The sequence below is a fragment of the Nostoc sp. genome (genome assembly GCF_036919615.1).
Classification (GTDB): domain Bacteria; phylum Cyanobacteriota; class Cyanobacteriia; order Cyanobacteriales; family Nostocaceae; genus Nostoc.
This window is the reverse complement of sequence record NZ_JBALCN010000046.1, coordinates 57,672-115,342: the sequence shown is the minus strand read 5'-3', so window position 1 is coordinate 115,342 and position 57,671 is coordinate 57,672. Positions and strand designations below refer to the sequence as shown.

General features: G+C 42.8%; 45 protein-coding genes, 4 pseudogenes and 1 riboswitch (2 of these 50 cut by a window edge). Of the genes and pseudogenes, 26 read left to right on the top strand and 23 right to left on the bottom strand.

Annotated elements, in window-relative coordinates; genetic code table 11:
- The 7 genes from V7K48_RS15090 to V7K48_RS15060 form a co-directional block, all read left to right on the top strand.
- Positions 1-279: the 3' end of a S41 family peptidase gene (locus V7K48_RS15090; protein WP_335073718.1), read on the top strand. 1,002 nt of this gene lie to the left of the window's left edge; only the last 279 of its 1,281 coding nucleotides appear in the window; its start codon lies beyond the left edge, outside the window; it ends in the stop codon at positions 277-279.
- A gap of 42 nt (positions 280-321) precedes the next feature.
- Positions 322-1,233 (top strand): hypothetical protein, encoded by a 912-nt coding sequence (locus tag V7K48_RS15085; protein WP_335073716.1) that lies wholly within the window; start codon positions 322-324, stop codon positions 1,231-1,233.
- 20 nt (positions 1,234-1,253) lie between these two features.
- Positions 1,254-2,231, top strand: coding sequence for an RNA polymerase sigma factor, RpoD/SigA family (locus tag V7K48_RS15080; protein ID WP_335073714.1), 978 nt, complete (start codon positions 1,254-1,256; stop codon positions 2,229-2,231).
- A gap of 187 nt (positions 2,232-2,418) precedes the next feature.
- Positions 2,419-3,984, top strand: a complete 1,566-nt coding sequence (locus tag V7K48_RS15075) for an efflux RND transporter periplasmic adaptor subunit (RefSeq protein ID WP_335073712.1) — start codon at positions 2,419-2,421, stop codon at positions 3,982-3,984.
- Positions 3,981-7,103, top strand: a complete 3,123-nt coding sequence (locus V7K48_RS15070; protein WP_335073710.1) for an efflux RND transporter permease subunit — start codon at positions 3,981-3,983, stop codon at positions 7,101-7,103. The genes V7K48_RS15075 and V7K48_RS15070 overlap by 4 nt, the downstream gene beginning before the upstream one ends.
- 340 nt (positions 7,104-7,443) lie before the next feature.
- Positions 7,444-8,421: a HEAT repeat domain-containing protein gene (locus V7K48_RS15065; RefSeq protein WP_335073708.1), complete on the top strand. Its 978-nt coding sequence runs from the start codon at positions 7,444-7,446 to the stop codon at positions 8,419-8,421.
- Between the two features lie 98 nt (positions 8,422-8,519).
- On the top strand, positions 8,520-11,630 hold the full coding sequence (locus tag V7K48_RS15060; RefSeq protein WP_335073706.1) for an efflux RND transporter permease subunit: 3,111 nt from the start codon (positions 8,520-8,522) through the stop codon (positions 11,628-11,630).
- Positions 11,631-11,777: 147 nt separating this feature from the next.
- Here the strand turns inward: V7K48_RS15060 and V7K48_RS15055 are convergent, their stop codons facing one another.
- The 3 genes from V7K48_RS15055 to V7K48_RS15045 form a co-directional block, all read right to left on the bottom strand.
- On the bottom strand, positions 11,778-12,290 hold the full coding sequence (locus tag V7K48_RS15055) for an anthrone oxygenase family protein (RefSeq protein WP_335073704.1): 513 nt from the start codon (positions 12,288-12,290) through the stop codon (positions 11,778-11,780).
- 518 nt (positions 12,291-12,808) lie between these two features.
- Complete coding sequence (locus tag V7K48_RS15050) at positions 12,809-13,093, bottom strand: antibiotic biosynthesis monooxygenase family protein (protein ID WP_335073702.1); 285 nt, start codon at positions 13,091-13,093, stop codon at positions 12,809-12,811.
- A 52-nt stretch (positions 13,094-13,145) separates the two neighbouring features.
- On the bottom strand, positions 13,146-14,267 hold the full coding sequence (locus tag V7K48_RS15045) for a Gfo/Idh/MocA family protein (protein WP_335073700.1): 1,122 nt from the start codon (positions 14,265-14,267) through the stop codon (positions 13,146-13,148).
- Positions 14,268-15,783: 1,516 nt separating this feature from the next.
- Here V7K48_RS15045 and V7K48_RS15040 point away from each other — a divergent pair.
- Positions 15,784-16,098, top strand: a pseudogene (locus tag V7K48_RS15040) (heme biosynthesis protein); the annotation flags it as partial.
- Between the two features lie 306 nt (positions 16,099-16,404).
- Here the strand turns inward: V7K48_RS15040 and V7K48_RS15035 are convergent.
- Positions 16,405-16,563 (bottom strand): hypothetical protein, encoded by a 159-nt coding sequence (locus V7K48_RS15035; RefSeq protein ID WP_335073698.1) that lies wholly within the window; start codon positions 16,561-16,563, stop codon positions 16,405-16,407.
- A gap of 1,446 nt (positions 16,564-18,009) precedes the next feature.
- Between V7K48_RS15035 and V7K48_RS15030 the strand changes: the two genes are divergently transcribed.
- The 5 genes from V7K48_RS15030 (at position 18,010) to V7K48_RS15010 (ending at position 24,132) form a co-directional block, all read left to right on the top strand.
- Entirely contained in the window at positions 18,010-19,239 is a 1,230-nt protein-coding gene (locus tag V7K48_RS15030; RefSeq protein ID WP_335073696.1) for a sedoheptulose 7-phosphate cyclase, read from the top strand.
- A gap of 4 nt (positions 19,240-19,243) precedes the next feature.
- Positions 19,244-20,077: an O-methyltransferase gene (locus V7K48_RS15025; protein ID WP_335073694.1), complete on the top strand. Its 834-nt coding sequence runs from the start codon at positions 19,244-19,246 to the stop codon at positions 20,075-20,077.
- A 267-nt stretch (positions 20,078-20,344) separates the two neighbouring features.
- On the top strand, positions 20,345-21,739 hold the full coding sequence (locus tag V7K48_RS15020) for an ATP-grasp domain-containing protein (RefSeq protein ID WP_335073692.1): 1,395 nt from the start codon (positions 20,345-20,347) through the stop codon (positions 21,737-21,739).
- Positions 21,740-21,811: 72 nt separating this feature from the next.
- Positions 21,812-22,858 carry a D-alanine--D-alanine ligase family protein gene (locus tag V7K48_RS15015; protein ID WP_335073690.1) on the top strand — a complete coding sequence of 349 codons (1,047 nt, stop codon included), beginning with the start codon at positions 21,812-21,814 and terminating at the stop codon, positions 22,856-22,858.
- Between the two features lie 347 nt (positions 22,859-23,205).
- Complete coding sequence (locus tag V7K48_RS15010; protein ID WP_335073688.1) at positions 23,206-24,132, top strand: beta-1,6-N-acetylglucosaminyltransferase; 927 nt, start codon at positions 23,206-23,208, stop codon at positions 24,130-24,132.
- Positions 24,133-24,602: 470 nt separating this feature from the next.
- Here V7K48_RS15010 and V7K48_RS15005 read toward each other — a convergent pair whose 3' ends face one another.
- The 3 genes from V7K48_RS15005 to V7K48_RS14995 all read right to left on the bottom strand — a co-directional run bounded on the left by V7K48_RS15005 (position 24,603) and on the right by V7K48_RS14995 (position 28,151).
- Positions 24,603-25,406, bottom strand: a complete 804-nt coding sequence (locus V7K48_RS15005) for a phytanoyl-CoA dioxygenase family protein (RefSeq protein WP_335073686.1) — start codon at positions 25,404-25,406, stop codon at positions 24,603-24,605.
- Positions 25,407-25,786: 380 nt separating this feature from the next.
- Positions 25,787-27,232 (bottom strand): MFS transporter, encoded by a 1,446-nt coding sequence (locus V7K48_RS15000; RefSeq protein ID WP_335073684.1) that lies wholly within the window; start codon positions 27,230-27,232, stop codon positions 25,787-25,789.
- Positions 27,233-27,758: 526 nt separating this feature from the next.
- The gene (locus V7K48_RS14995) at positions 27,759-28,151 is read right to left on the bottom strand and encodes a hypothetical protein (protein WP_335073682.1); all 393 of its coding nucleotides are present in this window, start codon (positions 28,149-28,151) and stop codon (positions 27,759-27,761) included.
- 243 nt (positions 28,152-28,394) lie between these two features.
- Between V7K48_RS14995 and V7K48_RS35015 the strand changes: the two are divergent.
- From V7K48_RS35015 to V7K48_RS14970, 4 genes and pseudogenes are all read left to right on the top strand, one after another.
- Positions 28,395-29,076: pseudogene (locus V7K48_RS35015) on the top strand (SDR family oxidoreductase).
- A 62-nt stretch (positions 29,077-29,138) separates the two neighbouring features.
- Positions 29,139-30,542 (top strand): glycoside hydrolase 100 family protein, encoded by a 1,404-nt coding sequence (locus V7K48_RS14980; protein WP_335073680.1) that lies wholly within the window; start codon positions 29,139-29,141, stop codon positions 30,540-30,542.
- Between the two features lie 515 nt (positions 30,543-31,057).
- Positions 31,058-31,360, top strand: coding sequence for a hypothetical protein (locus V7K48_RS14975; RefSeq protein ID WP_335073678.1), 303 nt, complete (start codon positions 31,058-31,060; stop codon positions 31,358-31,360).
- A 104-nt stretch (positions 31,361-31,464) separates the two neighbouring features.
- On the top strand, positions 31,465-31,938 hold the full coding sequence (locus tag V7K48_RS14970) for a hypothetical protein (protein ID WP_335073676.1): 474 nt from the start codon (positions 31,465-31,467) through the stop codon (positions 31,936-31,938).
- A gap of 56 nt (positions 31,939-31,994) precedes the next feature.
- Here the strand turns inward: V7K48_RS14970 and V7K48_RS14965 are convergent, their stop codons facing one another.
- The 5 genes from V7K48_RS14965 to V7K48_RS14945 form a co-directional block, all read right to left on the bottom strand.
- Positions 31,995-32,177 (bottom strand): hypothetical protein, encoded by a 183-nt coding sequence (locus V7K48_RS14965; protein ID WP_335073674.1) that lies wholly within the window; start codon positions 32,175-32,177, stop codon positions 31,995-31,997.
- 132 nt (positions 32,178-32,309) lie between these two features.
- The gene (locus tag V7K48_RS14960) at positions 32,310-35,306 is read right to left on the bottom strand and encodes a UPF0182 family protein (protein ID WP_335073672.1); all 2,997 of its coding nucleotides are present in this window, start codon (positions 35,304-35,306) and stop codon (positions 32,310-32,312) included.
- Between the two features lie 20 nt (positions 35,307-35,326).
- Positions 35,327-35,524 carry a type II toxin-antitoxin system HicA family toxin gene (locus tag V7K48_RS14955; protein WP_335073670.1) on the bottom strand — a complete coding sequence of 66 codons (198 nt, stop codon included), beginning with the start codon at positions 35,522-35,524 and terminating at the stop codon, positions 35,327-35,329.
- Entirely contained in the window at positions 35,525-35,770 is a 246-nt protein-coding gene (locus tag V7K48_RS14950) for a DUF1902 domain-containing protein (protein WP_335073925.1), read from the bottom strand.
- Positions 35,771-36,165: 395 nt separating this feature from the next.
- Positions 36,166-39,486 carry an nSTAND1 domain-containing NTPase gene (locus tag V7K48_RS14945; protein ID WP_335073668.1) on the bottom strand — a complete coding sequence of 1,107 codons (3,321 nt, stop codon included), beginning with the start codon at positions 39,484-39,486 and terminating at the stop codon, positions 36,166-36,168.
- 67 nt (positions 39,487-39,553) lie between these two features.
- On the opposite strand from V7K48_RS14945, the gene V7K48_RS14940 reads away from it, so the two are divergent.
- The gene (locus tag V7K48_RS14940; protein WP_335073666.1) at positions 39,554-39,931 is read left to right on the top strand and encodes a CU044_2847 family protein; all 378 of its coding nucleotides are present in this window, start codon (positions 39,554-39,556) and stop codon (positions 39,929-39,931) included.
- A 303-nt stretch (positions 39,932-40,234) separates the two neighbouring features.
- On the opposite strand, the gene V7K48_RS14935 is transcribed toward V7K48_RS14940, so the two are convergent.
- Together V7K48_RS14935 and V7K48_RS14930 are read right to left on the bottom strand one after the other, a co-directional pair.
- Positions 40,235-40,519: a type II toxin-antitoxin system RelE/ParE family toxin gene (locus V7K48_RS14935; protein WP_335073664.1), complete on the bottom strand. Its 285-nt coding sequence runs from the start codon at positions 40,517-40,519 to the stop codon at positions 40,235-40,237.
- Entirely contained in the window at positions 40,516-40,740 is a 225-nt protein-coding gene (locus tag V7K48_RS14930) for a hypothetical protein (protein WP_335073662.1), read from the bottom strand. Before V7K48_RS14930 ends, V7K48_RS14935 begins: the two co-directional genes overlap by 4 nt.
- Positions 40,741-41,584: 844 nt before the next feature.
- On the opposite strand from V7K48_RS14930, the gene V7K48_RS14925 reads away from it, so the two are divergent.
- The 4 genes and pseudogenes from V7K48_RS14925 to V7K48_RS14910 all read left to right on the top strand — a co-directional run.
- On the top strand, positions 41,585-43,654 hold the full coding sequence (locus V7K48_RS14925) for a vWA domain-containing protein (protein ID WP_335073660.1): 2,070 nt from the start codon (positions 41,585-41,587) through the stop codon (positions 43,652-43,654).
- Positions 43,655-43,975: 321 nt separating this feature from the next.
- Positions 43,976-44,272 carry a RidA family protein gene (locus V7K48_RS14920; protein ID WP_335073658.1) on the top strand — a complete coding sequence of 99 codons (297 nt, stop codon included), beginning with the start codon at positions 43,976-43,978 and terminating at the stop codon, positions 44,270-44,272.
- 57 nt (positions 44,273-44,329) lie between these two features.
- Positions 44,330-44,479, top strand: a complete 150-nt coding sequence (locus V7K48_RS14915) for a hypothetical protein (protein ID WP_335073656.1) — start codon at positions 44,330-44,332, stop codon at positions 44,477-44,479.
- A gap of 186 nt (positions 44,480-44,665) precedes the next feature.
- Positions 44,666-44,818, top strand: a pseudogene (locus V7K48_RS14910) (IS4 family transposase); the annotation flags it as partial.
- A gap of 184 nt (positions 44,819-45,002) precedes the next feature.
- Here the strand turns inward: V7K48_RS14910 and V7K48_RS14905 are convergent.
- The 4 genes from V7K48_RS14905 to V7K48_RS14890 form a co-directional block, all read right to left on the bottom strand.
- Positions 45,003-45,464: a hypothetical protein gene (locus V7K48_RS14905; RefSeq protein WP_335073654.1), complete on the bottom strand. Its 462-nt coding sequence runs from the start codon at positions 45,462-45,464 to the stop codon at positions 45,003-45,005.
- Between the two features lie 174 nt (positions 45,465-45,638).
- Positions 45,639-46,103, bottom strand: coding sequence for a hypothetical protein (locus V7K48_RS14900; RefSeq protein ID WP_335073652.1), 465 nt, complete (start codon positions 46,101-46,103; stop codon positions 45,639-45,641).
- Positions 46,090-47,145 carry a cobalamin biosynthesis protein CobW gene (gene cobW / locus V7K48_RS14895; protein ID WP_335073650.1) on the bottom strand — a complete coding sequence of 352 codons (1,056 nt, stop codon included), beginning with the start codon at positions 47,143-47,145 and terminating at the stop codon, positions 46,090-46,092. Before cobW ends, V7K48_RS14900 begins: the two co-directional genes overlap by 14 nt.
- Before the next feature lie 140 nt (positions 47,146-47,285).
- Positions 47,286-48,278, bottom strand: coding sequence for a methyltransferase domain-containing protein (locus V7K48_RS14890; RefSeq protein WP_335073648.1), 993 nt, complete (start codon positions 48,276-48,278; stop codon positions 47,286-47,288).
- A 324-nt stretch (positions 48,279-48,602) separates the two neighbouring features.
- A riboswitch (cobalamin riboswitch) is annotated at positions 48,603-48,745 on the bottom strand.
- Positions 48,746-49,362: 617 nt separating this feature from the next.
- On the opposite strand from V7K48_RS14890, the gene V7K48_RS14885 reads away from it, so the two are divergent.
- Positions 49,363-52,986, top strand: a complete 3,624-nt coding sequence (locus tag V7K48_RS14885; RefSeq protein ID WP_335073646.1) for a HEAT repeat domain-containing protein — start codon at positions 49,363-49,365, stop codon at positions 52,984-52,986.
- 138 nt (positions 52,987-53,124) lie between these two features.
- Here the strand turns inward: V7K48_RS14885 and V7K48_RS14880 are convergent, their stop codons facing one another.
- Positions 53,125-53,403, bottom strand: a complete 279-nt coding sequence (locus V7K48_RS14880) for a hypothetical protein (RefSeq protein ID WP_335073644.1) — start codon at positions 53,401-53,403, stop codon at positions 53,125-53,127.
- Between the two features lie 431 nt (positions 53,404-53,834).
- On the opposite strand from V7K48_RS14880, the gene V7K48_RS14875 reads away from it, so the two are divergent.
- The gene (locus tag V7K48_RS14875; RefSeq protein ID WP_335073642.1) at positions 53,835-54,020 is read left to right on the top strand and encodes a hypothetical protein; all 186 of its coding nucleotides are present in this window, start codon (positions 53,835-53,837) and stop codon (positions 54,018-54,020) included.
- A 190-nt stretch (positions 54,021-54,210) separates the two neighbouring features.
- The gene (locus tag V7K48_RS14870; RefSeq protein WP_335073640.1) at positions 54,211-54,573 is read left to right on the top strand and encodes a hypothetical protein; all 363 of its coding nucleotides are present in this window, start codon (positions 54,211-54,213) and stop codon (positions 54,571-54,573) included.
- Between the two features lie 163 nt (positions 54,574-54,736).
- On the opposite strand, the pseudogene V7K48_RS14860 reads toward V7K48_RS14870, so the two are convergent.
- Positions 54,737-54,909, bottom strand: a pseudogene (locus V7K48_RS14860) (sulfurtransferase); the annotation flags it as partial.
- 471 nt (positions 54,910-55,380) lie between these two features.
- Here V7K48_RS14860 and V7K48_RS14855 point away from each other — a divergent pair.
- Positions 55,381-55,965, top strand: coding sequence for a hypothetical protein (locus tag V7K48_RS14855; protein WP_335073636.1), 585 nt, complete (start codon positions 55,381-55,383; stop codon positions 55,963-55,965).
- A gap of 72 nt (positions 55,966-56,037) precedes the next feature.
- On the opposite strand, the gene V7K48_RS14850 is transcribed toward V7K48_RS14855, so the two are convergent.
- From V7K48_RS14850 to ccsB, 3 genes are all read right to left on the bottom strand, one after another.
- On the bottom strand, positions 56,038-56,820 hold the full coding sequence (locus V7K48_RS14850; protein ID WP_335073634.1) for a Uma2 family endonuclease: 783 nt from the start codon (positions 56,818-56,820) through the stop codon (positions 56,038-56,040).
- A gap of 151 nt (positions 56,821-56,971) precedes the next feature.
- Positions 56,972-57,280: a KGK domain-containing protein gene (locus V7K48_RS14845; protein ID WP_334977830.1), complete on the bottom strand. Its 309-nt coding sequence runs from the start codon at positions 57,278-57,280 to the stop codon at positions 56,972-56,974.
- Positions 57,281-57,633: 353 nt separating this feature from the next.
- A protein-coding gene (gene ccsB / locus V7K48_RS14840; protein ID WP_335073632.1) for a c-type cytochrome biogenesis protein CcsB crosses the window boundary here: on the bottom strand, positions 57,634-57,671 show its 3' end. The gene runs 1,030 nt beyond the window's last position; 38 of the gene's 1,068 nt are visible here — the last part of the coding sequence; its start codon lies off the right edge, out of view; its stop codon occupies positions 57,634-57,636.

The following is a 57,671-nucleotide window of genomic DNA, read 5'->3' as shown; positions in this document are numbered from 1 at the left end:
TTCGGTAAAGGTTTAGTTCAATCTGTAGAGCCACTTTCTGATGGTTCGGCGCTGAAACTAACGATCGCCAAATACTACACACCAAAAGGTCGAGATATCAATCATGTCGGCATTGCACCAGATATTACCGTGGAGTTAACCGAGGCACAACAGAAAGCATTAGTGCAAAATCGAACCTTGGGGACATTAGCTGATCCTCAGTATGCTAGGGCGGTTGCTGACCTGAGCAAATTGATTCAATCGGAGGCCAATCATGTGAGTTTACAACGTGGGCAATAAGTATAGGGATACTCTTGAGAATATCTACTATCGCCACTTTTAATGATGTCAACCCGCAAAGCCCAACGACTTCAAATTTGTCAACCAGTCCCAGGTCTGCAAATCCTGGTTCGACTCAGTAACACTCCCCTAGTGCGGACAGTCATCGCTACTGTTACCCACCATCAACTAGCGATCGTCGGGGTTGTATTTGTTGTCACTCTGGTTTTTGCTATGCGGGAAAACGCCCCCTGGCTGACAGTGCCTAAACAGGTGGCGATTGAATTCTTTTCTGCTGTATCCCAGTCCCTAGCTGCTTTATTGGGGGTGTTAATTGTTTTCCTGACGTTTAATAGTCAGTTGATCGCTCAAAGGCAGCATGAGGACTACTATACACTTCAGATTCAGATTGACCAACTGATTCGTCTAACTCAGTCTCTTCCCCCCGAACTCAGTAATTTTGCTGAGACTTTGATAGCGCTGATTAACTATTTAGTTCCCTTGCATTTAAAGGATTTACCAATTTGGCCAACTAGCTCCCAGGTGTTACCTTTGGACAAGCTTTTAAATAATTTCAAGAATGAATATGAATGGGCGCAAGTGCAGCAACAATGCTCCTTAGCTACCCATCTGCACCGACAACAAATTTTACTTGTGATCAATAACATCGAAGAAATCGTGGAGGGATTTTCCAGGCTTTACAATCGCATCTTAGAGATGAGCCGTTTTATTCTTGCGATCGTCAAATTGTCCTTTCTCCTGGGAGTTTCGCTGCTATTTTTGCTGTTATTTGGCATTATCGATTTACAAAGGAAGTTTCCCGATCTCAGCCTACCTGTAATTGTTTCTCTAGCAATTTGGGTGTTGATTGCTCTTTTGGAGCTAGTGCTTGATACCTGGTTTCTTTATAAAAACCTTTATGGCTCATCGAGTCACTATCTGCGGTTTTTCCCTAATAAAAAATCCCCTAATTAATAGGCAGAAGCTAATTTACTATGAGTAACTTAACATTGCCAGATACCAAAGGTAGTAATAGCAAAGCATATCAATTTACAACTGATACAGTCCGTAGCTATCTTCAAGAAATTGGACGGATACCTCTGTTGACCCAGGAACAAGAAATTATTTTTGCCCAACAAATTCAGCAGATGATCACAATACTTGCTGAATCAAAAAAACTTGCTATTGAATTAAAGCGTACACCCACACTGCCAGAATGGGCTAACCAGATGCAGTTAAGTGAACAAGAACTACTTCAGCAGCTAAATCAAGGGAAAAAAGCCAAGCAGAAAATGATCACGGCTAATCTCCGACTGGTGGTGTCAATTGCCAAGCAATATCAGAGACGTAACTTAGAGTTTATGGACTTAGTTCAAGAAGGTACTTTGGGTTTGGAGAGAGGGGTTGAGAAATTCAATCCGGCTCTAGGATACAAGTTTTCAACCTACGCTTACTGGTGGATTCGTCAAGGAATTACCAGAGCGATCGCCCAGCAAGGACGAGCGATTCGATTACCCATTCACATCAATGAAAAGTTAAACAAAATTAAGCGTGTTCAGCGAGAGTTATCTCAAAAACTGGGTCGCATTCCCACCAGTACGGAAATTGCTAATGCACTTTCTTTAGAGCCTAGTCAGATTCGAGAATTTCTACTTTTGGCTCGTAAAACTATCTCTCTCGATATTCGAGTTGGGTCAGATAAAGATATAAAATTAGAAGACTTAATAGAAGATTACAGATATTCTGATAATGGCTATACCACTAAGGAATATCTTAATCAAGAGGTTGAAAATTTATTGTCAAATCTGCCTGACCAACAACAAGAAATATTAAATTTACACTTTGGCTTGACAGACGGACACGAACTTTCTTTAGAACAGATTGGTCAGCGGATGGGTATTAGTCGGGAACGAGTTCGGCAGATAGAAAAACAAGCTCTCAAACTTCTACAGCAGCAGCTAAGTAAGTATTAACAATTCAAAATCAAAGACATTTTTTGATTTTAAATCTGCAAAATTACTGTTTTCTAAGGCACATAAAGCAAACCTGAAAAAACTAATTATTCATAATGTGCCGCCCAAATGAAATTGGTATCAGCGCAAGTTGAGGGGGTAAAGGATTTGGCTGTTTCTAATAAACTAAAATCCACTGGAGGTTCTGATGAACCATGAAATTTCTAACGATTTGACTGAGAACAGTATAGAACCGGAGCTATCACGATCGCCAAAAAAGCGATCACCAAGAAAGATTAGTTTGGTAATTTTGGGGGTGATATTGCTGGCTGGGCTGGGTTTTTTGGGTATCCATGCGGGTGCAGCCAAGTCAGACAAAACTGAAAAATCTGGGCGTAATCGGCAGCAAGTAACACCTGTAACTGTGGCAATGGTGACACAAAAAACAGTTCCGGTACAATTGCAGGCGATCGGTAATGTGCAATCGGGGTCTACAGTATCGATTACGCCCGAAGCTAGTGGACGGATCATTGGAGTTTATTTCAAGAAAGGTCAAGACGTGAAAAAGGGACAACTTTTGTTTACCCTGGATGACCGATCGCAAACTGCTGCAATCCAGCAAGCTCAAGGAACTGTAGCGAAAGACCAAGCGCAGGTACAACAAGCTAGAGCTACATTAGCTAGAGATTTGGGTCAGGTAGACCAAGCTAGGGCGACTTTAATCAAAGACCAAGCCCTGGTGCGACAAGCCCAAGCGACTTTAGCCAAGGATCAAGCCCAAGCACAATTTGCCAAGGGACAGAGCGATCGCTATGGTGCGTTGTACAAAAAGGGCGCGATCAGTTTGGATCAAGCACAGCAATACGTTTCTAACAGCAAATCGGCTACAGCAACCCTACAAGCAGACCGAGAAGCGATCGCTAATGCTGAGGCAGTTTTGAAAAGTGATCAAGTGGCGCTGACTAATGCCGGAGCAGTTGTCAAGGGCGATCAAGCTGCGATCGCTAATACTCAAGCTGTTGTCAGTTCAGACCAGGGAGCATTGGACAATACCAAAGTGCAATTATCTTACGCCAAAATTTATGCGCCGATTGATGGTCGCGCTGGCAATATTCTGGTAACTCTGGGCAATGTGGTGCAAGCCAACAGCACGACTCCACTTGTAACCATCAGCCAAATTCGCCCGATTCAAGTTGCTTTTTCCATTCCCGAAACAAATCTGCCCCGGGTACAAAAGTATATGCAGAATGGCAAGCTGAAGGTAGATGTAACGTTCCCTGATAATCAAGCTCATCCTATACCAGGTACTTTGACATTTGTCAATAATACGGTCGATAACACCACGGGGACAATTCAACTAATTGGCGACTTTGACAACACTCAAGGACATTTGTTTCCCGGTCAATTTGTCAACGCAACGCTAACGCTGACTGAACAACCGAATGCAACGGTTGTCCCCAGCCAAGCCGTCCAGAATGGCCCGGATGGACAGTTTGTCTTTGTAGTTAAGCCAGATATGACAGTGGAAAATGTTCCAGTTACAGTTAGCAGCACCATTCAGGGGCTAGATGTGGTTCAGAAAGGGCCGCAACCAGGCGATAAAATTGTCACCGATGGTCAAGCAAATCTCGTTTCGGGAAGCAAAATCCGCATCAAAACAGCCGGCAATAACTCAAATGCAGATGGAAATTCCTCGAAGTCAAGAAGCGGAAGGGGGACAGGGGGCAGGGAGCAGGGGGGAGAACGCCCCAACTCAGGCGGAGGTGATTCATGAACCTCTCAGAACCATTTATTCGCCGTCCGATCATGACAACTCTAGTGATGGCGGCGATTTTGATCTTCGGTTTCATGAGTTATCGCTTGCTGCCAATCAGCGATTTACCAAGTGTGGATTATCCCACAATTCAGGTAAGTGCCGCCCGACTGGGAGCTAGCCCGGAAACGATGGCAGCATCGGTTGCCCGTCCCTTAGAGAAGCAATTTTCTAGCATTGCTGGACTCGATTCGCTCAATTCAACTAGCACTCTGGGACAGACTCAAATTACGCTGCAATTCAACTTGAGTCGGAATATTGATGATGCGGCGCAAGATGTGGAAGCAGCGATATCGGGAGCATCGGGGCAAATTGCGACGGATTTACCCAATCCTCCTACCTACAGTAAGGTTAACCCCGCAGATCAACCAATTCTTTACCTTTATCTAGACTCTCCCACTCTGCCCCTTTCTCAGGTAGATAATTATGCTGAGACTTATTTGGCGCAAAAGCTATCTACAATCAATGGGGTAGCACAGGTAGCTGTCTACGGTTCCCAAAAGTATGCGGCTCGAATTCAACTTGATCCGCAGCAATTGGCAACACGGCAAATTGGGCTAGATCAGGTGGCAACGGCGATTCAACAGAATAACGTCGATTTGCCCACCGGCAGTCTTTCGGGAAATCACAAGAATTTTACAGTCCAGACAAACGGGCAACTCCAGGATGCGGCTGCTTATCGCCAGCTGATTGTGTCTTACAAAGATGGAATGCCCATCTATCTCAATCAACTAGGTCGAATCATTGACAGTGTAGAAAATGACAAGGTAGCAAGCTGGTACAACAATACCCGCGCGATTATTCTCACCATTCAAAGACAGCCCGGAACTAATACGGTGCAAGTCGTAGACACGATTAAGAAATTGCTCCCGAATTTACGAAGCCAGATTCCGGCATCCGTGGAAATTGGGGTTCTCTATGATGCATCTCAGTCGATTCGAGATTCAGTGGATGATGTTAGATTTACGTTGATTCTGACGATTGGTTTAGTTATCTTAGTGATTTTCCTATTTTTGCGGAACCTCTCGGCGACAGTGATTCCCAGTTTGGCATTACCCGTTTCGCTAATTGGTACCTTTGCTGTAATGTATTCGCTGCACTATTCACTAGATAACTTGTCACTGATGGCGTTGACCCTTTCAGTGGGCTTCGTAGTGGATGATGCGATCGTCATGCTGGAAAATATTGTCCGTCATATGGAAATGGGGGAACGACCGCTAGAAGCGGCGTTGAATGGGTCGAGAGAAATTGGTTTCACAATTCTATCGATGACCCTTTCCTTAGTTGCAGTCTTCATCCCGATGTTGTTCATGAGTGAAGTGCTGGGACGATTATTTCATGAATTTGCTGTGACGATCGCAGTTGCAATTCTTGTATCTGGTTTTGTGTCTTTGAGTCTGACTCCGATGTTGTGCAGCCGTTTTCTGCGTCCTGTGGATCATGCCCATCAAAGTCGCTTATATCAAGCTTCCGAATATGTGTTTGATCGCTTGCTGAGTCTGTACGATTGGAGTCTGAAAAAAGTCTTAAAATATCACCTCACCACGATGATTTTATCTGTCTTTCTATTTGCGGTGACAGTTGGGCTGTTGGTGATAGTTCCCAAAGGCTTTATTCCTAGCCAAGATACCGGACAAATTACAGGCATTACCCAAGCAGCCCAGGATGCATCCTTCGATAATCTTGTCCAGCATCAGCAGACAGTTGCTAGCCTGATCCGCCAAGATCCAAACGTAGATGCAGTCAACTCCAATATCGGGGCAGGAGCCAGTGCTAATGGCAGTGGAGCAGCAGTTGCAGCCAATTCCGGGAGTTTGTTTATTCGGTTAAAACCGCGATCAGAGCGCCAACTTGGGGCTGATGAAATCATTCAAAATTTGCGAACCAAACTCGCCACTGTTCCAGGCATCCAAGTATTCTTACAAAATCCCCCAGCGATTCCGATTGGCGCTCAACAAAGTACAGGACTTTATCAATTAGCACTCCAGAGTTCTGATGTCAAACCCTTGCAGGAGTATGTTCCTCAACTTGTTGTCAAGATGAAGACTTTGACAGAACTCCAAGATGTCAACAGCGATTTACAGCTTGCTTCCCAAATTCAAATTGACATTGACCGCGATAAAGCTTCAACTTATGGGATCACCGCCGAGCAAATCGAAAATACCCTGAGAAATGCCTACAGCTCTTACCAAGTCTCAACCATCTATGCAGCGACCAATGAGTATCAGGTGATTCTGGAATTAGCGCCCCAGTATCAGGAAGATATCAATGCTTTGTTGACATTGTATATTAACTCCAGCACTGGAGTGGCAGTTCCTCTGAAGACATTCGCCAAACTGTCTCAAGGAGTCAGCCCGTTAATGGTCAATCATAACGGTCGGATGAACGCCGCCACCATTTCCTTTAACCTCGCTCCTGGTGTGTCCTTGGGAAATGCCAACGAAGAGATTGAAAAACTGATCGATCAGGTGATTCCTGCCAGCATTAGCACCAACTTTAAAGGCGCAAGCCAGGTATTTCAAAGTTCATTGCCGAGTTTGGGTTTACTGTTAGCGATCGCCGTCTTAGTAATTTATCTGATTTTGGGTGTTCTCTATGAGGATTTCATTCACCCGATTACAATTCTTTCCGGTTTGCCTTCAGCAGGTTTTGGCGCATTGTTAACGCTGATTATATTTCATGTCGAACTCAATGTTTACTCCTTCATCGGCATCATTCTCTTAGTGGGCATCGTCAAGAAAAACGGCATCATGATGGTGGATTTTGCAATTGAAGCCCAGCGAAATGAAGGCAAAAAGCCGTCTGAGGCGATTTATCAAGCCTGCTTGGTGCGTTTCCGCCCGATTATGATGACGACGATGGCAGCACTCATGGGAACCTTACCGATAGCGATCGGATTTGGGGCTGGCTCAGAATCCCGCCGTCCTCTAGGTATTGCAGTTGTGGGCGGACTGGTATTTTCTCAGATATTGACCCTGTATTTAACTCCCGTCTTCTACATCTACATGGAATCGTGGCGGAAAAAGCTCAGTCAAGTTAAGTTCCGTCGGGTATTTTCATTTACTGGGGGGCGATCGTGATTTTCAACAAGCAATATGAGTCTTTTATAGCAGTTTGCAATTAACTGAGGTACAGAATTTATGTGTTGAAATCAAATATTAAAGGTGTTTTTCTCCTGTCTCCTGAATTCTGCTGTATCTATGCTCGATTTAACATTAGGACTTACGCAAAAAACCTCTCAAACTCTTATTCCTCTGAGTCCTCTGTGGTTCGATTTTACGTTACCTGTGCCTAAATCCTGAACATGGATGAATTCTTCAAAGAACGGCTAGAGATTCAACAATCTAAAAACCAAGCTTAAATCTGATTTTCTCAATTTACGTTAGCGAGTCATCGAGCGTCATTACAAATTAAACACTTATGTCAGATATTAAAGATGCATTAGACCGAATTCATCACTGGTTCAAAAAAAATCATCCAGCAAAGATTGCATCATTGGCATCAGGTTTAAGTCCATTAGAAATAGAGAATGTATTGAGTGGTCTATCTTTTAAAGTATCCAAAGAAGTTAGGGACATTTATGAATGGTCAAATGGATACTCAAAATATGACTGTGCAGATGATTGGATATTTGATTACATGTTTCTTTTAAGTTTAGAGTCAGCAGTCAAAGAGGCTCAAACTTGGGTCGAGGAACATGAGGAAATAGCCATCATGTATCAGTATGCAGGTAAACCTGTCCTGCCAATTTTGATGTCAGATATAGAGTTTTTGGCAGTCGTCGCCACAGATGATGGACAAGCAACTTCCCCTGTAATTTATATCTCCGAAACTGCGGAAGTTTCACTGCGATATACCAATTTAACAGCGATGATGTTGACTCTGGCAGAATCTTATGAGAGTGGAGGATTATTCATCGGTCGTAAAGGTTACATAGAAAAAGATGAGAAAAAGTATGCTGCTGCATATCGAAAGTACAACTCAGGAATTACAGACTTAGCTCTAGAAAGATTTCTGAAAATATTTCCTGAAGATTCCTCTTGGCAAACTGTACAGCTACTTCATGACGACCTATATATGATGATAAATAGCTATCAAATAGAAATCCCACCAAATAGCCTGAAAACTAAAGTAGTTAATACTCTTCTGAATCTGTTGCAAGATGAAAAATATGATTCCGGTTTTTCTGTAGTATTAGTACTCGAAGAACTTCAAGCAGTAGATGCATTAATTAAAGTCCTGAAACACCCGAACAAATGGGTTCGTAGTAGGTCGGCGTTTGCTTTAGGAAAAATCAAAGCATTTGAGGCTGTGGAGTTTGTATCGCAGCTTTTAGAAGATCCAGATCCAGTTGTTCAAGAAGCAGTTCAGGAGGCGTTAGATATGTTTAGAAATTAGAGATAGAGTTTGTTGCACGGTTCACACATTTATCAAACTTGCGTTGACATTATATTTAGCGATCGCATCGTTACCACATTTCTGGGAGACCAAAACTCATGAACCTTTCAGAACTCTTCATCCGTCGTCCGGTCATGACCACTTTGGTGATGATGGGTATCCTCATCTTTGGTCTGATGAGTTATCTACTGTTACCCATCAGTGCGCTGCCTAACGTTGAATATCCTTTTATTTCTGTCTCTGCTAGTCTGCCTGGTGCCACCCCGGAAACAATGTCATCTTCGGTCGCCGCACCCCTAGAAAGACAGTTTACCGAAATTGCCGGACTCAATTCATTCAATTCCACCAGTTCAACTGGCAGCACCAACATCTCTTTACAATTCGACTTTAGCCGCAGAGTGGAGGATGCCGCCAAAGACGTGCAGGCAGCCATTTCAGCCGCAGCCGGACAACTGCCCGCCGGAATGCCTCACCCCCCCACCTACCGCAAAGTTAACCCGTCTGTCTCACCAATTCTCTTTCTCTATATGTATTCTGAGACACAGCCAATCTCGACAGTAGATGAATACGCGGAGGTAACAGTTGGTCAGCCAATCTCGATGATTAATGGTGTTGCTCAAGTACAGGTTTTTGGTCAACAGCAATATGCAGTCCGCGTCCAGCTTGATCCGCGAGAGTTGGCATCGCGGGGAATTGGTCTAACTCAAGTGAAAACTGCAATTCAACAGGGAAATGTCAACTTACCAACTGGCAGTCTCTCTAGTACCTACAAAAGTTATACGATTCAGGCGAACGGTCAACTCACCGATGCTGCCAGCTATCGCCAGCTGATTGTAACTTACAAGAATGGTGCACCCGTGCGGCTCCAGGATTTGGGACAGGTGATTGACAGTGAACAAAACGTCAAAGTCTCAAATTTGTATAGCGATGACAAGGTAACAAACCGCCATTCCGTTGTTCTCGCCGTGCAGCCGCAGCCGGGAGCCAATACAGTGAATATCGTTGATGCCATCCAGAAACTTTTACCTACACTCCGCGAACAAGTTCCCAAATCGATTCAGATGGGAATTATGTACGATCGCTCCCAAACAATCCGAGCCTCTGTCAACGATGTAAAGTTTACCTTGGTTCTCTCGGTTTGTCTAGTTGTGTTGGTGATTTTCTTATTCTTGCGTGACATAACTGCGACGCTGATTCCGAGTTTGGCGCTACCTGTAGCGATCATTGGCACTTTTGCTGTGATGTATCTGTCGGGCTTTTCCCTAGATAACCTCTCACTAATGGCGTTGACCCTCTCCGTGGGCTTTGTTGTGGATGATGCGATCGTGGTGTTGGAAAATATCGTCCGTTATCGAGAAATGGGCGAATCTCCTCTAGACGCGGCATTGAAAGGATCAAAAGAAATCAGCTTCACAATTTTGTCAATGACCCTCTCCCTAGTGGCGGTGTTCATCCCGATCATGTTTATGAGTGGAATAATCGGTAAATTATTTCATGAATTTGCCGTGACGATCGCTGTGGCAATTTTGGTTTCGGGTTTTGTTTCCCTCAGTCTCACCCCAATGTTGTGCAGTCGATTCTTAAGTTCATCCCATCAGCAAAAACCAAATCTGGTGTATCGAGTCTCAGAACGGGCATTTGATTTACTATTGCAGGGATATGATTGGACGCTCAAGCCCGTTTTAAAATACCGCCTGATGACACTCATTGGTTCTGGTATTCTGCTGGTAATGACCGTCTATTTGTTCATCATCGTTCCCAAAGGATTTATTCCCACAGAAGACACCGGACAACTGATGGCGAACACGAAAGGAGCGCAAGATATTTCTTTTGATGATATGCGGCGTCACCAGCAAACGGTTGTTGATATCATTCGTAAAGACCCCAACATTGAAGCAGTTGACTCGATTGTAGGTGCAAGTGGCCCGAACGCATCGGTCAACTCCGGGCGAATTACAATTCGGCTCAAGCCACGTTCTCAACGTCAACTGAGTGCTGACCAAATCATTCAAGAGCTAACCCCCAAGTTGCGACGGACAACTGGGATTAAAACATTCCTTCGCTCTCCGCCAGCCATTCCCATCGGTGGTCAACAAACTAATTCAACTTATCAGTTTACGTTGCAAAGCTTGAATTTGCAAGACCTGCGCCAATACGTTCCTAAACTTTTGGAGAAAGTCAAAACCCTACCAGGACTCCGGGACGTTGACAGCGATTTACAACTCAGCACTCCCCAAATCGAAGTCCAAGTTGATCACAACAAAGCCGCAACTCTTGGGATTACCGCGCAAGAAGTTGAACAAACCCTCAGCGCTGCCTATGGTTCCAGCCAGGTGTCAACTATCTATACCCCAAATGACCAATTTTATGTAATTTTAGAAGTGAAACCAGAGTTTCAGCGAGATCCCAGTGCCCTATCGCTACTCTATGTGCAATCGAGTACTGGAAAACAGGTTCCCCTGAGTGCGATCGCCAATATCACTCAGAATGTCGGCCCCCTCACTGTCACTCACGTTGCTCAACTCCCCTCTGCAACTATCTCTTTTGACACGCTACCAGGAACATCTCTAAGTCAGGCTACAGATGCTATCAAGCAAGCAGCTAGTGAGGTGCTACCCTCAACAATTACCCCCAGCTTTCAGGGTTCAGCCCAAACCTTCCAACAATCCTTCAACGATTTAGGCGTGCTGTTGTTGGTATCTATTTTAGTAATCTATCTGATTCTCGGTATCCTCTATGAGGATTTCATTCACCCGATCACCATTCTTTCTGGTCTACCTTCGGCGGGTTTTGGCGCATTACTGACGCTGCTGATTTTCCAGGTTGATTTAAATCTTTACTCTTTCATCGGCATCATTCTGCTAGTGGGCATCGTCAAGAAAAACGGCATTATGCTGGTGGACTTTGCTATTGAAGCGCAGCGAAAGGAAGGGAAAAATTCCTTTGATGCCATCTATGCCGCTTGCTTGATTCGCTTCCGGCCAATTATGATGACGACGATGGCAGCTTTGATTGGGACACTCCCCATTGCTTTAGGGACAGGAGTAGGTTCAGAAGCGCGTCGTCCTTTGGGGATTGCGATCGTTGGTGGATTGCTGTTCTCTCAGATATTGACTCTTTATCTGACTCCAGTGTTTTACACTTACATGGAGGCATGGCGGAAAAAGCTTGGCCAACCTAAGTTTTACCATTTTTTCTTCAAAAGGTAGCAAGGGAATGGCAGGCTCGTTAGAGGTCATTTATAAAGTATAAAATCAAATTACTGTAGGGGAGCCAGTGCGTTGTTTGGGTTAAGAGGCTTGTCCCTTGCGCGTCTCCCCGCAGGAGTTGCCACAAGCTGCTTTAACCACACAACATTACGATTGCGCCCTTCGATAACAAGGCGCGATGGTGAGCAATGCCGCTGCTGCTAGCGCCGCTGCCGCCCGAATGTGATTCCAGATTGTCCAGTTGGCAAGATAGCCAGACCAGAGACTCGCGCCTATGGTGCTGTCTGGCTCGACTCTCGCTAGGGCTTCGTTGAGCGGCACATTGAACACGATTGTCACGCCAAATGTACCAACAAGGTAGAGCAAGCTGCCGAGGAGCAAGTAGGCGGCATCAGGTTGATGCCATTTTAATAGCGAGGAGACAAAAAGCAGGATGCAAGCCGCAGCCGTTCCCAAAAACACTGCCATAAACAACGGATTGATCACCGTGATATTGATGGATTGCATGGCGGCAATGCCCTGTGCTGGCTGGAGTCGGGCAAGGGCGCTCATCACAAAGGACGAGAAGGCGAAGAAGACTCCGGCTATCAACCCACAGCCCAGTGCCGAGCAAAGCTTCAATAGGAAATAATGTTGTTGAGTGATCAGATTTTGCAGCATAACCTTATCCTCTAGCCAGTTGAGCCATTTGAATACGTGTGATTTTACTCAAAAAATGAACAGAATTCTCAACCCTAACCAGAGCAAAAGGTAAGGTAATTTCAAGCTAAAAGCCAATAACAATAGACTGAGCTGCAAATGCTAAATGCTTACTATACAATGGTTTCAGCGATTCTAAGGAAGTGCGATCGTCAATATTTAATGGACGTAAAAAATCCATGAAGACAGAGGCAGTCCCCAATGAATTGGGAAGCCTACACGTTCACCGCAAAGTCAGTGTAGGTAGTTTACGCAGTACTCAATGATTTATCTGCCTTTTTTATTAGGCGATCGCTACAACATGACTAGTACAGCGGGCGCGTAAATAAACATAAGCTTTAGCAACATCTGGGTGTTGGGGTTTCAGGCTTCAAGCAATCAGCAGTGAAAGGGTATCTGCGATCGCACTATTCTTCCTAACCTCTATATTGAGTTTTTACACAGCCTAGCGGTGGATTATGCAGCGCTAGGCTCATCAGTTAGGTGGCTGGGTAGACCTTGATGCCCAAGTCAGTCCAATCCGATAGCCTGTCGATCCCTTTCCCATCTCGGTGTTTCTCTCTGGCCTCGATAGCCGCCTTTGAGTCGTCTTCGCTTTCCCATCGGGCGACGTTGACAAAGCAAAAGCGTGCATCGGATTGCAAGCTGCGGTAGAGCGCTCCATCCAGAAAACCGGGCTGGCGGATCATGAAATCCTTATCCACCTTCCAATCGCTGATAAACTGCTTGATCGACTCGGCTGGCATTTCAATTACGTTGATCAAAGTGATCTGCCCGCTGTTTATAGTCCTTACCTCAGTATTACTTTAATCTACCTTACGACTCCTTAGAAGGTGCAGCAGCATGAATCAAATCTGGCGTCTCCTCAGCAGGAGGACGCTCAATAGTTTGAGCCGATGTGGGACGTTGATGGCGCTCACGAGTTTGGATCTGCACAAATTTACCCGTCTCAATTGACTGGTAAAGCGCTTGAATGATCGAAACATCAATCAATCCTTCCGTCCCAGATGGTTCTGGGTCTTTATCTTGCAGAATACAATTAGAGAAGTAGGTAAATTCAGCCGCTAGTTGATCATGATCCGCAAAGGTACGCTCTTGGGTTTCACCATTAATTGTCAGGTAATGCTTCAGTTCTCCCTGCCAAGCATAGGCAGATTCTACTAGTAAATCGCCTTGAGTACCTACAATCTGATAAGTAGAAACACTTGCCCCTCCAAAGCTACAGGTAAACGTTGCCAATCGCTCATTAGGGAAACGCAAAATGACACTAGTCATTTCTTCCACTTCGCTAAAGCGTTGTTCTCCATCACTGGCAGCTACAGCAAATACTTCAATTGGTTCATCTTGGAATAGATAACGTGCAGCATTAATGCAGTAGATGCCAATATCATAGAGCGTGCCACCACCTGTGACATCTTGTAAACGAATATTGCCTTCTTCTACTTGTTGAGTAAAAACCGAATTGAAAATCCGTGGTTCACCAATTTGCTTTGAACGCACAATTTCGATTGCTTGTAAATTAGCTTCTTCTAAATGTAAGCGGTAGGCAATCATCAGCTTCACATTGTTGTCATTAGCAGCTTGAATCATTACCTCACACTCTTGTTCGGTTATTGCCATTGGCTTCTCACATAATACATGAATTCCCTGATTAGCAGCCCGCACAGTGTAGTCGCAATGTAATTGATTGGGTAGTGCAATATAAACTGCATCAACCTCGCCGCTTTTCAGACAATCCTCATACTTTTCATAGGAGTAAGTATGCTTAATCCCATACTTTTTGCTCAGTTCTTCGCTTTTAATAGGGTCATCTGAAACCAATGCGACTAATTCCGAGTTTTCCGTGTGAACAAAGGAAGGTAAGGCAGCTTCTTGGGCAAACCAACCTAAACCAACAACGGCGTAACGAACTTTGTGCTTACCATTTGTAGCAGTCATTTTCATACTCTCTAATGAAGGAATAATTTAGAAATTTTAATGCACTAATTCCGTGCAAATTATGGCTAACTGTTTATACAAATAGTTAGACAATTGACGTTAGCTGGAAAAAGTTTCTCAATTTAGCGATGTTCTAGTTCAATTAATGAAAGAATGTCAGTTGCCTTAGTTTTAGCCATTTTTTTCCTTAATAATTATCGATTTTTGACGCTGAGAATTTGAAAGGTTATGAAGGGTATTTCATTTATTCTCTAGGACTTGGGAAATGAAAACCTCATTCTTTGAGTAAGCTTTAATTTAGACTTAAGGAATATTTCTAGTATTGCACCTTGACTGAAATTCATAACCTCAGCATGAGGGATGTTGAGTATGTAGCATTAGTAGCCCAAGACTACAACCCAAACCTCTTTATGCATTACCTCTCTTTTACTACTCTCGCTAAATAAAAATCCGAAACCCTTATTTTTAATAATTTTTATGAATTTAGGTGTAGGTTGGGTTGAGGAACGAAACCCAACACCCAAAACTTTGTTCTAGTTGGGTAACACGAATGTTCAACCCAACTTTGTATCTTAGAAATAGTAGTAGACCGCCCCAACCTTGATCATGAAAGACCGCTTTGTAACACGGGTCACTACAACAGTCTCGATGATACAACTTGAACAGTCGCCAAGGTCAAAGCTTTAAACACTGATATTTAAAGTATACAGTCCGCATTGGGCAAGGATGACGCTGTAGTTGCTATGCGTCATAATCCCGTTATTAAGGCCTTTTATGAGCGCCTTGTCAAACGTGGTAAATCCAAAAAATTGGCCCTGCTTACCAAAAGGGAACTACAGGGGGGTTAAAACGATCTCAAATTCTGCGCGTTTGATTTAGGACTGCTATATAAGCAACAGATACCTCAAAGTCATGTTGAAGTACTTGAAAATCGTGTCGAGGTACTCCAAAGTCGTGTTGAAGTACTTGAAAATCGTGTTGAGGTACTTCAAAGTCGTGTTGAGGTACTTCAAAGTCGTGTTGAGGTACTTGAAAATCGTGTTGAAGTACTTGAAAATCGTGTCAAGGTACTCCAAAGTCGTGTTGAGGTACTCCAAACTTTGTCGCACCGCAATCAAGTACACAGATGCGTAGGCGTAGCCCGCCGTAAACATCGCTTTCATAAATCTCCACAAAACGGGAGGACTGATAATTCTCGGTTCTGGTGATATCGATGACGAGATATTTGACTATATACGAAGAGTTGCACAAAATTATGATGGTGTCACAGAGGATATTTTTTTTTGGTGAGAGATTAGAGGCAATTCTGAGTATTCAAAACCTGAAGCACAATGTTGTACTTCTTGGCTCTTAAGAACAAATTTTAGATGAAAATTGGTTTTCTAAATATAAATACTGTGTTTTGCCAACCAAATATGATGATTAAATACCAGCCTTAGTCAATGCCCGACTCAACGTATCAACTAAATTTAACCTTTCCACCCACTTTATAAGGTACGTATAGTCTAAACTTTGTGTAGGAAATGAAGCCGATAACGCAGATATCCTCCTTCAACCACATGAACTGTTAGATATCTACCCCATGCTTGCCCTTGTGGCGCATCATGCTTACCAAGAAGGTGTGCAACTTCAGGCGGGAAATAATATTGGTTATTACGGCCCTTATGAACCCTTGTTGCGGGGACAGGGAAAGGAGGATGAATTCTCATTTTGGTAAGGTTGTGGTGTTGGACTCTCTACCTTGAGAATTGAAGCTGATGGAGCAATTCAAGGTTGTCCCTCACTGCCGACTACTGCCTACACAGGTGGTAATATTCGAGAGCGATCGCTCCTTTTATGCACGAACAATTAATTATTTAATAATGTAGCAATACCTTAGCCAAAATAAGAGGATGAAGAGAAAGGCTGATGTAGTAGAGTTATTGTCTCTGACAACGACAACTCAAAAACTACTCTTCAGCCCATGCACGATATCTTATGACTGTTACAATGCTTGCTACCGCAGATAAAGCTCCCCTTAATCCCCTCCCAGCAGGTGGAACTACAGTGGTGTAACAAGTTTTAAAAACCTAAGAAACTTTGCGATCAGATTACGCCACTTTCTTTTGAAAAGCGATCGCAGTTTGCAGTTAATAATTTAATCTAACATCAGCCTAAAGGAGATCCAAGAAATAAAATGCCCAGCTTGTTTGGGGTGACGCTCAAACGCCAACAGCGTGTCGTAGACAAGACTCGCTAACGCTGCTTCCCTTGGGCGTCTTGTTGGCACTGCCTCTGGTAGAGAAGAGTCGCTCATGGGGAAAACCCATGTAAGAGCACGCTGCCTCACCGAATCAAGCATATTGTTTGCACACTCTTATACTTTGGCGCTTACGAAATAGGGGGCTTTGATCGACGGCAGGGCATTTTATTATTGATAAGTGCCTTATATCATGTCCGCCAAATTACCCATAATAAAAGAACCCCACCCCGCAAAAGTTACGCTTTAGCTCCCCTCCCCGCCTGCGGGGAGGGGTTGGGGGTGGGGTTCTTCGGGTTTAATAAGCAATCAAGCGGACATGATATTAGATATGGCTGCTGTATCAAATATCTATCTTTAGATATACTTTTTTAAAAATCCCCTGTTACCCAGTACACTCCGCACGGTAGATTGACTTAAATATATTTAAATATGTTATGATTTGTATTATTCTAATGTTATGATTTGTATTGTGCTTTTAAGTTATTAGCCAGTAAATTATTTGCTGGTTTAAGCTAAAATAGCTTAATTTCGAGCTATAAAGCCAATTAAAGCAAACTTAGAAATTTTTGAACACACAAGCGATCCTTAATAAAGTTAAAGTTTTGTAACTGATAACTCAGATATCTTTAAATTCTGAATTTTCAGGAGTAGCTGAGGTAAGTATGTTAAATACTGATCAGTAATTTGACTGAATTGAAGAGGAAGTTTACTGTCATTCTGAATAAAGTGTAGTGAGTCATCTTCGTTTTTAGCCATTTTATGGTTTAAGACTAATGCTAAAAAATAGCTAGCTGAGGATTAATCATGCCTGTAATCTCAAATGTCAGCCTGGAGATAGACAATAATAAACAATATGAGTAGTTTACTAAGATAGAAGTTTTGCAAAGTCTAACGGTTGGAAAATTGCTAGAGACAAACATAGTGGAGTTAATTAAAATTCAGATAAACTTCCTAAAAGCCCACTGTCATTCTGAACAAAATAGAATATAGCTAGTTTAGTGATACAAGGTTTGATGCTAATGCTAAAAAACAGCGAATTAACGATTAATCAGGGTTCTAATCTCAAATTGAAGCCTGGAAATAAACGATACAATCAGTTGTTTAGGCTAGAGTTTTTGCGAAATCGTACAGTTGGAAAGCCACTAGGTTAAACATAGTGGAATAAATCTGATTCAGATTAATTTCCCAAATTTAAAGTCAATAATCCACGAAAGAAACAGGCAAGTATTATGCCAATATATTGCTAGTGGGGCTAGTTGACTAGTTTTAGGTTATACCGAATTAAAGGTTAACCCATTTACAGAATTTACTCAAATGAATGGTGTTGTTTAAAAACATTACCAGTCAGTAATAAAAGTAAGCTTTTTTTATTGAAAGCTAATTTTGTACTGTCTTTATCTGAAAGGATAAAGAGCATAATTGCTTGCTGGCATACATTAGGGTAAATCGCAATTATTAGCGAAATCTCACAACTTTTTAATTGGAATAAGGTCAAAACAGATGAATAAAGTTCAAGCGTCCTTTGAAGCTACGGAAGCTGCATTTCACGTGCAAGGTTACGAAAAAATCGATTTTAGTCTAGTCTATGTGAACGGTGCATTTGATATTAAAAACAGAGAAATAGCAGATAGCTATGCAAAATTTGGTCGCTGTCTGATTGTAATTGATGCCAATGTGCATGAACTTTATGGCAAGCAGATCAGGTCATATTTTAGGCACTATGACATTGAACTCACAGTATTTTCCATCATTATTACAGAGACAGCTAAAACCCTTGCAACTTTTGAAAAAATTGTTGATGCTTTTTCGGACTTTGGCTTAGTTCGTAAGGAACCAGTCTTAGTCGTCGGTGGTGGTCTAATTACTGATGTGGTTGGGTTTGCTTGCGCTTCTTACCGTCGCAAGAGTAACTTCATTCGCATTCCTACTACGTTGATTGGTTTAATTGATGCAGGTGTAGCGATTAAGGTTGCAGTTAATCATCGCAAGGAAAAAAATCGCTTGGGAGCATATCATGCACCTTTGAAAGTGATCCTGGATTTCTCATTTTTGAAAACCTTGCCAACAGCTCAAGTTCGTAATGGTATGGCAGAGTTAGTGAAAATTGCTGTAGTTTCTAACTCTGAAGTTTTTGAACTGCTATACGAATATGGCGAAGAACTGCTTTCCACTCACTTTGGACATGTGAATGGTACACCGGAACTTAAAGAGATTGCCCATAAACTTAACTACGAGGCAATCAAAACCATGCTGGAGTTAGAAACTCCTAACTTGCATGAAATAGACCTTGATCGCGTCATTGCCTACGGTCATACCTGGAGTCCTACCCTAGAATTAGCACCTCACATACCCCTATATCATGGTCACGCCGTCAATATAGATATGGCTTTATCTGCAACCATTGCAGGACAACGGGGCTATATTTCAACTCAAGAGCGCGATCGCATCCTAGACTTGATGAATCGTATAGGTTTATCACTGGATCATCCTCTACTAGATGGGGATTTATTGTGGTATGCTACCCAGTCTATAAGCTTGACACGAGATGGCAAACAACGCGCAGCCATGCCTCGTCCTATTGGTAAGTGCTTCTTTGCCAACGATCTCACCCGTGAAGAACTTGATGCTGCCTTAGCTGAACATAAACATCTTTGTGCTAGATACCCTCGTGGTGGGGAAGGGATTGACGCCTACATTGAAAGTCAAGAAGCCAAGCTCTTGGGAGTCTAGAAATATGACTAGTGTTTTAGGACGAGAGACTGCTAGACCGATAACGCCACACAGTATCTTAGTAGCCCAGTTACAGCAAACCCTCAAATTAGCAGAAGAGAACAACATTCCCGTAGAGATATTAGATTCTCTGCGGCAGGGAGTTCAATTAGCAACGGGTTTAGATCCCTACTTGGATGATTACACTACCCCCGAGTCGAGCGCATTGACAGCATTGGCCCAAAAAACTAGCATTGAAGACTGGAGCAAGCGCTTTAGCGATGGTGAAACAGTGCGTCAACTAGAACAGGAGATGTTGTCAGGACATCTTGAAGGACAGACATTGAAAATGTTTGTTTACATGACTAAGGCAAAACGCATCTTAGAAGTGGGAATGTTCACAGGGTACTCAGCCTTGGCAATGGCAGAAGCACTACCAAGCGATGGGCAACTTTTAGGTTGCGAAGTAGATGCCTATGTCGCTCAATTTGCTATTCGTTGCTTTGATGAATCTCCCCACGGCAAGAAAATTGTCGTAGAAGTAGCACCTGCCTTACAGACACTCCACAAGCTAGAAGCAAGAAAAGAATCATTTGATTTGATATTCATCGATGCTGACAAAAAGGAGTATGTAGAGTACTTCCAGACGATTTTGGATAGTAACTTACTAGCTCCCAACGGGTTAATCTGCGTGGATAATACTTTGTTACAGGGACAAGTTTACCTACCGCCAGAACAACGTACTGCCAACGGTGAAGCGATCGCTCAGTTCAATCGTGTTGTCGCCGCCGATCCTCGTGTAGAGCAAGTTCTGTTACCCATACGAGATGGTGTAACCCTGATTAGACGCGTGGCATAATCAGGGGCCAAGGAGACAAGGAGACAAGGGGACAAGCAGGAATGGCACTAAGTTAAGATACAGCTCATTGCCCTGACTGGTTAAGAAGCTGTAAACTTTTAACCACCAGTCAGGGAGGCTTTGCCTCCTCTTTCTTGACCAGAAGCAGAGCCTCTGGGAATAAGGTGACACAAACCTTTGGGCTTTTCTTAATGCCATTCGGGACAAGGAGACAATTATTTTCTTCCCCTGCCCCCTGCCCCCTGCTCTCCCTACTTTCAAAGACTTATGACGCAATCAATCTCCTCATTTCTGCCTCAATCTACAACGCCCTCAACGGGTGTCAGCGTAAAGGTAGTGAGTCTATTCAAGACTCTCGGTATTCTGACACTATTACTAATAGCCTTGCCGTTCAATGCTTTTATAGTGTTGATATCTTTGCTGTGGGGCATTGTGGAGCCGTTTAGGAAAAAAGCTTTTGTAGCTACCCATCCTCAGACTATCTTGGTAAGTGGAGCCAAGATGACCAAAGCATTGCAACTTGCTCGCAGCTTCCATGCAGCTGGACACAGAGTTATTTTGATTGAAGGTCACAAATACTGGTTGTCTGGGCATAGATTCTCAAAGGCTGTAAGTCGTTTTTATACAGTTCCGACACCGGAAAAAGACCCAGAAGGCTATATCCAGGCGCTAGTCGAAATCGTCAAAAAGGAGAAGGTTGACGTTTATGTACCTGTATGCAGTCCTGTCGCTAGCTATTATGACTCTTTAACAAAACCTGCATTATCAGAATACTGCGAAGTTTTTCACTTTGATGCAGATGTAACCAAGATGCTAGATGATAAATTTGCCTTCACTGATCAGGCGCGATCGCTTGGTTTATCTGTCCCCAAATCTTTTAAAATCACAGATCCTCAACAAGTTATCAATTTTGATTTTAGTCAAGAAACCCGCAAATATATTCTAAAAAGTATTTCTTACGACTCTGTTCGTCGTTTAAATTTAACTAAACTTCCCTGCGACACCCCAGAAGAGACAGCAGCCTTTGTCAACAGTTTACCCATCAGTCCAGAAAAACCTTGGATTATGCAAGAGTTTATTCCTGGCAAGGAACTATGCACACATAGTACAGTCCGGGATGGGGAATTAAGATTGCATTGCTGTTCAAACTCTTCTGCATTTCAAATCAACTATGAAAACGTCGAAAATCCTCAAATCCGTGAATGGGTACAACATTTCGTCAAGAGTTTGGGATTGACTGGACAAGTGTCTTTCGACTTTATCCAAGCTGAAGACGCTACAGTTTACGCCATTGAATGCAATCCCCGCACGCATTCCGCAATCACAATGTTCTACAATCATTCTGGTGTTGCAGATGCCTATCTTGGTAAAACTCCCTTACCTGCACCTCTGGAACCTTTAACAAGTAGCAAGCCCACTTACTTTATATATCATGAAATCTGGCGACTAACTGGTATCCGTTCCTGGAAACAATTGCAAACATCGATTAATACCCTAGTGCGAGGCACTGATGCCGTTTACTATTTTGCTGATCCTCTACCATTTTTGACTTTGCATCACTGGCAAATTCCTTTACTTTTGCTGAAGAATCTGCAACAACTCAAAGGATGGGTAAAAATAGATTTCAACATTGGCAAACTGGTGGAATTAGGTGGCGATTAAAATAATTCGTAATACTCGCCTCCGCTGAGAAGCAAGCTACGTAATTCGTAATTAAGTTAGGGAAGATGAATCATGCCAGTACTTCGTATTCTTCATTTAGTTGGGTCTGCACACAATGATTTTTACTGTGATTTGTCACGCCTTTATGCCCAAGACTGTCTAGCAGGAACGGCAGATCAATCGCACTATAATTTTCAGATTGCATACATCACACCCGATCGCCAGTGGCGATTTCCTGATTCGCTCAGTCGAGAAGATATTGCTATTACCAAACCGATTCCTCTGTCTGATGCCATACAGTTTCTAACAGCGCAAAACATTGACATCATGTTACCACAAATGTTTTGTATCCCTGGAATGACTGAATACCGCGCTTTATTCGACTTGCTCGATATCCCTTACATAGGCAATACTCCAGATATCATGGCAATAACGGCCCACAAAGCCAGAACCAAAGCAATTGTCGAAGCAGCAGGGGTGAAAGTGCCTCGTGGAGAACTGCTCTGCCAAGGAGATATTCCGACAATTACACCTCCAGCAATCGTCAAACCCGCAAGTTCCGACAACTCTTTAGGGATGACCTTAGTCAAAGAAGCTACTGACTATGACGCTGCTCTGAAGAAAGCATTTGAATATGCTTCGGAGGTGATTGTAGAAGAATTCATCGAACTCGGTCGAGAAGTCAGATGCGGCATCATTGTCAAAGACGGGGAACTAGTGGGTTTACCCCTTGAAGAGTATTTGCTAGACCCCCACTCCAAACCTATCCGCAGCCATGCTGATAAACTCCAACAAACCGATGATGGCAACTTGGGTTTTGCTGCTAAAGATAATAAGAAGTCTTGGATTGTAGACCCTAATGACCCAATGACCCAAAAGGTTCAGCAAGTGGCTAAAAAGTGTCATCAGGCTTTGGGTTGTCGCCACTACAGTTTATTTGACTTCCGGATCGACCCAGAGGGACAACCTTGGTTCTTAGAAGCCGGGTTATATTGTTCTTTTGCCCCCAAAAGCGTGATTTCCTCTATGGCGAAAGCAGTGGGAATCCCTCTAAATGAGTTATTAATGATGGCTATCAATGAAACATTGGGTAGTAACAAAAAGGCGTTGCAGAATTGATAGTAAATCTATTGATATAGGTTTTTTCCTTGTAGTGTGTAGATGAGCGATCGCTTATCAAGAGTTGGTTGAGGGAGCGATCGCTTCTCTATGAGACGCTCTTGCTAGCAAGTTTTAAGAGAAGGGGTACATCAACGCCAAGGGCGATCGTTCTCCAAAGGTTTTTAATTCCTAGTCAGTGGTTGTTGAATTCAAATCACCACAACATTTAAAATCAGTGGACTCTAACAAAGTTAATAAAATCGTTGTCTCGTTCTAGTCAGATTGAACCAACGAAAAAATATCTGGTTCTTTATTCCAAATATACCTTTTTTAAAATCTTTTTAAAAACTATACAATTTAAGTAAATGTCTAATGATCACAATAATTCGATAGGTTTTATTTTATTAACTCATACAAAACCTCTACAAATCTACAGGCTAATTAATAAGTTAAATATGATGTTTAATTATCCTGTAATTGTGTGTCATCATGATTTTTCAAAATCTGATTTATCTGTAGATACTCTATCAAAAAATGTTTTATTAGTACGTCCTTATGTACAAACAGAGTGGGCAGGTTTTACGTTAGTAGAAGCTACAGTACAGGCACTTAAATTAATGTCCGAGGTTCCAGATCCACCTGATTGGTTTGTATTACTCAGTGGAGCAGACTATCCCATTAAAACTGCAAGGCAAATATTGGATGATCTAGCCTCAAGTCCATACGATGCTTATATTCAGTATGAGCGAATCACATATGAGACTTATAAACATGATTTAAAACCAAATATGTTATGGCTAAAAAATTCCTATCAACGATACTGTACAAAGTCATTTTATTTTAATTACTTAAAAAAATATTTTGCTCAACTGAATATAGAAATACGCTTAGAACATCCACTATTAACAAAACCTTTCCTTCCTTTTTCAAAAAAACTTGCTTGCTTTAGTGGAAGTCAATGGTTTTGTGCCAATCGCAAAGCTGCCGAGTACATTATTGATTTTCACAGTCAGAAAAATTATTTAACCTTGTACTACAGTCAGCTTAAGTATACAGACGAGTCGTATTTTCAAACTATACTTGCTAATGCACCTCACCTCAAGCTGCAAAACGACCGGCGACGCTATATTGATTGGTCAAGTAGAGGCTGTCATCCAAAGACATTGCTAATGGAAGATTTGCCTAATCTGCTCGCATCATCTGCTCATTTTGCTCGAAAATTTGACATTGATATAGATAGCAATATTCTCGATGAACTTGATCAGATTACATCTAATACCATTTCTTCGTAAGAGGACTTTTGAAAAGTGTTTAGCTATGATTTTAGGCACTTATTGATCCCCCCTAACCCCCCTTTTTAAGGGAGATTTAGGAGGATTTAGAACGTTTTGATACCGATAAGAAGACTTTTAAAACATCCTCTGAGGCTGCGCCAAATTTTCTTGGCTTCTATTTCTTTCTTTGTGTCCAACTCTTGGAGACGCTACGTGTAGCTTGCTTCCCCGTAGGGGTATGCGTTCTTCTCTACGTTCGCGCAGCGTGTCGCAGACAGACGCTGCGCGTAGCTTGCTTCTCCGTAGGAGTATGCGGTTCGTTCCTCATGTAGTTTGGCGCATCTTCATACATAATTGGTATTAGTAGCGCAAGGTAAAAGTCAAGAGCAAAAAATCAAAAAGCTTATATGGTAAACTTTTTACTGATTTTAAATGGCTGTTTTATTTGCGCCTTGCTCTACTAATAGTTTAATTATGAGGATTCCCAACTAGCGATGCAGTTCAACTCTAGGAAACATATCGCAGTCTATTGGCTCACCAAGCTTTTTGGCTTTGAATGAATTAAACTCTGGTAAATCAATTTCATCTAGAGGTCTGAAAGGCCATGCTTTCGGGCGGTGATAGTAAGTAACATCATCACCAGTCCAATTCGTCACTACTGCACGTCGTTGTGTGGAAGATATATTGGTTACTGAATGATGAATTGTGAGAAAATGATGAACCAAGCAATCTCCAGGCTCCATATCCCAGGACAAAATTTCGTGAGGCTCTGGCTCTGCAAACCATGAGGGGTTTGATTCTTCACGTAACTCTTTGCCCCATCGATGAGAGGCTTTTATATACTCTAATCGACCATTTTCTTGATTGGCGCTATCTAAAGCCAGCCAAATTTTACAACATTGCCAGCCTTGTATAGGCCAGTAAGGTAGGTCGTTATGCCACCCAACACGGCTGTTTGCTTTCGGTTTTTTAACAAAAAAACCGTCAGCCAAAAAGTTCAGTTTTTCCGATTTTAAGACTTGAGCGGCAAGTGTTACCAGCGGAGATTCAAAAGCCAAAGCATGGAAATCAGCATCAGCAAGCCATAAGCTACTGGCATGTTCCACACGACCTTCTGGTCTTGGCATACCTTTGACTTCCAAAGGGCCAGGGATTAATATATTCTTGTCAACGGCTGTTTGCATCCGTTTTACCCAGATTTCATCCAAAACATTTTTGACGCAAATAACGCCGTCTCGGTCGAAAGCTTCAACTTGTTCGGGGCTGATTATTGATGTGTCTACCTTGAGCATCGTAACTTTTTTCAGATTTTAAAGTTTAACTGTTTTGGGTTAGACCAAACAGTTGGGATTGAGAATTAGCGACTTTTGGAGCAATAAGAGGCAGGGTTAACTTCATCAGCTTGAACCAATTTGAATTTAGCTCCAGTAATATAGATGCGAGTTCGATGAACCTTTGTGTTATTGTAGTCATTCAATATTTTTTTCATGAACGCATCTGTTATCTGACAACGGATTTCTGCAACCTGCTTTACTGATATAAACTTTGTTATTCTCTCACAAAAGTTTTTCAGTATATCAGTATAGAGTAGATATTAAGTTAACAATTCTTCCCATAGGTGGAGAAATCCGCAATCAAAGTGCAACACTGTTTGTTAGCCAACTAACTTCATCTAACTACCCAGATCCTTTTTAATAATAAGTGGGACAAGGGACGCTAACCGTAATATGCCAGACACAATGAACACTTCCATTATGCCAAAAGACCCAGCAAATTCAGCAATGAAGCCACCTATAGTTGCTCCTAAAGCACCACTTGCTCCAGCAACAGCTGCTGCTGTCGCAAAATAGATAGACTGATTTTTTACTGGTGCAATCTCTATCTGGAGATTGTTGTTACACAAGTCAACTGCTCCCCAATTACCTCCAATGAAAATGTGTAACAGCGGTAACCACAGCCAGAGGTCAAGAGGACTAGAACCAATCCTCAGCCACAGCCAAGGTATGACTGCAATTAGAATTCCATTAGAAATTAGAATAGTCCGATTGCCTATTTTATCTGCTAATCTACCCCAGACGATGAGCATCAGCATATGTGCCCCGGCTCGCAGGCTGTTATAGAAAGTTACCCAACTCACATCCAGGTTGAGCATATCTAGCAAGTAAAGGTTAAAAAACGGGGCACTCAGGTTAACAGCAAATGTCCATGAACCGAAATAAAGCAGAAACACCAAAAAGTTAGAGTTTTTCCAAATGCTACTATCTATCTGGTTTTGGGGAGTTGGTATTTGCGGCAGACAGATTGCTTCAGATATCTCACCAGGTTCATTTGGTGCCGAGTCTGACTTAATCTCACTGGTTTGAGATGAACTAGTATAATTAGTGTTTTGTAATTGGGGATTCATATCTACCTGGAAATACTGACACCCCAAGCTCACAATTCCAAAGACAATGCCTAAGAGCAAAATTACCCCATAACCTTGGATACTCCCCCCGTACCAATGTGATACAGCTAGACCGGCTATTGGCAAGCTGATCAACTCGGTTAAGTTGGCAATACTATTGCGTAGCCCGAAATATCTACCTCGCAATCGCCGTGGGACTAACATTGCTATCCAACTGAACCACGATGCAGTTCCCAGTCCTCCAGAAAGATGGCTGCATATGAGAATCAAGAGCGACAATCCCACTAATTGGTCGGAATTAAGCCCTCCCCAACTAAAGCTAATAATGCCAATTACTAAAATCAGCCACAGTAGCCGACCAATCCCATGAGTGCGAAGGGAATACTGAAAGCGGCTAGTACTACGTTCAGACAAGTAAGCACCCATTGGCTGAAAAAGATTCACCAACATGGGGATAGAACTCACCATGCCAAATACCAGTGGACTGGCATCCAACTCCACCAAGAAATTACTTAGTAAAACTCCGCCAGTGCCAATAGAGAAAACTGCTGCGAAAACACCATCGATAGTGGAAGCCCTCAAACTGGTGCGAATAGCATCTTTAGAAATACGAGGGCTGAGTGTTGAGGTAGGAGAAAGTGTTGTTGATGGTGAGGCAATCTGAGCAATTTCTATAGAAAGAGGCGCACCTGTTTCAATCTGAGAAGAATCCATAAATCTAGTATTTAAGAAAATAATTGCAAAGCATCCTAAATTGAAGCCTAATTGAACTCACCTACACAGAAGTTAAGTTGTTAAGATAAGGCCGTGCGCTGTAAATAAAACTGTGAGCACAAACTTGCTTCGATAATCTATATCTCTAGTTTCCAATATTATGTTAAAACCTGCAATCTAGTCTAGAAACGCTTGCTATAGTTATTTGCAAAAAAGTGATGCATCGTCTAAGCAGTGAATACTCTAGGCTCAATTGCTGTGATTAATCAAATACTTATGTGTGTATATATACCCATAATTTACCTCCTGAATCTGAATGCGATCGCACCTCTGTGACCCTCACTTACAGCCATCTGTAAGTAAGTTGGCATCTGTCTAAGGTAATACAAATTTCAGAAAAGTAAAGGGTTTCCCAAATTAAAAAAAAAAGATAGACATAATTCTTTCACTTTAGATGATGCAATTCACATTCACCCTTACACTATGTGGTTTTTGCAATTACTGGTATTAGTTTAAAGGCGAGTGTTCACTCCAAACTAATTTTCCACAAACCGGAGAGCGGATTTGACTGTTGGGATTGACTATCACTGCTACCGAGCCAATTATCGTCATATACCAACCCAACACTGAATATTCCATTTAGAGGATATTGCCCTAGTTTTCCAAAGCCTTCAATATTGTTTGAGTCAGTGATCACTTGCTGATTCAACTGTATGGTTGTTTGGTTGCCATCGTCAAAGTAAATTGTTGCTCGTTTTTTGTGAAAGCGCACCTGAACTTTGTAGACCCCACCAGTTGCATAGTAGTAAGCTCTTGCAGGCAGCTTTTGACCATCGATATTTTGCCCTTTGAACTCAACTGCTATAGCAGGTGTGACCAGCATCAAAAAGATAGATAGGACTAACCCTAACGGTTTCATTGGTTTTCTAACAACTCCTGTTTATCAAACTATTTTCTACTTTAAAACATAAATTTATTTGTGAGGGTCACTGGATTGAATTAGTACAACCCTGAACAAATGATCGATGTGAAGAAATAACTAAGCCAGAGATGCTTAGGTGTTGTTGTTTTGAGAATACAAGCAACGCCTGACTGGATCATCACAGTTCCCTTTAATCACTGCAATTCTCATTATGAGAATTGCTCAACTTAGGGAGGAAATATGATAGGGTTAGAAGGAAAGAATTGCCTTGATTACAGGTGCAACGTCAGGTATCGGTCAGGCGATCGCTATCAAACTTGCACAACTTGGGTGCAACATCGCCATAAATTACCTCAAAAACCTTGAAGCTGCGGCAGATCCGGAAGAGATGGCATTGCAAAAAGCCTGCGGAAATGAAATATCGAAAATTGTGGTGTGAAGTCGCTGCTGGTTCAGGGAGATGTGTAAATCCATCTGTCGCAATCATTTTTCAAATTGGTATTACCACAGCAGACTTTAACCGCGTAATTACAGTAAATTTCTGAGGTGCTTATCTCTGCGTCCGTGAAAGGCCCCGGAGCAGCGATCACGCGAATGAATCAAGACTGGATAGATGAAGGTAGCAGGACTTACGCACAAGTAACGGAAAATCGAACCACAGAGGACGCAGAGGACACGGAGGAATAAGAGTTTGAGAGGTTTTTTGCGTAAATCCTAGATAGAAAAAAAGGTGATGTCTACGATGGGCTGCGCCTACGTGGAAAGTCACATCTGAATGGGGCGTGCTGGCTCCTCTGAGGAGATGGCAGCCGCAGTTGCTTTTTTAGCTTCGGATGAAGTCGCCTACATTACCGGATAAACGCTGTTTGTAGATGGTGGAATAACTCTATATGCTGACTTCCAGAAAACTTGGTCAGCTTGAGGTAAAGCTTGCGTACTTTCCACAATTGAGCCGATACATACCATTAGTGGAATTAGCCGCCTATGACTAGTGCGATCAATAAGAATAGTCTGCTATCAGCAGAAGCCTGGGAACTGTTGGAAAAGTCCATAATCTATTACCAGGGAAAACCCATTGGGACTGTAGCTGTCCACGATCCGGAGTTAGATGCACTCAATTATGATCAGTGCTTCCTCCGCGATTTTGTCCCTTCTGCCTTGGTGTTTCTCATGCACGGCAAAGCAGATATTGTGCGTAACTTCTTAATAGAAACACTGAAATTACAAAGTCATGAAAAGCAGATGGACTGCTTTGAACCGGGAGCGGGGTTAATGCCTGCAAGTTTCAAAGTACATTCTAATGGGGATGAAGAATTTTTGGTCGCTGATTTTGGTGAGCAGGCGATCGCTTGCGTTCCCCCAATTGATTCCTGTATGTGGTGGATTCTCCTGGTACGGGCTTATGAAAAAGCTACAGGCGATTTGGCTCTAGCGCGTCAGCCAAATTTTCAACAAGGAATCAAGTTAATTTTGGATCTTTGCCTAGTACATCGGTTTTCCCTGTACCCAACAATGTTAGTTCCCGATGGTGCGTTTATGATTGACCGTCGCATGGGAGTGTACGAACATCCTCTAGAAATTCAGGTGTTATTCTATGCGTCCCTCAGGGCTGCTAGTGAATTGCTTTTACCAGATGGAGATGGCGATAGCTACCTCAGCAAAGTCAATAGGCGATTGGGATCTTTAAAATATCATATCCGCAACTATTACTGGCTAGACTTGAAGCGATTGGGGGAAATCTATCGTTACAAGGGTAACGAATTTGGTAAAGAAATTGTTAATAAATTCAACATCCACTCAGAATCAATCCCCAGTTGGTTGACCCAATGGTTACCTGAAACTGGAGGATATCTAGCGGGAAATCTGGGACCGGGACGGATAGATTTTCGCTTTTTTGCTCTGGTAAATCTGATGGCAATCATAGCTTCCTTAGCAAGCGAAACAGAATCTCAAAGCATTATGAATTTGTTTGCCCAACGCTGGCAAGACTTGATCGGCTATATGCCCATTAAAATTTGCTTTCCAGCTTTGGAAGGTTTAGAGTGGAAGATTGTTACAGGATGTGACTCCAAAAACAGCGCTTGGTCTTATCACAACGGCGGTAACTGGCCCGTTTTACTGTGGTTATTTACCGCTGCGGCCCAGAAAATAGGTCGAACAGAACTTGCCCAAGCAGCGATCGCTATTGCCGAAAGGCGTTTATTTAAGGATAAATTCCCAGAATACTATGATGGCAACAATGGTCGTTTAATTGGCAAAGAAGCCAGAATTTATCAAACTTGGAGTATTGCCGGATTGCTGGCTGCTAAAAAGTTCCTAGAAAATCCAGAGTATTTGGAATTAATCAGCTTTGCAGAGGGTCTTGAAGGCCCGGGTTGTAGCCTGTAGGTACTGATTGGCAAGGCTCTAAAGAGAAGATGATTTAGCTGTGTAATTATACAGGATGTTTCTGCTAACTACCTTTACTGAAACAACATAACCTGAAGGGGTCAATCAATTTTGGATTTTGGATTTTGGATTTTGGATTTTGGATTGAAAAGAGCAATCACGTCACTAACGCGGCGCTAACGCAAGACGCTCAGTCGCTTTTGGCGTCTCCCGCCACTTGCTCCACTTGGTGGGAAGTAGGAGCAATTTTCCAAGGGAGCGGCGGCTGACGCTGTTGGCACAGCCTGCCGCAAGCATCTGAACTTCGGGGAAAACCCCAGACACGCAAGGGATGCTAAGGATGGGAACCGTCTTCTCTACCTTGGGCTGCACCAACGAGTTACCCTGCGTCTGAATCCTCTTCTCAAATATCTGATAACTGATACACTATATTGTAAGAGGTATCTGAAGTGTCATACTTAGTAATATCACCAGATAGTCTTTGCATCCTTAACACGTTTTAACGTGTATAAACCATGAAAATTACTTCAGAGTTAATTCCAGAATTTGAAAAACTATTCCGAGAAAAATTACAACTAAATAATTGTAAACTCAGAAAGAAAAGACAAGAGAATAATTATGAAATTATTACTCCAGCTAAAGACATTTTTTTGATGTATTGGTCTGAATTCCCAGAAGTTAACTTAATATATCAGGCTGTAGGGGTACGCACTCAGCAGACTGGAGTTTATGAGCGAGCTATCCGCTCCCACATTAATTTTTGTGTAAATAGTATCAAGGATAATCCTAGCTCTGAATTACCATTATTGGTAAAATAACTAATACTCAGATAACACAGAAAATATTTACTAATCTCTCGCCAGTTTTTATCATATAACTGACGAGAGTTTACCACCAAATATCTGTTGATCAAGAGATAAAGATGGAATCTGAAAAAAATCAAGATCAAGATCAGATAGATTATAAAACCTTGTTAGCCAATGCAAAGCAAGCTTTAAAAGTTGAATACCATAAATCAGCTGCTTTAGCATCCCAATTGCAAGCAATAAAAACTCAGTTAGAGCAAGTTCAGGCTGAAAATAAAACTCTGAGGGAGAGTGCTTATGAAGATGTAATTAAGCACTTTGAGGCGCGGACTCAAGCAGCGGAAGCACTAGCGCTAAAAACAGAAGTGCGCCAAAAGTTTCTTGAAGCCGATGGTTGCAAGGATGATCAGAGCTTTGATACTCTATGGGATAGCATTAAAAATAAGATTCAGATTCAAGATGGTGAAGTGAGAATCGTTGCTCAAAATGGTACTCCTAAGTTCACCTTAACGGGTAGCATGATGACTTTGAGAGATTTTATGCAATCCCTCAAACAAGACCCAATCTCTGGAAAACTTTTCTATAACTAAAGAGCCAAATTAACGAAAGCCCTTGCTATAAACAGACTAAGAATTGTCCAATAAAGCTATTCATCTTCGTCTCCTGGGGGTCGTTCGCTCTCGCTTTGTTGGGCGTTCCACTCCAAAACAATGCGTTCCAACATCTCAGGTTGTGTACAGTTATTAACATCAGCGTATATTTTAATCAACTGCCTCACTTTAGGACTAATGTGGCGAATCTCTAGTTGGTTACTTTGTACCATGTCCATTAACTTTTAGTATCTATTACATATGTTGAACCATTAAACTATTTCTATTGCAATAAATTTTGTTAATAAATATCTTGCAAAAGCTTCCCTTCGGTTGAGATATGGGGCTTCTTTTTGTTTATACGAATTACTTTAACCTGGCGGGGATGGTTCTTCAAAGGGACGGATAATCGCAGGCGCTGGTGTAACTTCTGGTTTAAAAATTCCCTGTAATGCTTGTTCTAAGGTTTGTGCCATGACAATCCGGTTTTCGTAAGCCACGACTACCCGCACCAAAGTCGGCAAACTATTTTGTGTGGCTTCTAGATAGATTGGCTCGACATACAGCAGCGATTGCTCAATGGGAATTACTAATAGATTGCCTTGAATGGCTCTCGATCCCTGGCGATTCCACAAAGAAATTTGCTGGGAAATTACTGGGTCTTGGTTAATCCGCGCCTCGATTTGTTCTGGCCCGTAAACCAGGCGTTCCTTAGGAAAGACATATAGCACCAGCCTACCATAGTTCTTGCCATCCGATCGCGCTGCTAACCAAGCGATTAAATTAGTCCGTTGTTTGGGAGTATAGGGCAGAAGCAAAATAAATTCTTCTCTACGAGAGGCTGCGCTAACAAAGGTGACGCTGGGTAGACTAGTAATCAAATAGTACGGCTCTACTGGACGGGGTTCACTGCCATAGATTTCGTTAGGGATTTGCCACTGGTCTTCCCGATTGTAAAATACCTGGGGGTCAGTCATGTGGTAGATCATCAACCGCTCAGATTGAATTTTGAAAAAGTCCACCGGATACCGGGTATGACTGCGGAGATTGACTGGCATTGTACTGAGCGGTTTGAACATTTTGGGAAATATCGCTGACCAAGTGGCAATAATCGGATCGCTTGGATCGGCAATGTAAAACTTAACAGTCCCGTGATAGGCATCAATCACTACCTTGATAGAATTGCGAATGTAGTTGATCCCATCGCTGCCAATGTCTGAGTAAGGATAGCGATCGCTCGTTGTGTAGGCATCAACAATCCAGTAAAGATAACTGGGATTACTTGGGAAATCTTGATTAGCAGTAGCAGCTACTAAATAGGGGTCACTGTCAAATTTCAGGAAGGGTGCGATCGCTTGAATTCTTTGCTTGACATTTCGTCGAAGTAGCACCTTTGTCTTTGGCAAAAAGTCCTGCGTCAGCACCATCTGCCAATCTTTCAAATACATCGCAAATAGCCAGCGTCGCCATGCTGAACCGATTTCAATGCCACCCAGACCATTGTAATAGTTGTAAACATTGTCGCTACCACTAGGGTAGTCTAGCTCTCTAACTCTTGTGCCAGTCATCACATAAGTATTAGTAATCTCGCCGTAATAAATCCGGGGTTGACCAATGGGAATACTGTCACGAATGGCTTGATTGGAAGTTGTGAGGGCGCTACTATCACCGCTAATATCTTTGACAAAATATTCTGGAAGCCCACCTGGCCCAACTATATTAACTGGGTTAATAGTAAACCCAAAACCGTGGGTATAAATTAAACGGCGGTTAACCCATGTTTGAGCCTCCTGTGGTACGGCACTGTAGTCTAATTCTCGTGCAGCAATCAGTACCTGCTGCCGTTCTGCTGGTTCAACTGGTTCTGGTAGCTTTTGGGAGGCTGATGGTTGGCTGACATCTGTTTTGAGAATGTAGCGGTCAATATCGGCATCGGGAAACCGATAATAGGGGCGAATTTGTTGCAGTTGGCGGTTGGTTTCTAACAGTGGCCGCTCATCCCACAGGCGAATATTGCGAATTGTCAAGTCATTCTTTTGAATATCAACTTCAGTCAATGTTCCTTGCGGGTTGAAGGTTCTAGCATCGATTGCTTCTAAATTAAATGCTTGGCGAGTCAAGGCGATAGTCCGCTGAATGTAGGGTTGCTCTCGTTGCAACTCATTAGGTTGGACAATTAAATATTGCACCACAGTCGGGAGAACAACCTCAGCTGCTGCAACTAGTACTAGATAAACCCCTAACCCGTAAAATACCAAGCGACGATACTGAGATTTGGGTTTCCAGAAAAACGTTTGCCAAAGGAAGTAAAAGGCGATCGCAACTGCCAGGATGCACAAGATGGTGTAAGCTGGCAACTGGGCTGTCACATCCGTATAACTGGCACCATAACTGACTCCCCGGGTAGAATACACCAGTTCATAGCGACTTTGCCAATAACTCACAGCTGCTACCAGCATTAATAAGCCACCCATACCAGATAAATGACGCTGCTGCTGGGGCGAAAAACCTGGGAAAATTCCCTGACTCAAACTGTCCCCTGATAGAAGATAAGTGAGAGTAACGGCGACAAAGCCATACAAACATAATCCCATCAGCCAGAGTTCTAGCAGTTCCCAAAAGGGTAAGGAAAATATGTAAAAGCTGATATCTCGACCAAATAAAGGCTCAGTACTGTTGAAAAGGGTGGGGTGGAAATATTGCAGCACCTTTGGCCAGTGTTGGAATAGGATGAAGGCAAAAATGGGACTGAACAAAACTGCGATCGCTCTTAGTAAAAATTGGTGATAAATTAAGATGGCGATCGTTCCTCCCGCAATTAAACCGAGATACCAGACTTGAGAGACAATCTGTTTCAAGAGTTGCCAGATTGTCTCTGGTCGAAATAGGGCGGGAATGGGTAGACTAGCGTTATTAACTGGAGAATGCCAGTAGTAAAGAGCAATTTGACCATAGTGAGCCACGATCAACCCGATCAACAAGCTCAGTACCAGAGTTAGGGGTAATAACCAGCCCAATCTCAATGGTTGAAAGCGTTGTGGTGCAAGTATCCGAGTTTCGTTGCGTCTTGGATAATCAGGACTGAGAAAATTTGTTAATTCACTGCCCAATTCTGCTGACTCAATCTTCAAAGACTGGGGATATTTTAGCCGTTGTGCTAGAGCCAGATTTAGCAGTAGATAGGCAGCAGTTATCCCAGCCACCACTACCCACAAAACACCACAAGTCACCGCCCTCAACAGAAAAACTTGGAGATAGCCAACTTCCTGAAACCAAAAAATCTCTGCTCCCAGGCGGGAACCCAGATCCAAGAGTAGCCACAGCCCCAAGAATACAATTAATAGTCTAAAGCCCCATTTCCAATACATTGATATGTAATTTTACCCCCCTAAAAGGCTTTGGGAAGTCCAGCTTGTTTCAAAACTCCGTTAGCGGTATGGCGTGACTTGATGGTTCCGTCTACAACAAACTGACGATCTGTGATTGGACTGTACCAGATTTCATGATCTCCTTTATCTTGCCGTTCAAAGTAGCAGCCAACTTCTGAAAGCATCTTTTTCAACTCAGGAGTAAACGATGCACCCATCTATGAAGCCACCTTAATCAACTCTTGTCGATGGCTGGTTAACTCAAAGGTGATAGAACCCACATAGTCAGGAGGGACAATTTTGTTCACAATGATCAGTTCTGGAATTATTTCTCGCAGCTTTTGCGTCAGAACCTCAATTGTAGAAGCTTCTGTTACTAATCCAGGTACGTCATCACTAGTTGCTACCCAAACTTCTGCGTCTGAATCCCAAAATGCTTCAACCTTAAATGTGATTTGTGCCATCATTGAGTGTTTACAATGTAGTTCCAGTTTAGAACATCCGAGTTCTCAGGGTAAGCGTAGATGCACTATTAGATACCAAACAATCGCATTTTTGATCATCAAAGCGATCGCTCCGACGGGCTACCCTACGCCTTTGACTCACCATCATTCACCCTTGGATCTCGGAGTTCCGAGTTCAGAGGTCGAGGTTCCGAGTTCAGAGGTCGAAGTTCCAAGTTCAGCGGTCGAAGTTGCGAGTTCAAAGGTCGAAGTTTCAAGTTCAGAGGTCGAAGTTGCGAGTTCAAAGGTCGAAGTTCCGAGTTCAGAGGTCGAAATTTCGAGTTCACAAGGTGAAAACTGGAGTTCTGAGCCTCAACTTTGGAGATTAGAGGTTTATTTCTCCTGTTTTCTTCTCATTAATCCTCGCTTTTATCTTCTTCTTTACTCCAAACATATTTACGGCAGACTTCACAAGCGGCTTTTGCTTCCTCAGTTTGCGGATTGGTGAAGATGGGATGGTAACGCAACCTGTCACAACAGACTTGCAACCATATACGCCAGTCAGCCCGCCACAACCGCACTGTGCCTTTACGACCGACACTGACAATCGTCTGGCTATCCACGCTAATGGCGACAGACCAGACCCCACCCTCATGACCACGGAAGGGTTCAGCCAAGGGCAGACCTTGGAAATTCCACAACCGCACTGTGCCGTCTTCACCCCCACTGACAATCGTCTGCCCATCCGCGCTGATGGCGACAGAATAGACCCCACCCTCATGATTACGGAAGGGTCCAGCCAAGGGCTGACCTTGGAGATTCCACAACCGCACTGTGCCGTCATCACCCCCACTGACAATCGTCTGACCATCCGGGCTGATGGCGACAGAAATGACCCCACCCTGATGACCACTGAAGAATTCAGCCAAGGGCTGACCTTGGAAATTCCACAACCGCACTGTGCCGTCATCACCCCCACTGACAATCGTCTGCCAATCCGGGCTAATGGCGACAGAATAGACCCTACCCTGATGACCACGGAAGGGTTCAACCAAGGGCTGACCTTGGAAATTCCACAACCGCACTGTGCCGTCACCACCCCCACTGACAATAGTCTGCCCATCCGGGCTAATGGCGACAGAATAAACCTCACGCTGATGACCACGGAAGGGTTCAGCCAAGGGCTGACCTTGGAAATTCCACAACCGCACTGTGCCGTCTTCACCCCCACTGATAATCGTCTGCCCATCCGGGCTAATGGCGACAGAATAGACCTCACGCTGATGACCACGGAAGGGTTCAGCCAAGGGCTGACCTTGGAAATTCCACAACCGCACTGTGCCGTCACCACCCCCACTGACAATCGTCTGCCCATCCGAGCTAATGGCGACAGACCAGACCCAACCCTGATGCCCACGGAAAGGAGTTAAGACCTCCATCGCTTGTTGCAGGCTATTCTGAACTGGAGTGAGAATTTGCTCTGGCATTTTCTCCAGATTCTCACCTATGACTTGTATTGCCATAACCGAAGCTGTGAGGGGTTGGACAGGGAGTATTTTCTTGATAGTTTCTGTTTTCTTTTGCAAAGATTTTTTAATGCTGTCTTGGAGAACAAATTGCCGTTCGGCACTCCGTTTTTCTTCATAAGCAAGGCTGCGCTGAGAAAAGTTCTTGGCTTGAGATGATAAATCAGGCTTTAACTTTTCCCAATTGTTCTGCACCTCTGCTAACAATCCTCTTGGCATGAGGTATTGTTCATCTTCTTCCTTGTACAACCACTCTCGCAAAGCATCGGCTAATTTATCATGTAACCGCCGTAAGTCTCGGTCTTGTTGTCGCCATTGAGCAAACCTCTCCCAACCCTCAATTAAGGCTTCATGGGCTAAGTCAATCCAAGCTTTTCCTTGTTCATCTTTCCCAGCTACTATCAAACGTCCCTTCACCAATCCTTCATCTAGTAATTCACTTAATGCTTCCTGCTGTTTTTGGTCATTATCAGCAATGGCTAACAGTTCAGCTTTTGGTTGGCGCTGTCGCGTATCCTTTTCTCCCTCTCCCGTTCGCAATAATCGCAGGAAAATTTGCTTAATCCAGTCCTTTTCCTGTTCATTTCGTTCTTGAGTCGGGGAATCCTGCTGATAATCTTCGTAAAGATAAACATTTTCTGCATGAAAATTCAGCGCCCCTGTCAATCCTTGGAAGTTTTCATACTGTTCTAGGGTGAGCTGATGCTTTTGTTGGTCGCGTTTTTCCCAAAGTCTAGTTAAAGCAAACTCCATCAACGGCAAGTATCCCGGTTCTTTACCAACATCTTCTAAAATTTTCAGTACTAATCTTTCTTCAACACTATAACCTTGAAGTTTAGCTGGTTCGGTTATTGTCTCTTTTAAATCAACTCCAGTGATACGCGGCATCAAAACAAGCTGATTTTCAATTAATTTATTTAAACAGGGATAATCTAAACATGGTTCAAAAAAATCCGATCGCATGGTAATCACAACTGCTAACCGCGAATCGGTCATCTCTACAACCTGAGTCAGCAATTCAATAAATCTCTGCTTTTCTTCAGCAACAGAGACAGTAAATAGTTCCTCAAACTGATCTACTACCAATAAAAATTTTTCTGCACCTGTGAGATGCTGCAAAATTATAGGTAAAGGATTCGGTTCATTAGTAATCAGCTCCCAAAGCAATCTTTCTTTTCTCGCCCCTGGAAAAAATGCTTTCAGAACTCCTCTCAATTCCTGCAAAGGCTGAAATCCTGGCTTGATTGGCGGTAAAATTTGCCAGACACTATCATCTAATTCTGGAATCAAACCCGCCTGAACTACAGAAGATTTACCACTCCCGGAAGCGCCAATAATCGGAACAAAGGGCATTTGTTCCAGTTTCCCCAGAATCTTCTTCACAACCTGCTGGCGCCCAAAGAAAAACTGTTTTTGTTCGGCTTCAAAGGCTTTTAACCCTTGGTAAGGACATTCTTCTTCTACTTCAAAGGTTTGAGCTTGTGTTTGATTATTGTAGGTAATTAGAGTAATGGAACGCCCCCAACCCATGCGGATTGGTTCTTGACCACTGCTTTTAAGTTCTGTGGCAAGTATATCGAAGAGGCGAGCGCCTGTCACTTTTCCATGATCATTAGTGTTTTCTGGTGACAAACCAGCCAGCAAAGCTGTTGTAAAAATACTGTGTTGTGCTATTTTTTTGGCATAGGCTTGTTGAAAACCTCTGCAAGCAGCAATAAAGTAGTAATCGCGCTGTAAAATAAAGGCAGTAAGAGTTTTTTCGATGAGATTGCGTTCTAAAAATTCACCGCTATGACAGCAATCTAACAGCACTACTAGACTACTCAAGTCGGAGTCTCTAATTAAATTGTTGAGACTGAGAAGACTAATCCCGCCTGTTTGTTCAATAATTTGCTTGCCTTGAGTGACAATTGTCAAGTCAGAAGTGGCTAGATAGGCTTGTTGTGTTCCTAAGCTGTCAGATACGGTGATCCCATGCCCTGTAAAGTAAATTAGCGCTTCGTTTTTAACTGCTTGTTGTTGCAAAAGTGTTTTTAAAGCTTCAGCCAACTTAGTTGTACTAACTTTCCCTTTGAGAACAGCGATATGCTCAAAATCACCATGCGCCTTTAGTACCTGTTCTACCGCTTCTGCATCCGTAGCTGGTTTTGTGAGGTTGGAAAGCTGATTTGTATAATCTGTAATGCCAACAACAAGCGCGTAACGAGCCATCTATACATATTTAAGTTGTCTGTTACAGAATAAGATAACGTAAATACACCTAAAATCTGAGGGCTTGATGTCGAACATAGAACGTTTAGTCTTTGAAGAAGACGGGGAAATCTATACAATTCTGTTCGAGTCAAAGGAAACGCCAACTGTTCCAGAAATAATCACACCGGAGGTTGATGAAGATAAAGAATCCTACGGCTGGCGGGAAGAGGCATTTGTCAAGATTGAGGAAGTTCACCATCAAATTCGAGCTTATACCAAATATGCCATTGGCGCTTTTAAAAATTTAGGTGCTGCCGAAGTTGAAGAGGTGACTCTGAAGTTTGGCTTGAAGATAGGCGGAAAAACTGGTATCCCCTTCGTAACTGAAGGTTCGGCGGAGAGTAATTTTGAAATCGAGGTGAAGTGTAAGTTTCCTGAAAACAAGCAAAATTCCAACACTTGAGGTTTTGCTTTAGGAGGGATAAGCTTTATACCTTCAACTCTGCAAGGAATTGTGGAAGCGATGTCTCCGACGAGTTACACCTATGCCCGTCACTTACCAGAATTCACCCTTGAATCTCGGATGTTGCAGTTCTAAGGATGAAGTTTTGAGTTCAAAGGGTAAGCGATGTCTCCGAGGGGCTACGCCTACGCCCTTCACTTACCACCATTAACATTGTATTATTCTTGGCGATCGCACCATTAGTCACCAAAGAGGATTCAGAATGTGATACTTGGGTTGAGCTACGTCAACCCAGGATTGATCTCAGTAAAGTTCAAGATGGGTATCAATATCAAGCAAAATGATAACTTCTTCGTCAGTTTTGTGATCGATTTCGAGTGAAAACACAATTCGGCAGTCGTAACCACAGGAACAGGCGCTTAATCCCGATAATTTGCCTTCAAGAGAGTGTGTAGCAAGTCGAGGCAGAAAAACATCCTCTTGCATCTGTTGTAAGGTGTCTTCAATTCTTTCTTGTAGCTTAGGATTATCGAAAACTAACTTACGAAACGATCGCTTGAATTTCGGGGTTATAACTAATTGTCTCATTCACTTTCTGACAGTATTGTTCGTAATTCTGTAATCACTTCTGCAACAGACTGATGGGACAGTTGACCCTGATGAAAGGCAGCGATCGCAACTTTCGCATCCTGTGCAATTTCTTGGCGACGAGTTTCAATCAGGCGATTCTTGATAATTTCTATGAGCATTTCTTGCTGTTCTGGCGGGAGTTGGCTGATTGTCTCGAGTGCTTGTTCCAGAGTTACCATACTGCTGTGATTCTTTTTTAAATTTAGATTTAATTGTACTTCAAGCTAACCAAACCCAAGCTACGAGAGCAGCGATGCATTCGCCTCCGATCTCGTCTTGAAGGCGGGCTAGGCAATTATGCGTTCGCCGAAACCTTTGTAAAGACGCGTTAGGGCAGCAGGACATTAGCGTAGCGGGGCGTTTCTTGCGCGTCTCTACATTCTTTTTGGGACATGTCTAATTGTCCCACTTCATAGCAGTAAATTGTGCGATCGCCTGAAGCTAATATATTCTGATTCACTCTTTGGAGACAGTCTATCAATTTTGGATTTTGGATTGACCCCGGCAAGATTGGGTGTGGAGCAAGCTGAATAATGGAAAAATGGAATTGTTCCGCCCACACAACGTCGGGCCATGAACCGAAATAATTTTTAATTCTTACAGGACTTACGCAAAATACCTCTTAAACTTTCATTCCTCCGTGTCCTCTGTGCCTCTGCGGTTTGATTTTCCGTCACTTGTGCGTAAGTCCTATCTTAATCTAAAATCTAAAATCTAAAATTGGCACAGTCAAAAAGGGAGTTGCAGTCCTTGGAAAAGCTAACTCGCCCTTATTTAACTGCTTTGTCAGAAAAACTGTTGAGTGTCCTGGAGTTGAGCGATGGAGTAATTGCTTGACCCGGATTATTCAACTGATACCAATAAATACTGTTATATATCCTGATACTAGACAGCAATGATTAGTGTTGTATAAGTTACAGTTACTAAAACTGCAACGGTTATGAAATCCCAGGCTGCTCAGGACTATTCTAGGTAAGTAGAAACTTTAGATATAACAGAAAAATTTAGTGTGAGGATTTAACCATGTCTTACCCGATTCAGTTCAAAATGTGGCAGCGAGTCAGTATTGTAACACTGTTGTTATTAATACCGTCAGTAGGAATTGCGATTTTACGTCAATCTGCGACGGTTGCAGTTCCAGCCAATCAGACTTCTCCCATCTCTACCCCAACAACCTCCATTTTACCGAATCACCCTGACTACCAAGCACTCCAGGCATTGGTACAACAGTATAGTTGTGTCGTCCCCATCCAAAACTTTGGCACTCTTCCTGTAACCCGGACTGAGTTTGCCACAGTCTTGAATGCCTGTCTAAATCGGAGCAATGAGCTAATAGCGACTGATCCCAAGATAGTTACCCAAGCGGATATGAAAACTCTGTATCGCTTGCAGTCCGAATTCGCACCGGAGTTAGCAACTTTAAGAAGTCTGAGAGATGAATTGGCAGATCGTAGTCCTATCACTCCTACTCAAACTACCAGAGAACGTACTCAAGCTGAGTCTATCCGAAAGACTCAACGCTTACCCACAGCCCCACCCCTTAGTATTCCGTCTGACTCATCTATCCTTCCTGAAGTTGCTAACCGCGCGAATATTCCTAAACTCCAAGCTGGTAGCAGTATTGGAAGGGTTGCCCCAGAGCCACAAACAGGTAGTAGATTCAATACAGAAAACTACAACCGGATTGAGGATAATCCCTTTCATCGCGTCAGTAATGATCCCCTTTCCACCTTTTCCATTGATGTAGATACAGCATCCTACAGCAACATGCGACGGTTTATTACTCAAGGGGAATTACCACCCAAGGATGCAGTGCGAATTGAGGAACTGATCAATTATTTTACCTACAATTATCCCCAACCAAAAAGCGAACGCCCTTTTTCTGTCACCACTGAAGTTGCTGCTGCTCCGTGGAATCCTCAACACAAGCTGGTAGAGGTGGGTTTGCAAGGTAAACGCCTAGAGAGTGAAACCTTACCACCTAGCAACTTAGTATTTCTGATTGATGTCTCCGGTTCTATGGATGATCCCAACAAATTACCCTTGGTACAACAGTCCCTGAAATTGCTGGTGAATAAACTGCGTCCTGAAGACCGGGTAAGTTTGGTAGTCTACGCTGGGAATGCTGGATTGGTGTTACCTGCTACTCCTGGTAGTCAGAAATCAAAAATTCTGGCGGCGATTGACCGCTTGGAGGCTGGAGGCTCCACTGCTGGTGGTCAGGGCATTGAACTAGCTTACAAGATAGCCAAACAAAGCTTCCTCAAGTCTGGTAATAACAGAGTAATTTTAGCTACCGATGGAGACTTTAACGTTGGGGTTTCCAGTGATGCCGACCTGACGCGATTAATTGAACAGAAGCGAGACCAGGGAATTTTCCTGACGGTGTTGGGATTTGGCACCGGTAATTATAAGGACGGAAAAATGGAGCAACTGGCTGATAAGGGTAACGGTAACTACGCTTACATCGATACCCTATTGGAAGCCAAAAAGGTTTTAGTTAACGATCTAAGGGGAACTTTGTTTACCATTGCCAAAGATGTAAAAATTCAGGTGGAATTTAATCCGGCGAAAGTTCAGGCATATCGCTTGATTGGCTACGAAAACCGCCTGCTGCAAAACCAGGATTTCAATGACGATAAGAAAGATGCAGGGGATATTGGGGCTGGTCATTCTGTTACAGCCCTTTATGAAATAATTCCCACTGGTACAAAGAGTGATGTGAAACTGCCGGAGGTAGACCCCTTGCGGTATCAGCGTTCTGGTGAAACAGCGCTGGATGCTGGCGGCAATGAGTTAATGCAGGTGAAACTACGCTATAAATTGCCCCAGGACAGCACCAGTCAACTACTTACCCAAACCATCCAAGATGATGATTTGAGAACCGACCAGATACCCTCCACAAACCTGAGATTTGCTGCTGCGGTGGCTACCTTTGGGATGGTGCTGCGTGACTCTGAGTATAAGGGGAATGCTAATTATGATTTGGTGATGAAATTGGCAACCCAGGCGAAGGGAGAAGACCAGGAGGGCTATCGGGGTGAGTTTATTCGCCTGGTGGAGCAATCTAGGGGGTTGATTACCAGGAAATGATTTGGATTGCTTTTAGAGTATTTTTCAAGTATTTAGACCATAACTGAGACGGGGAGTAGGGAGTGGTGTAGTTCAATTACTTGAAAAGCGCTGTAATATCTTGGAGATATTCATAACCCACACCAAAAGAGCGATCGCAGAAGTTAACTCACTTCAAGCTGCGATCGCTTCTGAATACTCCTGAAGCAAATTAATGAACACCTTAAGATTAAGAATCTAATAAAGCGTTGTAAGAATCTGAAAGAAGTTGAGTGCTGAAACTTATTAAACTTCAGAACATGAGCAGTTTCTATACTTTCACACGCACAAGGATTAGGCACAATGAGAAAACAACTTATCAATCCGCCAGAACTCTATGATGTCAGACCGCACGGTATGTCTAAAGCAGTTATTGATACCGCATCGGCTACCGTTTACATTTCTGGTCAAGTTGACTGGGACATGAACCACCAAGTTTTATGCCATACCGTCGAGGGGCAACTAAAGAATGTGCTGACTAATCTAAGCATCGTCCTAGATGCAGCGGGAAGCTCGGTAGAAAATCTGTTTAGCCTTCGCGTTTACGTTCGTGGTGAACTTAGGGAATTCATGGGGGATAGCTGCATGGATCAGCTCTAATTCCTACTACGGGTCGTCGTTATGAACAAGATTATGTCGTCCGACTAAAAGTCAAAGATGGCAAGACTGTTTACTACAGTGAATATTGGAACCCTATTGCTCTCACAGATGCCTTCGATAACACCTGAAATTTTACTGCCGAGTTTAGGTAAGGTAGAGATAAAAATTGTCACTGCTGCCGTTGCTGTGTTCTCCTCAGGTGCTTGAGCAACAGATCAATATCCTTGGAATCACAGCATTTTTCATCTCATCACCATCAAGTCCCTTCAGCCAATTCAAATTAATCCAGGGCGCATACAATACCTTCGCCAAAAAAAGAGTATGAAGAGATAGGGCTGATGTAGTAGAGTTATTGTCTCTCACAACGACAACTCAAAAACTACTCTTCAGCCCATGCCTGATATCCTATCACTGTTACAATGTCTGCTACCGCAGATCAACGTGACAACAATGCGGCAATTGAACCAGATAATCATCGCCATGTTAGAAATGAGCGGCCGAGTCACCATGTTGGGAATCTCCTGTTGGGCAGGCATTGGCGGTACTTGAGGTTTTTAAGATTTCGGTGTTTAAGGCTTCAACTTTACTAGGAAAGCTCTATGCATCTCAATAGTTACAAAAAATGCCTTGTTGATAGAAGCAATTAAAAAGCGGAAAATAAAAACTAAAAAACGACTTATACTCATTATTTTTTGAGGATTATTTAAATGTTCTGGAAATTCTAGTTGAATTAATCTTGACATATTTTTTCTCCGTTCCAGGGGGTGAATATCGGTTGGAATTCTGCCCATTCTTTGCATACAGATTGGTAACATTGCGGTGGTGTAATTGGTAATTTAGTTAAATAGAAAAACCCAGCTTGATGACCGTACTCCAATAAAAACACAACGTCGGTCTGCGGATTATAATTATCTACAGCTTCGAGAATATGAGCATTCATGAAGTGTCTTTGTAACAGTATAGTATCCGGTGCTATTAACCACGCATTTAAGAAACCTGCAAGATTTTTACGTGAGATAAAATGCGCTTTAAATGTTTCGCCAACAATACCTAAGTGTGGAGAATTGGTACTGCAAATTACAACACCACGTTCTCCTTCTAAATAACCAACCCAAGCGTTGTAACCAATTGCTAATATATTGGTAGCGATGAAAGCTTGTTGCCAATCTTGGGTGTTTTTTTCTGGGGTCATTTTGGTTAACCTTATGAATTGATAACTGCCAGAGTTGGATGGAATAACACTCAAAAATTGCGCGTGCTGCTAATTCCTCGATAACCGACTTCTTCAGCCAGCGTTTGAATGCTCAACGACCGATCGCGTGTAATGATGGAAGTGCGTAGGTGTAGCCAGCTGTAGGCATCGCTTTTAGGGCATTAGGCTTGGTTTAAATTCTGACCAACGCTTGCAAACTTGTTCGTAGCAATTGGGTGGAGCAATTTTTAGTTGGTGTAAACAATTAACCTCAATCTGAGGATCAGCCTTTAGCACCAAAAGAATATCTTGATGGGGATTGTATGTTGCGACTGCTGGGAAAATTGATGAAATCATGGATGAGCAGATTGATTGCGATATAGCTTGGCAATCTTGAAACGATCGCAAGTAAAACCTAATCAGATCGGAGGGGAGAAATTGGAGGGTGAAAGGAACTGTATCAAGACTTGTAATTGTGGGGTGAGTAACTTGAGTATCCACATCACAAATGACAACTCCCCGCCCAAATGACTGAAATCCTTTCCATCCTGTGTAACCGATTACCAGCAGATTGTTATGAATAAAGCTGTTTTGCCAGTAGCCAAAATTTCCTTGCCAGACACTATTAGAAGGTCGCATTCACTTCCTCCCCTAACACCAATGACTCAATGCGAACCTGCTCAAGCTCCCGTCCAATCAACACTAATCGTGTTTGACGGGGTTCCTGGGGTTGCCAAAGCCGATCATAAAAGTAGTCAAATCGATTACCAACTCCCTGTAATACCAGCCGCATCGCTTTGTTCGGAACTGCTACAAATCCCTTAATTCGATAAATTTCCTGCTGCTGCACCAATGTTTGCAAGCGTTTGACTAACACAGACGGCTCAAATGCTTCGTCTAGCAGTAGTTGCACTGCATTAATCCCTTCATCATGTTCGTGTTCAGCTTCGTTGTCGTGGTGACTGGGACGACTATCCAAGTTGTCTTCTACCGCAGCGTTGAAACCGAGTAACAAATCGCAACCGATTTTACCATCCTGGCAAGGAATGACTTTTACACCAGGGGATAAGTTCTGTTTCAGCCACTCCTGCACCCTAACTTGTGTTGGGAAATCAACGCGATCGCTCTTAGTAAGCAATACTAGATCAGCACAAGCCAGCTGATCTTCAAACAGTTCCTCAATGGGTGTTTCGTGTTCTATACTAGAGTCGGCTTGTCGCTGTGCCTCAAAAGCTCCTAAATCGCCTACAAATTGATTAGTTGCTAACGCTTCACAATCCACCACAGTGATTACGCTGTCCACTGTAGCGCCTGTGCGAATTTCCGGCCAGCGAAATGCTTGCACCAATGGTTTTGGGAGTGCTAGTCCAGAGGTTTCAATCAACATACAATCAAGACTGGCGCGTCGCTTCAGCAATTCTTGCATAGCTGGGAGGAATTCTTCTTGCACCGTACAGCACAGACAACCGTTAGTGAGTTCAACAATGTTACTGTTGGAGTCTTCTTCATCGTCACAGACTCGGCAATCACGCAAAAGTTCCCCATCAATTCCGATTTCCCCAAATTCATTCACCAAAACAGCAATACGTCGTCCTTGATTGTTTTGGAGTAAATGGCGAATTAACGTCGTTTTGCCTGCACCTAGAAATCCTGTAATCACTGTGACGGGAATTTTTTGCATATAAGGTATGTTGTTTGTTGATTGTTAATTTTGCAATGTATAGAAAGAAGTTCAAACCGCAGATATCAGGCAATAGAGACGCGTTAGCATACGCGTAACGTCTCGTAAAGAAGCAGGAGAAGTCCAATTTCGCGTCTTTACTAATTCGCTGGTGAGGTGGAAGGGGATTCTTTATTCTGAAAACTAGATGAACTGGAGAGGATCTGCTTACACCGGACTGCCCGAAACATACCAAAGCGGCACAGCCCAACGCCAAAGGCCAAACGCATCAACAGCAGTGTAGGAACTTCTCGGAGCGATTTGATAAAACCGGGTAGGCCAAAACCCACTAAACCTTGAGGACGGATGATTCCTTGCCAAATGGAATCAAGCCAAGATGGTAAGGTTTCCTGTGTCCAGTCGGCAGTGATCACTGCCCCTTCGGTCAAGGTTGTTGCCTGTAAAAGTTCGGCAAACCCTTCAATACTGGCGAATTCAGGATGTGCCCATTGATCCAGCAGTTGCCGCATCACCCAACTTTCCCACAACACCAAAGGTTGCTTTCTGGCATCTCGCTGGTTCCAATCCGCTACCACAAGGATTCCCCCTGGCTTGAGTACCCGCAACAGTTCTTTAGCAAAAATCGCTTTATCTGGCATATGCGGCCCCGCCTCAATACACCACACCACATCAAAACTGGCATCTGGGAAAGACAAGTTCATCGCATCATCTTGTTGGAATTGAGCTGGGATTTCTGGTGGAGTCAATTCCTGTGCCCGTTTTACCTGTTCCGGGCTGATAGTGATGCCTGTGACGCGAAAGCGATAATCCCGCGCTAAGATCCGACTACTGCCGCCAATGCCACAACCCACATCCAAAACCGTAGTACCAGCAGCCAACCGATCCAACCCACCCCAACGCACCATCTCATGCACAAAGTCTACCTTGGCGGCACGAAAATCTTTGGCATGAGGGGGGGAACCGTAATGACCAAGGTGAATATGCTCTCCCCAATAAAACTCCAAGATGCCATCTTGAGTCCATTGATCGTAGGCAGTGGCAACAGAATCACTCGATTGATAGCGGCGGGCGCTGAAGATATAGATTAACCCTAGCCCTAACGCCACTGTCAACAATAGCCAGATAATATTCATCTAAAAACTCCTTTGAGTGTGGCAACCGCATCTTATAACGGTAATGAAACACGAAACACTAAATTTATTCAGCGTGAACATTAGCCAAACAAATAAGCGTATCCATCTTTATTTGTGAATAGTCACGCCAAAGAAATTATCGTGGGCGGGCAGGTATGCGATCGCCGGAGGCGATCGCAATTTGGCTCGTGAATCAATCGCCTACCATCTCATAGAAAGCCGTAAGCTGTAGCGTCTTGATATGTAGAGCTATGAGATTGTATTGCCTAGTAGTTGTAAAAATGTTCATAAAAATATTTAATCTGTGCCTCGCAGATGTACAAAATTTACAAGTCAACTTCGGCGGGCATTCTGACTCACAAGGCAAGCCTTGATTACAGTTGCGGGACAGCGCCGGATTCACACCGGACTTTCCCCGTTTCCTCTAGTGGCTGTTCCCCACTAGAACCGAGATTCTTTTGCATATTAGCACAACTGTGGTTTGCTTGCGTAAAAATCAATGGTCGATCTATACTGGCATTCGCCATTAATCGCGGCAATTTTTCAGCTTGATTGAAGTATGAATTAGGCGATCGCGGCTTGCGAAGTGAGAAATAATGTTACAGCTATTTTCAGGTAAATAGACCACGTGGTAGGGGCACAGCAATGCTCATGCGTGTCAACTTAACGTGAAACCCTTGTCAAGACGTGATATTCAGTTCTCTGGCTTCCCATCACGATCCGCCCTGCCCCACCCTAACCCTCCCCTTGTCAAGGGGAGGGAACCAAATTTCCTATTTCCCCCCTTTATAAGGGGGGATTAAGGGGGGTAAAACGCCTGTGGGACATGCATTTGAGCTTAAGTTGACACCAATGAGCATTGCTATGCCCTTACGACAGATGTGGTTCAAATACATGAAAACTGCTGTAACTATAATTGTACTTCTCCACCAGCCAAGCAAAAAGCAAACATCAAAAGCTGCGGATTTAGATGTTTTCGCTAGACGCACCGTTAATTTTATTTATCACCGAAAACTTGGAACCATACTTTTTTATTATGTAGTATATAAAATAGCGCTTAACAGTCCTCGGTCTATTTATCGGCATGGTTGCAGACCACAGCATAGATTTTCAGATATATCTACAATCTCTCAGCGAGGATGACACATTCAGAGATTGGCAAGATTTATACACGCCAACTGATGCCCTAGACCGTCAAAGACTTGAACCAAAAAAATCGCGCAGACGCTTAGAAACTTTAAGTTTGATGGTGCAAACAGTACCACAGCAACCAGAAGGTGAAGCGCCAGACAGAGAAAAAATTGAACGGTTGAATATCCTTGAAGGGTTACGGAAGTATGCAGCCAGCCATGTCTTGCTAGTAGGAAGACCGGGTTCAGGCAAATCTACAGCTTTAGAACGTTTGTTGTGGGAAGAAGCCCAAAAGGGAAAACAGGGAGAACTAAATCAGAAAATTCCTGTGCTAGTGGAGTTAAGACGCTACAAAACTTCGGTACTGGATTTAATTGGAGATTTTTTGACTTGCCATAAATTAGACCTCAATAAGACAGAGATTGAAAAGCTGCTGTTTATAGGGCAATTTTTGTTACTTGTAGACGGGTTGAATGAATTACCCAACGAAGAAGCCAGACGAGATTTAGATGGATTTCGGCAAAAATATCATCGATTCACGCCGATGATTTTTACCACGCGGGATTTGGGGGTGGGGGGTGATTTAGGTATTGAGAAAAAGCTGGAAATGCAACCCCTTACAGAAGCACAGATGCAAAAGTTTGTCCGCGTCTATTTGCCAGAGGTGGGTGATGAAATGCTGCGACATTTGGCTGGACGCTTGCGGGAATTGGGGGAAACGCCGCTGTTATTGTGGATGCTGTGTAGAGTATTCGACTCTGACAGACAAATTCCTACTAGTTTAGGTGTGCTGTTTCGTTGCTTTTCTGGAGAGTATGACAAACTTAAGAAATATGTACCAATTCCAGAAGGGTTACGTAACTGGCAGGCTGAGTTGTTGCAGCATCTAGCATTTGTAATGATGCGAGGCAACAATTCTACAGAGGTGCAATTAACTATTTCTAAACAGCAAGCTAGGAATGTTTTAGGGACATTTTTACAAAATAAAGTGCCTCATGCTGATAATTGTGCTAAAAGCTGGCTAGAAGATTTGCTCAAGTATTACTTAATTCAATTGCGAACAGATAACGAAATGGAATTTCGCCACCAGCTAATTCAGGAATACTACGCTGCAGAATTTCTACTCACACAGCTTGACAATATTAGTGATGAAAAGCTGAAACAGGATTATCTAAATTGCTTGAAGTGGACAGAACCTATGGCGTTGATGTTAGGGTTGGTAAATAATGAAGGGCAGGCTTTACGAGTAGTGAAGTTAGCCCTAGATGTGGATTTGAAGTTAGGGGCTAGGTTGGCAGGAGAGGTAAAGCAAGAGTATCAGAAAAAAACAGTCGATTTAATTTTAGAGTTAGACATTCATCAATTACTCAAAGTTGAATTGTTGGATATCACTCACTCTGAATACACTGTTACTTTTTTAAATAATTCATTGCATGATAAAGATTCTGATGTTCGTAGGAGTGCCGCATCTGCCTTAGGAGGAATCGGCAATGAAGCGGCGGTATCTGTATTAATTGGCGCTTTGCAGAATGAAGATTCTGATGTTCGTAGGAGTGCCGTATATGCCTTAGGAAGAATCGGCAATGAAGCAGCGGTATCTGCCTTAATTAGTGCTTTGCAGCATGAATATTCTGATGTTTGTTGGAGTGCCGGATCTGCCTTAGGAACAATTGGCAATGAAGCGGTGGTATCTGCCTTAATTAGCGCTTTGCAGCATGAATATTCTGTTGTTCGTCAGAGTGCCACAGATGCATTAGGAAGAATCGGCAATGAAGCGGCGGTATCTCCCTTAATTAGCGCTTTGCAGCATGAATATTCTGATATTCGTCAGAGTGCCGCAGATGCATTAGGAAGAATCGGCAATGAAGCGGCGGTATCTGCCTTAATTAGTGCTTTGCAGCATGAATATTCTGATGTTCGTTGGAGTGCCGCAGATGCATTAGGAAGAATCGGCAATGAAGCGGCGGTATCTGCCTTAATTGGCGCTTTGCAGCATGAAGATTCCCATATTCGTTGGATTGCCGCAGATGCATTAGGAAAAATCGGTAATGAAGCGGCGGTATCTGCTTTAATTAGCGCTTTGCAGCATGAAGATTCTCATGTTCGTCAGAGTGCCACAGATGCTTTAAGAAAAATCGGCAATGAAGCGGTGGTATCTGCCTTAATTAGTGATTTGCAGGATGAAGATTCTCATGTTCGTTGGAATGCCACAGATGCCTTAGAAAGAATTGGCAATGAAGCGGCGGTATCTGCCTTAATTGGCACTTTGCAGGATGAAGATTATTATATTCGTAGGAGGGCCGCAGATGCTTTAGGAATAATCAGCAATGAAGCGGCGGTATCTGCTTTAATTAGCGCTTTGCAGGATGAAGATTCTCATGTTCGTTGGAGTGCTGCAGATGCCTTAGGAAGAATCGGCAATAAAGCGGCGGTATCTGCCTTAATTAGTGCTTTGCAGCATGAATATTCTGATGTTTGTTGGAGTGCTGCAGATGCCTTAGGAAGAATCGGCAATGAAGCGGCGGTATCTGCCTTGATTGGCGCTTTACAGCATGAAGATTTTCATGTTCGTTGGATTGCCGCAGATGCTTTAGGAAAAATCGGCAATGAAGCGGTGGTATCTGCCTTAATTGGCATTTTGCAGGATGAAGATTCTCATGTTCGTTGGAGTGCAGCATTTGCTTTAGGAAGAATCGGCAATGAAGCGGCGGTATCTGCATTAATTGGCGCTTTGCAGCATGAATATTCTGATGTTCGTTGGGGTGCTGCATTTGCCTTAGCAAAAATCGGTAATGAAGCAGCGGTATTTGCTTTAATTGGCGCTTTGCAGCATGAATATTCTACTGTTCGTAGGAGTGCCGCATTTGCCTTAGAAAGAATCGGCAATGAAGCGGCGGTATCTGCATTAATTGGCGCTTTGCAGGATGAAGATTATTATGTTCGTAGGAGTGCCGCAGAGGCGTTAAAAAAAATTGCTGGCTCTGAAGTTTTGCATAATATTTGGGAGTTACAATTAGAAACTCCTTCACTTGAAAAAAGAGATATAATTTCTACAATTCAAGAGCGTTGCAAATTTTATAACCATGAAATTTTTTATTCTGCCTTGAATGAGAAGATAAATAACGCTGATCCTTTAACCAGTTCTCTTAACACACTTAATCAAATACTCAAATTTATGTCAGAAACTCCTAAAAATGATTTTACAGGTGCTACCTTTGGCAACATTACAGGCAGTATTACAGGAAATATCCAAGGTGATAATATTGGCACTCAAAATAATTATGCGTCTACAAAAGATATTGCTGATTTAGAAACTGTGCTTCATCAATTACTTGAGAAAATGGAGCAGGATAAACCGACTGTAATCAATGCTCAACCAATTGTAGCTCAAGCTGTTGAGAGTCATCCAATACTAAAAGATAGGCAAGTGATTGAGCAAGTTATCAAAAATAATCCAACACTCAAAGTACGTTTGCAAAGAGCGGTAACAGCAGCAGGTATTGAGACAATAAAAATTTTATTTGCTCCTGCTGGTATTCCGATTGAAGCGATTAGGGCTTGGTATCAACCTGAGTAGGAGTTGTTGGCTAATTTCTCTTTCGCTCGTCTCTAGTAGAGTTACTTTATTGAGTGTTTGAAATTTGTGAACGAGTATTTTACCCCACCCTAACCCTCCCCTTATAAAGGGGAGGAAACTAAATAGTGTTTGACTAAGTTATTGCATCAAAATCTGACGGCTTAAAATACTCATGACTTCATCTGGATTACCTGTTGGTAGTAGCGCACTCCAATCGCCAACGCTGGCATAGCTGAGAACTTGCAACAAGTGAATTGTGCTGGTTACGGCTTTTGGTGAACCAATCAATAAATGTTTAATCGGTTCTCTCTTAGGCGATGGCTTTTTATCAAATTGATTCAGAGGGGGTGCGTTGTTGCCTTGGGTAGGTAAATACTGCTCTGGTTGTGATTTGGCGAACTTTTCTGATTGTGCCATGATTATACTTGACTCCGATTGTAGGGGTTAAATGAAAGGCGATCGCAGACTCTTGGGCGAGGGCGATCGCCTTTCTTATTTCAATATATAGTATAAAATTATACTTATCAATAGGTTTTTAAGTATTTTTACATAGAATAAGGCATAAGGAATTGGTGTAAATTTTTGTGCGATGTCTCTTGACTCGCCGAGGAAGCGTCTACGCTTTGTATTAGTTCAATAGGCGATCGCTTTCGTGTTTAATAAACAATACGCTTGGGTTGTAGCAAGATCTCCGTAGGGGTACGAAGTGAAACCCAACAAACCACGAAAAATGTTGGGTTTCGTTCCTCAACCCAACCTACCCAGGTTAAGGTTTTTGGCTTTAACCCAAGCGTATTGGTTTAATAAAAGCAAGTTTACTAAGTTCCTATATTAAATTCGGGCAGTCGTTGATTGAATTTGGGCAGTCGTTGATTGAATTCGGGCAGTCGTTGATTGAATTCGGGCAGTCGTTGATTGAATTCGGGCAGTCGTTGATTGAATTCGGGCAGTCGTTGATTGAATTTGGGCAGTCGTTTATTGAATTCGGGCAGTCGTTGATTGAATTTGGGCAGTCGTTTATTGAATTCGGATAGTCGTTAATTGAATTCGGGCAATTACCAAGAATTTACATAGATTTATTCAATATTTTTGTAATAAATACATCAATTTATACTGAATAATGCGGGTGTCAAGTGACCCTAATTCTGTCTATCCTAGTGCTGTACAGTTCAGGATAGAAGTCAGTTTTATCCTGGCGCATAATTAATAATAAAAAAGTGATTTATGTCACGTCCCAAACGCGGGTTTAAAGTACTTGATAAAGCACAGCGTCGGATTGCGGCTTTGAAATCGATCAGTGCCACCTTAGACTTAGGCAATGGGGTCACTATTGACTCCTTTGCAGCCGCCATCAAAACAACGCAAGACAAGTTAGAAGCATATAACTCAAGCCTCTCCACCGTGGATCTGACTCAGGGAACCTTAGAACTTGCCGAAAAGTCGCTGATGGAAATAACAGAACATATGTTACTCAGTGTAGCTGCAAAGTATGGCAAGAATAGTGATGAATACAAAATGGCAGGGGGCGTTCGTCGAAGCGAACGCAAACGTCCGGTGCATCAGCCTAAACAAGGGGCTGTTGCTTGATAAAGACGTTAACAATTCAACAGCCCTTCGGGCAAGACAGAGGGCAGTGTTTTGACTACTTCGACTACGCTCAGGGCAAGCCGCTCAACAACCGGGCAGAAGAGAAAAATTTTCTCTTCTGCCTTTTTGTAAATTTCTGGGCGATCGCATTACTACCACCCGCAAACGTGGATAACTCAGTTGCTAGGGGACAACCTTCTGCTTCCATTTCTAGTAACCACTATTGAGAACTCGTACATTCTCATGCCCAAAGACTTTCAACAACCAGAAAATCCAGGCTCCGGTTCCAGGATAACTGCCATAGGCAATCACTGTTGTGTCATTAGTGATGCCTGATATTTGTGGCATAGAAACGTGTTTAGAGCTTTGATGAGTATAGTACAGACAGCTTTTATACCAACAATAGAATCAGGACTAAAAGTGATTGAGAAGTGGTGAGGCAGAAAGCGATCGCCTAATTATCTCCTAAGTCAATACTGTTGCCAATTTACGAGGGTTCAACGCCTGTAAAAACGGGATGAATACGACCTAAAGCAGTAAGCTATACGAACGTGCCCAGCATTATGATCGGCGAAAAAGGAGCCGATTTAATTAAAGCCGCTGGTGGGGTTTCACAGCAAGCAGCTTCCTCTTTGGGAAACTAACAGGATTTAGCGTTGAACTGGATGCGATCGCTGCTATTCAAATTTTGCCAGTCTTGTTGCAAGGTATGAATTTATTGTCGTCGTACCTAACCAGACACGATCATTAGACGCCCTGACAGGGTTACTCAGCGGAACGTCACAAATTAATGCTGTTTTATCGCAGATGGCTGTCGAAAATTCTAGTTCTACTTCTTTGATCGCAGGCGTTGTTAACACTCAGAAACTAGGCTTACTCGGTCACTCGTTTGGTGGTGCAGTCGGACTATCTGCTATTGCTGATCGGTGTCTCCCTCGTTATTGTCAAAACTCCTTCACCCGACCTAAGGAACTATTAGCAGGAGCATTCTATGAAACAGGCTTGCAGGATCAGAACACTCTTAAGTACATCCCCATTAACAATTCTGGAATCGGGGTTGCCTTATTGCAAGGCGATCTTAAGGGCAGAGTGCTTCCTAACACACCTCTAACAACCTACGATCAAATCCAAACCCCACCTAAGGCTTTCATTAATATCTCAGGTACTAACCACTTTAGTATCACCAATATCAACAACGTACCTGGTGCAATACCCGATCCAGTTGCTCCAACACTGGATAAAGATGTGACAGTGGAGATGATCGCTTGTCTTAGAGGCTACCTAGAACATCGAAGCAAAACACCAATTGGTATCCAAGTCTTGTGGCGAGCTGGAGTATCGTCAGAGTCAGGTAGCTCTTTTGAAGAGGGTAAACAAGCTGATGGATCGTAATTTACCATGATGGATTTACCGTTTCTCAGTTATTAGTGCATCTTTATTTTATAAATGAATTTTGATAGCAATTTAAATGAGAGAATCAGGATCTATGCCAAGCGATCGTAAGTGTTCTCGTAATAGTTGGGTTTCTTGCTGTGCTTGTTGAGCTTTTTGTTCTGCTTGATGAGCTTTTTGTTCTGCTTGATGAGCTTTTTGTTCTGCCTGGTGAGCTTTTTGTTCCGCTTGTTGAGCTTTTTGTTCAGCAACTTTTTCCTTTTCTTCTGGTGTTAAAAACCGTTGTCCTTGCTGGTTATACCAATACATCCATTCCCGTGGTATGCCTAGATAAGTTCCTCGTTCGATGCCAATTCCTAAACCTATTTCTGGCAACCAAACTGGATTACCATCATATAATTCATAAACATTGTTAACTAATTTGTAAACTTCTAAACGTGGCTTGCGGCGACGAAATGGGTTGTAAACTACATAATACAAAATTCCCAATCTTGCATACTCTGCTTTTTTGGTCGAGTACTCACCACGGTATGTTTTAGATACTACCTCCAACACTAATAACGGTAATTTCTTCTCTTCCCAAAGCACATAACTGGGGCGGAGGTCTTGATCATAAAATCGCTCTACGCCCAAACTCAAAAACCCATCTGGGACTATTGCTGGTAAATCTGGGTCATAATAAATACCCATATCTACGCCAAAAAACCAATCCATGCGTTCTGCCCAAGCGATCGCCAGGAGCGCTTTGAGTAAACCGGGAATCAAATCTTGTAATTCATTATCCACAGGGGTATCATCCGAGTCTGGCAGTTCCTCAGATGAGGGCAAACAAGCTAATGGATCGTAATTTAGCATGATAGGTTTACCGTTTCTCAGTTATTAGTGCATCTTTATTTTATAAATGAATTTTGATACTAATTCCGCACACCCTATTTTATTTTCAAACATTGAGAGGCTCAGATCCCCGACTTCTTAAAGAAGTTGGGGAACTTTCGCTCATTGGGTATTAGTTTTCTACTTGTTTAAGTTTTTGAAAAATTTCATCAAGTGGTGATTCAGATTCATCAGGGCAAAATTCTAAAGCAAGTCTAACTTTTCCTTTTTTCCATCCTTGATTACTAAATTGCAAAACTTCACAATTTAAACCTTGGGTATACAAATTTACTTCATCTGTCTCTTCTGCTCCAATATATTCCTTAATTGCTGTAATTAAATCACGGACTTTAAAAGTTTTAGCAATATTCAACTTATTAAAAGTGTCTGGTTCTATAGACACAACTTCATCGTAATTCAGTCTGTCGAATCCATCTTCCATAAAAATCTCCTGTCACTAAATCTATACTTTCCACAGATTTAGCAGTTGATCCGAAATAAAATGATGATTTCGGTTGCGGCTGATGACCATTGTCTAATTTCAGTTACCAAGTTCCATTCCTTTTTTGGCCGCTCCACGTTATCTGGTTAGTTTTCTTGTGTCATTTTCACTTAGCCGGCCTGATTGTGGCGTTGCGAAATGATGGTATGAAAGAACTTCATGCAAAGACGCAAAGTGAATCAAGATATTTACGTATCTTCACATGAGATTAAAAATAAGAATTCATACTCAAATTAAGCAACGCCCTGATTATTTTTATAGGTGAGGGCGATTCACCAGATTAGATGAGGTCATTAAAAAAACCAACCGTAAGAATGCAAACCTTTACCTA

Excerpts from the sequence above, each read along its gene's own strand:
- V7K48_RS15085 (WP_335073716.1), top strand. The coding sequence starts at position 322 with ATGATGTCAACCCGCAAAGCCCAACGACTTCAAATTTGTCAACCAGTC.
- V7K48_RS15080 (WP_335073714.1), top strand. The coding sequence starts at position 1,254 with ATGAGTAACTTAACATTGCCAGATACCAAAGGTAGTAATAGCAAAGCA.
- V7K48_RS15075 (WP_335073712.1), top strand. The coding sequence starts at position 2,419 with ATGAACCATGAAATTTCTAACGATTTGACTGAGAACAGTATAGAACCG.
- V7K48_RS15070 (WP_335073710.1), top strand. The coding sequence starts at position 3,981 with ATGAACCTCTCAGAACCATTTATTCGCCGTCCGATCATGACAACTCTA.
- V7K48_RS15065 (WP_335073708.1), top strand. The coding sequence starts at position 7,444 with ATGTCAGATATTAAAGATGCATTAGACCGAATTCATCACTGGTTCAAA.
- V7K48_RS15060 (WP_335073706.1), top strand. The coding sequence starts at position 8,520 with ATGAACCTTTCAGAACTCTTCATCCGTCGTCCGGTCATGACCACTTTG.
- V7K48_RS15055 (WP_335073704.1), bottom strand. The coding sequence starts at position 12,290 with ATGCTGCAAAATCTGATCACTCAACAACATTATTTCCTATTGAAGCTT.
- V7K48_RS15045 (WP_335073700.1), bottom strand. The coding sequence starts at position 14,267 with ATGACTGCTACAAATGGTAAGCACAAAGTTCGTTACGCCGTTGTTGGT.
- V7K48_RS15035 (WP_335073698.1), bottom strand. The coding sequence starts at position 16,563 with ATGAGCGACTCTTCTCTACCAGAGGCAGTGCCAACAAGACGCCCAAGG.
- V7K48_RS15030 (WP_335073696.1), top strand. The coding sequence starts at position 18,010 with ATGAATAAAGTTCAAGCGTCCTTTGAAGCTACGGAAGCTGCATTTCAC.
- V7K48_RS15025 (WP_335073694.1), top strand. The coding sequence starts at position 19,244 with ATGACTAGTGTTTTAGGACGAGAGACTGCTAGACCGATAACGCCACAC.
- V7K48_RS15020 (WP_335073692.1), top strand. The coding sequence starts at position 20,345 with ATGACGCAATCAATCTCCTCATTTCTGCCTCAATCTACAACGCCCTCA.
- V7K48_RS15015 (WP_335073690.1), top strand. The coding sequence starts at position 21,812 with ATGCCAGTACTTCGTATTCTTCATTTAGTTGGGTCTGCACACAATGAT.
- V7K48_RS15010 (WP_335073688.1), top strand. The coding sequence starts at position 23,206 with ATGTCTAATGATCACAATAATTCGATAGGTTTTATTTTATTAACTCAT.
- V7K48_RS15005 (WP_335073686.1), bottom strand. The coding sequence starts at position 25,406 with ATGCTCAAGGTAGACACATCAATAATCAGCCCCGAACAAGTTGAAGCT.
- V7K48_RS15000 (WP_335073684.1), bottom strand. The coding sequence starts at position 27,232 with ATGGATTCTTCTCAGATTGAAACAGGTGCGCCTCTTTCTATAGAAATT.
- V7K48_RS14995 (WP_335073682.1), bottom strand. The coding sequence starts at position 28,151 with ATGAAACCGTTAGGGTTAGTCCTATCTATCTTTTTGATGCTGGTCACA.
- V7K48_RS14980 (WP_335073680.1), top strand. The coding sequence starts at position 29,139 with ATGACTAGTGCGATCAATAAGAATAGTCTGCTATCAGCAGAAGCCTGG.
- V7K48_RS14975 (WP_335073678.1), top strand. The coding sequence starts at position 31,058 with ATGAAAATTACTTCAGAGTTAATTCCAGAATTTGAAAAACTATTCCGA.
- V7K48_RS14970 (WP_335073676.1), top strand. The coding sequence starts at position 31,465 with ATGGAATCTGAAAAAAATCAAGATCAAGATCAGATAGATTATAAAACC.
- V7K48_RS14965 (WP_335073674.1), bottom strand. The coding sequence starts at position 32,177 with ATGGACATGGTACAAAGTAACCAACTAGAGATTCGCCACATTAGTCCT.
- V7K48_RS14960 (WP_335073672.1), bottom strand. The coding sequence starts at position 35,306 with ATGTATTGGAAATGGGGCTTTAGACTATTAATTGTATTCTTGGGGCTG.
- V7K48_RS14955 (WP_335073670.1), bottom strand. The coding sequence starts at position 35,524 with ATGGGTGCATCGTTTACTCCTGAGTTGAAAAAGATGCTTTCAGAAGTT.
- V7K48_RS14950 (WP_335073925.1), bottom strand. The coding sequence starts at position 35,770 with ATGGCACAAATCACATTTAAGGTTGAAGCATTTTGGGATTCAGACGCA.
- V7K48_RS14945 (WP_335073668.1), bottom strand. The coding sequence starts at position 39,486 with ATGGCTCGTTACGCGCTTGTTGTTGGCATTACAGATTATACAAATCAG.
- V7K48_RS14940 (WP_335073666.1), top strand. The coding sequence starts at position 39,554 with ATGTCGAACATAGAACGTTTAGTCTTTGAAGAAGACGGGGAAATCTAT.
- V7K48_RS14935 (WP_335073664.1), bottom strand. The coding sequence starts at position 40,519 with ATGAGACAATTAGTTATAACCCCGAAATTCAAGCGATCGTTTCGTAAG.
- V7K48_RS14930 (WP_335073662.1), bottom strand. The coding sequence starts at position 40,740 with ATGGTAACTCTGGAACAAGCACTCGAGACAATCAGCCAACTCCCGCCA.
- V7K48_RS14925 (WP_335073660.1), top strand. The coding sequence starts at position 41,585 with ATGTCTTACCCGATTCAGTTCAAAATGTGGCAGCGAGTCAGTATTGTA.
- V7K48_RS14920 (WP_335073658.1), top strand. The coding sequence starts at position 43,976 with ATGAGAAAACAACTTATCAATCCGCCAGAACTCTATGATGTCAGACCG.
- V7K48_RS14915 (WP_335073656.1), top strand. The coding sequence starts at position 44,330 with ATGGCAAGACTGTTTACTACAGTGAATATTGGAACCCTATTGCTCTCA.
- V7K48_RS14905 (WP_335073654.1), bottom strand. The coding sequence starts at position 45,464 with ATGACCCCAGAAAAAAACACCCAAGATTGGCAACAAGCTTTCATCGCT.
- V7K48_RS14900 (WP_335073652.1), bottom strand. The coding sequence starts at position 46,103 with ATGCGACCTTCTAATAGTGTCTGGCAAGGAAATTTTGGCTACTGGCAA.
- cobW (WP_335073650.1), bottom strand. The coding sequence starts at position 47,145 with ATGCAAAAAATTCCCGTCACAGTGATTACAGGATTTCTAGGTGCAGGC.
- V7K48_RS14890 (WP_335073648.1), bottom strand. The coding sequence starts at position 48,278 with ATGAATATTATCTGGCTATTGTTGACAGTGGCGTTAGGGCTAGGGTTA.
- V7K48_RS14885 (WP_335073646.1), top strand. The coding sequence starts at position 49,363 with ATGGTTGCAGACCACAGCATAGATTTTCAGATATATCTACAATCTCTC.
- V7K48_RS14880 (WP_335073644.1), bottom strand. The coding sequence starts at position 53,403 with ATGGCACAATCAGAAAAGTTCGCCAAATCACAACCAGAGCAGTATTTA.
- V7K48_RS14870 (WP_335073640.1), top strand. The coding sequence starts at position 54,211 with ATGTCACGTCCCAAACGCGGGTTTAAAGTACTTGATAAAGCACAGCGT.
- V7K48_RS14855 (WP_335073636.1), top strand. The coding sequence starts at position 55,381 with ATGGCTGTCGAAAATTCTAGTTCTACTTCTTTGATCGCAGGCGTTGTT.
- V7K48_RS14850 (WP_335073634.1), bottom strand. The coding sequence starts at position 56,820 with ATGCTAAATTACGATCCATTAGCTTGTTTGCCCTCATCTGAGGAACTG.
- V7K48_RS14845 (WP_334977830.1), bottom strand. The coding sequence starts at position 57,280 with ATGGAAGATGGATTCGACAGACTGAATTACGATGAAGTTGTGTCTATA.